Raw genomic sequence first — 55,197 nt, 5'->3', positions numbered from 1 at the left:
CATCGCTGGACATCGCCTGGACCTGGCCGGTCGTGAGCGCGGAGACCTGGGCGGTCGACAGCGCGGCGACCTGGTCGGAGTTCAGCGCGTCGAACTGGTCGGTGGTCAGCGAGCGGATCGCGGCCGTGGACATGGCGCGCAGGTCGGCGGTGTCGATGGCGGCGACCTGGTCGGTCGTCAGACCGGCGATCTGCTTGGTCGACAGCGCGGCCACCTGGGCGGAGCTCAGGGCGGCGATGTTCTCGGTCGACAGCGCGCCCACCTGGCCCGAGCTCAGCGCCTGGACCTGACCGGTGGTCAGGGCCTGGACGTCGGCGCTTTCCATCGCGGAGACCTGGGCGGTCGACAGGGCGGCGACCTGGGCGGTGCCCAGCGCGCGGATCTGGGCCGAGCCCAACGCGTTCAGGTCGTCGCTGGACATGGCCTGCACCTGGCCGGTGGTCAGGGCGGAGACTTGCTGGGTCGTCAGCGCGGCGACCTGGTCGGATTGCAGCGCATCGAACTGGTCGGTGGTCAGCGAGCGGATCGCGGCGGAGGACAGCGCACGCAGGTCCTGCGACTCGATGGCGGCGATCTGGTCGGTCGACAGGCCGGCCAACTGCTTGGAGGTCAGGGTCGCGAACTGGCCGGAGGTCAGCGCGACGATGGCGTCGGTGGACAGCGCGGCGATCTGGGCCGAGCTCAGCGCGGCGACCTGGCCGGTGGTGAAGGCCTGGACGTCGGCGGACTCCATGCCGGAGACCTGGTCGGTCGACAGCGCGGCGATCTGGGCGGTGCCCAGCGCGCGGATCTGCGCGCTGCTCAGCGCGTTCAGTTCATCGGTGGACAGCACGGCGACCTGGCCGGTCGTCAGCGAACCGATCTGGGTGCTGGTCAGCGCCGAGACCTGGTCGGAATTCAGCGCCTGGACCTGGTCGGTCGTCAGCGCGCGGATGGTGGCGGTCGAGAGCGCCTTCATGTCGTCGGAGCTGATGGCCGCCATCTGGTCGGTCGTCAGGCCCTTGACCTGGGTGGAGCTCAGGGCGCCGATCTGGCCGGAGCTCATCGCCTCGATCGAGTCGGTGCTCAGGGCGCCGACCTGGGCGGAGCTCAGCGCGCGGACCTGCGCCGTGGTCAGCGCCTGCACGTCGGCGCTGTCGACGCCGGCCAACTGGTCGGTGGTCAGCGCGGCGATCTGCTGCGTGGTGATGGCGCGGATCTGGTTGGTGTCCAGGGCGGCGATCTCATCGCTGGCCAACTGGCGGATCTGCTGCGTGGACAACGCGCCGATCTGGGCGGTGGTCAGCGCGGCGACCTGGTCGGAGTTCAGCGCGGCGACCTGGTCGGTGCCCAATGCCTTGACGGCGGCGGTGCTCAGCGCGTGCACGGCGTCGGAGGTCAGGGCGGCGGCCTGGTCCGAGGTCAGCGCGGCGGTCTGCGTGCTGCTCAGCGCGGCGGCCTGGTTGGTCGCCAGAGCGGCGACGCCCTCGGTGGAGAGGGCGGCGACTTGTTGCGAGCTCAGGGCCTTGATCTGATCGGTCTTCAAGGCCTGCAGGTCGTCGGAGGCCAGGCTGCCCATCAGGCTGGTGGAGATGGCGGCCACCTGCTGCGTGGTCAGCGCACGGATCTGGTCGGAGGCCAACGCGTTCAGGTCATCCGATTCCAGGTTCCTGACCTGCTGCGTGGTCATCGCGCCGACCTGCCGGGTCGTCATCGCGCCGAACTGGTCGGAGCCCAGGGCATTCAGCTGGGCGCTGGTGAAGGTCTGCACCGCGGCGGTGGACAACGCGCGCAGGTCGTCGGACTCGATGGCGGCGATGTTGGTCGTCGTGAACAGCGACACGGCCTTGGTGCCGAGCGTGGCGAACTGCGAGGTCGTCAGCGCCTGGAACTGCTCGGTGGTGAACGCGGCCCAGTCTTCGCTGGTCAGGCGCGCCAGTGTCGTCGACGTGAGGGCGGCGATCTGGTCGGTCGTCAGGTTGGTAATCAGCGATGCCATCTTGGAACTCCGTGAACCTATGGGGGCGGATGCGCCCATAGGCGCGAGGTGGGGTTGGGTCAGCTTGTTGTTGCCGGGCGCCCGAACTTCCGGATGCCGTCATTCGGTTTTCGGTCGCCGATTGACAAACTTGAGCTAGCCCAGAAATGTTATTGGCGGCTTGCTTAACGTGAACGGAACAAAAGGGCCTGGAGTCGGCCTCAGTTCACGGTTACAGAAGCGGCGTAAAGCCCGCGAACGCGGGGGGGCGAGATGCTTGCCGAGGCAAGGGGTTTTGGCGCCACTCTCGAACGACCGTTCACTTGTCACGCGCCAGACATCCAATGTTGATCGGCACTTAGGCGTGATCCTGAAGTTCCGACGCACGACGTGGAGCGGCTCGATGAGCGATGGATTGCAGCGGTACGTGCCTGAAACACGATGTAAGCAGTGTGAACGAAGTCTGATGAAACCCTGGACTGGCCCCGGGCTCGACCGGGTTGGGCGTGTGTCGGGCGTGATAAGTTCACGGGTTTCCAGCCGGCCCGCCACGCTCAGTTTCCAGGGTATGAGACCTCTATTAGTTATTGACAGCCAATCAATATGACGATGAACGCAACGAAGCCTTATCGGATCCTCGGCATCCAGCAGATCGCCATCGGCGGGCCGGACAAGGCAGCGCTGCGCCGGCTGTGGGTCGACGTGCTGGGGCTGGAGGTCACCGGCACGTTCGTGTCGGAACAGGAGAACGTCGACGAGGACATCTGCGCGATCGGCGCCGGGGCGCATCGGGTCGAAGTCGATCTGATGCAGCCGCTGGATCCGGAGAAGCGGCCGGCGGTCCACGCGACACCGCTCAATCACGTCGGGTTGTGGGTGGACGATCTGCCCAAGGCGGTGGAATGGATGACCGCGAACGGGGTGCGTTTTGCACCGGGCGGCGTCCGCAAGGGGGCGGCAGGCCACGACATCTGCTTCATCCACCCGAAGAGCAGCGGCGAGTTCCCCATCGGCGGGGAGGGCGTGCTGATCGAACTGGTCCAGGCGCCGGACGATGTGGTGAAGGCCCTGGGCGGGCCGTCCGGCTCAGGCGCCTGATCCGCACCGCCGGGGCGCCGCGACGAGCCCCGTCACCAGAACTTCCACCAGGGCGAGGGCTCGGGCGTCTCTTCCAGTGCCGCCTTGCGCCGCGTGCCCGAGCGCTGGAAGTGCAGCAAGGGGATCGAGAACGGATCGACGCTCGCGGCGCCACTGCCCTCGAGCTGATATCCGAACCGGGCGAGCAGGACCTCTTCGCCCAGCTCCAGCGGATGGAAGGGCAGGGGGTAGGCGTCCTCGCCCTCGTCGCTGGTTACGCGCTGCTGCTCCGCCCAGTACGGTGCCTCGAAGGGCAGCGGCTCGCCGATGTCCTCCAGGATGCCGCTGTCGGGGGACAGGCTCAGGGAGCGGATCAGGCGTCCGTCTTCCCAGACGGCGAAGGCGAACCAGTCCACCACGCTGTGCATCGCGTGCAAGGTGATCCGGCGTTTGCCTGCGATGTCGAGGAAGCGGCCCGGCAGCTGCGAAGGGTGGTCGACCGCGAACTCGCTGGCCGCGATGACGGAGACGCCGGGGAAGCAGCCGATGAACATCAGCGGGTCCGGCGGATTGGTATAGCTCAGATCGCCTTCGCCGATCAGCTCGAGCGACTCTCCCGGGAAGAGCCGTTCCGCCAGCGCGCGCGTGGCGTCGCGGTCGAGCGCCGGCTGCCCTTCCAGGGCCGCGCGAGCGTCGCCGTCCGCGATGACCAGCATCCAAGTCTTGGCCCCCATGCGCCATCCTCTCCGTTCAGTGGCGAGGATGGTAATCGCGTCAACCCTCGTACGGCCCTTTCCCGGGCAGCGCCCACAGCAGGCCGAGCGTCGCGCCGGCCGGCGCGACGGTGAGATGGTCCTCGCCGGCCAGAACGCGGCTCTCGATGCGCAGCGACTTGTAGCGGCGCCGGCGCAGCTGTGTCTCGAAGCGGCGCATGTCGGCGACGAGGTCGCTCTCCTTGTTGAAGCGCGGTCCCGGCGCGACGGCCTCGTAGCCGCCGACGTACTGGAAGACGCGGGCCGGCAGGTCGGTGTGCTGCTTCGCGTAGGCCGCTTCCCGCTCGAACATCAGGTGACGATCGAACCAGAACGACGGACTGCCGAGGATGTAGTGGCTGAACAGCGCCGGCCTGGCGAACAGGACCTGCGCCGCGAACAGCGCGCCGTAGGAATGCCCGAGCAGCACGCGGCGGGCCGGGTCGAGCTGGTAGCGCGCGGAGATCGCCGGCACCGCGACCTCGGCCAGGTACTGGAGGTAGGCCGCCCCTTCGCCGTAGCGCGGCGCGCCATGGCGATCGGCGGGGCGGCCAGGCCGCGTGCGGGGATCGCTGGGGGTGTAGTCGCGCGAGCGCATTTCCACGGCGGATTCATCCGCGGGCCCCGCCAACCCGACGACCGCGAAGTCGGCCAGGTTGCGACCCTGCTGACCCACGCGGTTGCGCAGGGCCCGCACGAGCGGGAAGGCATAGGGCGCGTCGGTCACGAACACGGCCGGTCGGGGACCGGTGTTCGGAGGCGCATTCGGCGGCAGGTCGATCCAGACCTCGTAGCGGCGGCCGGTGGCCGGATCGGGCAGCGGATGGACGAAGGTGCCGGGCAGGGCGTAAGGCCCGGTGGCATCCGGCAGCGAGGGCGCGGCGATGGACCGGGTGGTCGGCATCAGCAGCGAACCCAGCGCCGCGGCGAGGACTTGCCTGCGGTCGGTCATGCGAGGGAGCGGGAGCAACGAAGGGTCGCGAGTGTCTCGCGGCGTGGCGGCGGGACGCTCCCTGGAAGCCGTTACGTGCGTTACGTGCGTTACGGGCGTCTGGCGCGTCTGGCGCGTTTCGCGCGCCAGGCCCTCGCGTGCCTCAGTCGACCAGGATGTTCCGGTTCTTCAGCGTCAGGTGGATCTTGTCGCCGACCGTGTCCTTGTTGAAGGGCTTGACGATGTAGCCGGTCGCGCCGAGCTGGGCGGCGCGGATGATGTCTTCCTTGCGGCCTTCGGCGGTGACCAGCAGGACCGGCACCTTGCGCAGCGGATCGGACTCCGGCTTGGCGCGCAAGGCCTCGAGGAGCTGGAAGCCGTTCATCACCGGCATGTTCACGTCGCTGAGGACGAAGTGGACCGGCTCGCCGGACTCGGCGCAGAGCTCGAGCTGGCGCAGCGCGGCCTTGCCGTCCTCGGCCTCGAGGATCTTCTTGAAGCCCAGCTCGCGGAGCAGCCCGGAGATGATGCGGCGCATGGTCGAGAAATCGTCGACCACCAGGAAACAGAACTCTTCGCGTTTGATCGTCGTGACCATGTGGAACCCCTTCAGGGGTGGAATCCTAGCGTGAGGAGGCTCAGGCGTATTCGTCGAGGAAGGCGCCCAGCGACGCCTGAGCGCGAGAACGCTTCGCGCCGGCCTCATCCGCGTCCTGCTTCCGGTCCTGCTCCCGGTCCGGGGCCTGAGCCTGCGTTGAGGCCTGGGGCGCGGCGCTCTGGCCGGATCGCTCCGCTGCCTTCGCCTGCGCGGCCTCCGCTGCCTGTTTCTGGATCTGGGCGATCTGGTCCATCACCATCTGCATCTGGGATTGCAGCAGCTTCTGACGTTTGTCTTTCGCCTGGGCGTCCATCGTCGAGTCCGAGGCAAGGTCCTTCATCTGCTTCTGCAACTGCTTGAGCTGCGATTGCAGACGTGCGATCTGCGCGTCGGAGCCGGTGCCGGAGGCCGCGGCGGAGGGCCCGGACGAAGTCGATGCCGAGGAGGCGGAGGGGATGGCGACGTGCATGATGGATTCCCGGGCGATGCTCCGATATCGGCCCTCGGGGCCGGGTCTTGAGGGGGCCGGGGCGAGCGCGTGCGTGGTGCGGCCGTCCCGGGCCGGCATCGAGGCTCGCGTCAGGGGCATGGCACTGCGGGTAGCATCGTCGGATGACCTCGACAACGCCTGACCCCGTCGCCGCACTGCTGCGCCACGCCGCCGCCACCTGGATCGCGCCGCGTTTCCGCCACCTGGCGGACGAGGAGGTGATGGAGAAGGCCCCCGGCGAGTGGGTCACGACCGTCGATCGTGATGTCGAGGCCTTCCTCACCCCCGAACTGCGCGCCCTGGTGCCCGGCTCGCGCGTCGTCGGCGAAGAGCAATGCGCGGAGACGCCGGAGCTGCTCGACCAGCTCGACGAGGGCGCCGTGTGGCTGGTCGATCCGCTGGACGGGACCTTCAACTTCATCTCGGGGCGCGAACCGCTGTCGTCGATGGTGGCGCTGCTGGAAGACGGCGTGACCGTCGGGGCCTGGATGCTGGATCCGATCTCGGGCGTGCTGCATCACGCCCGGCGCGGGCAGGGCGCCTGGCGGGAGACGGAACGGCTGCGCACGGCGCCGGGCCCGGGGCTGAAGCGGGCGGTCGTCAAGACGCGCTTCCTTCCGCAGGAACACCAGGACCGCGTCGCGACCTGGCAGGGCGTCGAGATCCTGCCCGGACTCAACTGCGCCGGCGCGGAGTACCCCGCACTCGCCGAAGGCGCCTTCGACGCGACGCTGTATTGGCGCAAGCTCGCCTGGGACCATGCGCCAGGCACGCTCTTCATCACGGAAGCCGGCGGCTTTGCGGCGCGGCTGGACGGCACGCCCTATCGCGCTGGCGACCGGCTGCCGGGGTTGCTTGTGGCTCGCAGCCCCGATGTGTGGGAAGAGGCCGCGGCAGCTTGGAAGATGACTTCGTGAGGCCAGGCGCGGGCGCTCCAGGGTGCATGGGGGATCCCTCCAGGACCCCCAAGCACCCTTCCGGCCCCAGGCGCGCTCGTTGACTTCGGCCTCGCTGGCATGCGCTGACTGAGGGTCGCGGCGCTTCCGCTGATTGGGGCGGTCAGGAGCGGCGGCTCCGGTTTGGAACGCCGATTGCCGCATCTGGCGTCGATGACCCCCTCCCTTGATATCGCACGCCGGCTTGACCGGCTGCCCTGGTCGCGCTGGCACTGGCGCGTGGTGCTCGCGCTGGGTGTGGCGTGGGTGCTCGACGGGCTTGAAGTCACCCTGGTCGGCTCCGTCGGCGCCGTGCTGGAAAGACCTGACACCCTTGGCCTGAGCGCGGTCCAGGTCGGCTGGTCCGGCTCGCTGTACCTCGCCGGCGCGATCGTCGGCGCACTGGTCTTCGGCCGGATGTCGGACCGGCTCGGCCGCAAGCGGCTGTTCCTCGCGACGCTCGCCATCTACGCCGTGGCCACGCTGGCGACGGCGTTCTCCACCGACTTCACTTTCTTCGCGCTGTGCCGCTTCGTCACCGGCCTGGGCATCGGCGGCGAGTACGCCGCCATCAACTCCGCGATCGACGAGCTCGTGCCCGCCCGCGTGCGCGGCCGGGTGAACCTCGCCATCAACGGCAGCTTCTGGATCGGCGCGGCGCTGGGCGCCTCCTCCAGCCTGCTGCTGTTGCATCCGGACGTGCTCGGCCCGGTGCAGGGCTGGCGCGTGGGCTTCGCGATGGGCGCGCTGCTGGCGGTCGGCATGGTGCTGGTGCGCCGCCACGTGCCCGAGAGCCCGCGCTGGCTGCTGCGCCATGGCCGGGGCGAGGAGGCCGGTCGGATCATCGACGCCATCGAGGCCGAGGTCGCCGCCCAGCACGGGCCGCTGCCGCCGCTGCCGCCGCTGCCGGCGGATCGGAGCGAGCACCGCCGCGCCGTGCCCACGATGCGCGAGGTGCTGCAGGTGCTGCTGCGCCGCTACCGCGTCCGCAGCGGCGTGGCCTTGTCGCTGATGCTGGCGCAGGCCTTTTTCTACAACGCGATCTTCTTCAGCTACGCGCTGGTGCTCACGCGCTTCTACGGCGTCGCCGACCATCGGGTGGCGCTCTACATCTTTCCGTTCGCGCTCGGCAACGTGCTGGGTCCGTTGTTGCTGGGACCGCTCTTCGACCGGGTCGGCCGCCGCCGCATGATCGCGCTGACCTACGGACTGGCCGGCGTGGGCCTCGCGGCCACCGGCATCGCCTTCGTCGCGGACATGCTCGATGCGCGCTCTCAGGCGTTGTGCTGGTCGGCGGTGTTCTTCTTCGCGTCAGCGGCGGCCAGCTCCGCCTATCTCACGGTCAGCGAGGTCTTCCCGCTCGAGATGCGCGCGATGGCCATTGCGATCTTCTACGCCGTGGGCACCGGCGCGGGCGGCTTCGTCGCACCGCTGCTGTTCGGATGGCTGGTGGAGAGCGGCGACCGCGGCAACGTCGCGAACGGCTACGGCATCGGCGCCGCGCTGGTGATCGTGGCGGGGCTGCTCGCGCTGCGCTTCGGCGTCGACGCGGAGCGCAAGCCGCTGGAGGACATCGCGCCGTCGATGGATCATCCTCACGACGACGATTCGCGGGCTGCACGCGTCTGACGCGCGACGGCGCCCTTTCCCAGTTGCCGCAGAGGCAGAGGAGGAGGGCCGCGCAACGCCGCGCCGATGCGACGCGTCAGCGCTTGCCGAACCAGCGCCGCACGCGGCGCTTCCAGTCCAGCCACTGGCGATGGCGGGAGCGGTCGATGCGCTTCACGTCGATCAGCGTGACGTCGCCGCAGGCGGACATCGTGTGCAGGCCGCTGGCGAAGTCGCGATGCGCGAGGTCGCCGGTGAAGGTCGCCGGCAGCGCCTGGACCTCGACGGCGTCCGGCGTCAGACGGTTGAAGCGCACCCAGCGCGTCGCCCCGCCGTAGCCGTTGCGGCTGTCCTGGACCGGCAGCGTCACAAGACCGTCCGCGCCTACGAAGGGCGTGCCGGCGGGCCGCGCGCCGTCATGCGCGCACCTCACCGGATTCGCGCGATGCGGGGTCCACGGGCCTTGCAGCGACTCGGCATGGGCGACGTGCAGCTCGCGCTGGTCACGCTTGTCCGGGCCGATGACCGCATAGAACATCCACCAGACGCCGTCGTGCCGCAGCAGCGAGGCGTCGACCGCGCGCACGCCCGGCAGCAACGCGCAGACCCGCTCCCACCGTTCCCAGCGCTCGGTGCCGTCCACCGCGCGGTAGAGCGCCACTTCCTCGGCCTGGCTCGATTCGGGGACCATCCACACCTGCCCCTCGTGTTCGAACACGAACGGGTAGGACAGGTGGAAGGGCGTCTGCAGCACCGGCTTGGGCGCGCTCCAGGCGCCGTTGCTCAGATCCAGCGTGAGACGCTGCAGGTCGGCGCGCTTGGTGCGGTAATCGAAGTTCTCGACGAACACATGCAGCGCGTCGCCGTCGCGCAAGGCGAAGGGATCGGCGTAATAGCGCCAGTCGCCGGCCTCGGGCATCCAGACGATCTGGTCGCGCAATTCGCGCAGGCGCGCCGGGCTGAGCAGATCGATGCGTTCGGGAACGACGCCGACGGTCCAGAAGTCCGACTTCGGACGCTTAACCACGAACGTCTTCCACGCTCAGGCCGGTCAGGTCCTTCTGCTGGTTCTCCTGGTTCTCCCGGGCGCCCTGGCGCGCCAGCACGTCGTGGTAGAGCCCCAGCGTGGCCCGCACGGCGGTCGAGCGGTCGTAGCGCTGCATGTCGTAGTCGATCGGGCGACGGTGGTCGCGCTGCCGTTGCGCGAGCGCGGCGGCGATCGCCTGGCCCATCGCCGGCGCGTCGTCGATCGCCACGATGGCCGATTGCGCCGGGTCCAGCATCTCGCGCGCGCCCAGCGTGGCGGTCGCCACGATCGGCAGACGGGCGCGCATGGCTTCGAGGATGGCCAGCGGGAACTGCTCCTCGCGCGACGAGGACACGTACAGGTCCATCTCGCCGAGCAGCTCGTCGACGTTCCAGCGGAATCCGAGCAGGTGGATGCGCTTGTCGTCGCCGCGCAGCGCCTCGAGCTCCGCGCGCTGCGGGCCTTCGCCGATCAGCACCAGGTGGGCATTCGCCGGCGCGTGCTGCTGGAAGGCCTGGATCAGCGTGTGCATGCCCTTGGCCGCGTGCAGCCTGCCGACACAGCCGATCACCGGCGCGGCGGCGGGGATGCCGAGTTCCAGGCGCAGCGAGCCCGACGGCGCCTTCGCGGCGCAGGAGCCGGGCGCGCGTTCCGGGGCCCAGTTGTAGATGACGCGATGCATGCCGTCGAATGCCTTCAGGTGACCGACCTGCGCCGAATTGACGCACACCAGCGCGTCCATCCGCGCATGGTGATGCGTCTTGTACCCGACATGCAGCGTGCCGACCCGCGCGCTGTGTCTGGCCGCCGCCACCGCCTTGCAGGCGGGGCCGAGGTGGCCGTGGACCACGTCCGCGCCCAGCTTCGCAGCCAGGCGGCGCACGCGCGCGCCACGCAGCAAGGGCAGGTGCAGGCCGTGGTAGCTCACGCGCTGGTCCAGCGCGTGACGCACCGCGGATCCCGCCGGCCCGATCACGTGGACCGTGTGGCCCAGCGCGGCCTGGGCGTTGGCCAGGTCGACGCAATGATGCTCGCCGCCGGCGATGCGGGACGAGAAGACCACATGGACGATGGAAAGTGCGCGCATGACGTCGAATCGGCAAAAGAGATAAATAACGTTTGGAGTCTATTTCTTAACATTCAGCAATAGAGCGGGATTTCCCCCGAGATCGTGGGGTGTACGGTGAGCCATCGGCAACGGTGTGCGCAATTCACCGTCCGGTGTTGACGCGAGGCAAACACTCGGCTCCAAAGTGGGGCGTGCGCTGGCGTTGACGGGTCTGAGTGGTGCGGAGCGGGATGAAACGCCACGTAACCAAACCGGCAGTGGCGGACCCGCGGGCGTCGGCGCGACGAAGCGCTGTTTCCCTGGGATGAACTGCAAGGCGTGACCACCTGCATGCAGGGTCATTGAAGTTAAGCTAGCGCGCCTTTTTGCGGCTTTCGCACGAAGGACAACTCTTTACGCCAACTGCCACGTTCCCCGGAGCCCGCTTCATGCTGCGTCTGTCGCTGATTGCCCTTGTCGTTGCGTCCCTGCTCGCCGGTTGCGGCAAGTCCTCTCCCGACAAGAAGGCGTCGCCCGCGGCCGAGGCAGCCAGCGCGCCGAGCCTGCTGGTCTCGCCCGAGGACGTCCAGACCCTGGGCGTGAGCGCCTATGCCAGCGGCCCGGTGATCACCGGCTCGATCCAGCCGGAACGCCGTGCCGACCTGCGCGCCGAGCTGCAGGCCATCGTGCTGCAGGTCTACAAGGAGAACGGCGAGCGCGTGAAGCGCGGCGACCTGCTGGTGCGCCTGGACGACACGGCCATCCGCGACACGGTCCAGTCCGCCGACGAGTCCGCCCGTGCGTCCTCGCAGAGCTTCGAGCAGGCCGAGCGCCAATATCAGCGCCTGAAGACGCTGCAGGCGCAGGGCATGAGTTCCATCCAGGCGATGGAAGACGCAGAGATCCGCCGCAACAACGCGCAGAGCGACCTGGTCGCCGCCCGCGCCCGCGTGGCCACGGCGCGCCAGCAGCAGCAGCGCACCGAGGTGCGCGCGCCGTTCGACGGCGTCGTCAGCGACCGCAAGGTCTCGCCGGGCGACTCGGCGCAGATCGGCAAGGAACTGATCAAGGTGATGGACCCGGCGTCGATGCGCTTCGAGGGCCTGGTCTCCGCCGACCGGATGTCCGAGCTCAAGCTGGCGCAGACGGTCTACTTCCGCGTCAACGGTTATCCGCAGGTGGACTTCCAGGGCAAGGTGCGCCGCATCGCCCAGGCCGCCAACGCCAACACCCGTCAGGTCGAGGTGCTGGTCGACTTCGCCGGCGCGCAGCAGCCCGGCGTGGCCGGCCTCTACGCCGAAGGCCGCGTGCAGACCAACAGCGTCTCGGCGTTGATGGTGGCCGACAGCGCGCTGGTGCGGGAGGGCGACAAGTCCTTCGTCTGGCGCGTGGAGGGCGGCAAGGTCGCGAAGACCCCGGTGAACCTGGGCGCGCGGGACGACCGCCAGGGCCTGTACGTGGTCACGAGCGGGGTGAAGCCCGGTGATCGCATCCTGCGCAGCCCGACCAGCACGCTGCTCGACGGGCAGCGCGTCGAGCTGGGCAGGACGGCCGTCTCCGCCAGCGGGACCGCCACGACGGCGACCGGCATGACGAACCCGGGCGGCGCCCCCGCCGCGGGATCGACCACGTCGGGCGCCACCGCCGCGCCGCTGCCGGTGCTGCCGGTGGCTTCGGCCGCGTCGGCCCAGTGATGCGCACAGGAGCCTGAACCATGTTCCTCTCCAATTTCTCGGTCAAGAAGCCGATCGCGATGATCGTGATCATCATCGGCTTGATGGCCCTGGGCCTGCTGGCCCTGTCCAAGCTGCGCGTCAACGAGCGGCCCGATGTCGACCTGCCGCTGCTGGTGGTCAGCATCAGCTATCCGGGCGCGTCGCCGGAGACCTCCGAGCGCGAGATCGTCAACCGCATCGAGAAGTCGCTGCAGAGCATCTCCGGCGTCAACGAGGTCCGCTCGACCTCGGGCGAAGGATCGGCCCAGCTGCTGCTGTTCTTCAACTTCGACAAGAACATGATCGAGGCGGCCGACGAGGTCCGCAACGCGATCGCCGCGGTCCGCCACAAGCTGCCGACGGAAATGCGCGAGCCGGTGCTGCAGCGCGTCGACCCGTCGGCGCAGCCGATCATGCAGCTGGCGCTGTCGTCCAGCAGCCAGTCGCATGCCGAGATCTCGCGGATGGCGGAGGACCAGTTCGCCGACCGCTTCCGCGCCATCCCCGGCGCGGCGACGGTGACGGTGAACGGCTCGCTCAAGCGTGAGTTGTCGGTACTGCTGAACGCGCAGAAGCTGCGCGAGTTCAACGTCTCCGTGACCGAGGTCGTCAACGCGCTGCGCATGCAGAACACGACGGCGCCGGTGGGCAAGGTGCGCGGACAACTGGAGGACCAGAGCATCCGGCTGCTGGGCCGCATCGAGTCGCCGGCCGACTTCAACCAGATCGTCGTCAAGCGCTCCGGCAGCGAGCTGATCCGCCTGGGCCAGGTGGCCACGGTGCAGGACGGCTTCGCGGAGCAGACCAGCCTGTCGGTGCGCAACGGTCATCCGAACGTCGGCATCATGGTCACGCGCTCGCGCGACGCCTCGACGGTGAGCGTGGCCAAGGAGGTCCGCAAGCTGGTCGAGGAGATCGACAAGACGCTGCCCAAGGGCACCAAGCTCGAGGTCGTGCAGGACGGCGGGCAGGACGCGCAGGACAGCCTGAACAACGTGATCCACGCGCTGGTGTTCGGCGCGGGCCTGACGATCTTCGTCGTCTATGTGTTCCTGAACTCCTGGCGCTCGACGATGATCACGGCGCTGTCGCTGCCGACCTCGGTGATCGCGGCCTTCATCGCGGTCTGGCTGTGCGGCTTCACGCTGAACTTCATGAGCCTGCTGGGCCTGTCGCTGGCGATCGGGGTGCTGATCGACGATGCGATCGTGGTGCGCGAGAACATCGTGCGCCACATGGAGCGCGGCGCCGACCGCCGCACCGCCGCGCTGAAGGGCACCGCGGAGATCGGCCTGGCCGTCGCGGCGACGACCTTCTCCATCGTGGCCGTGTTCATCCCGGTGGCCTTCATGCCGGGCGTGTCGGGCGAATGGTTCCGGCCGTTCGGGCTGACGGTGGTCGCCTCGGTGCTGGTGTCGCTGTTCATCTCGTTCACGCTGGACCCGATGCTGTCGGCGTTCTGGGGCGATCCCCCGGGGCATCACGAAGCGCCCAAGACCGGCATCTCCAAGAAGCTGCAGGCGTTCAACGAGTGGTTCGACCGCCAGGCCGACGGCTACGGTCACGTGATCGCCTGGGCGCTGCATCACCGCCGCTGGATGGCGGTGTTCGCGGTCCTGAGCTTCGCCCTCGCGATCTTCCTGCAGGTCACGCTGGGCGGCACGAGCTTCCTGCCGGCGTCGGATTCCGGGACCATCGCCATCGAGGTCCGGACGCCGGCCTCGTCCAGCCTCGAGTACGCGCGGCTGAAGATGGGTGCCGCGTCCGCGCTGGCGCGCGAGATGCCCGAGACGGTGGCCACCAATGAGAGCGTCAACGCCAGCGGCGGCCGCATCTACGTGGACCTGGGCAAGAGCACCCAGCGCAAGCGCAGCGCGGCGGAGATCGCCGCCGACCTGCGCACGCGGGTGGCGCGGCTGGTCGGGGCGGAGTACGTCGTGCTCGACGACCTGAACAACGGCGCGCAGAAGCCGGTGCAGATCCGTTTCTCCGGCGCGGACTCGCGCAAGCTGATGGAGATCACGACCGACTACATGGAAAAGCTGCGCCGCGTGCCGGGCGCGGTGGACGTGGGCCTGTCGGAGCAGGATCCGCAGAACGAGCTGCAGATCGAGCTCAACCGCGGCCTGGCCAACACGCTGGGGATCTCGGTGGGCGATGCGGCCAACTCCTTGCGGGTGGCCTTCGCCGGCGTGGAAGTCGGCGACTGGATCGACCCGAGCAGCGAGACGCGCGACGTGGCGGTGCGGCTGGCGCCGGAGGACCGCGTCGACGCCAGCAACATCGAGCGCCTGCCGATCGCCGTCACCGGCGCCGGCGTGATGGTGCCGCTGGAGCAGATCGCGACGGTGACGATGGGCAAGGGCCCGGCCAAGATCCAGCACGCGGACGGCAAGCGGATGATCGCGGTGTCGGCCAACGCGCACGGCCGTTCGCCCGGCGAGGTCACCAGCGACGCGCTGAAGCTGGCCAAGGCGATCAATTTCCCGCCCGGCTACGGCATCGAGCTGGCGGGCGCGGCCAAGGACCAGCAGGAGGTCTTCAGCGCGATGGCCATCGCGCTGTTCTCGGGCATCGGCCTGATGTACCTGATCCTGGTGATGCAGTTCGGCAGCTTCACGGCGCCGATGGGCGTGATGCTGTCGTTGCCGCTGTCGCTGATCGGCGTGGTGGTGGCGTTGCTGCTGACCAAGGGCACGCTGAACCTGATGAGCTTCATCGGGATCATCATGCTGGCCGGTCTGGTGGCGAAGAACGCGATCCTGCTGCTGGACGCGGCGCGCCAGGAGGAGGCCGCCGGCGTGCCGCGCGAGGAGGCGCTGATGCACGCGGGCCGCAAGCGCTTCCGTCCGATCCTGATGACGACCTTCGCGCTGATCGCCGGCATGCTGCCGGTGGCGGTGGGCATCGGCGAAGGCGGCGAGTTCTACCGCCCGATGGCGGTGGCGATCATCGGCGGCACGATCACGTCGACCTTCCTGACGCTGCTGATGGTGCCGAGCTTCTACGACAGCATCGAGATGTTCCGCGACAAGCAGCGCGCCCGCGTGGCGAAGGCGGCCGACGGCTGGGGCAAGGTGGGCGCGATGGCGATCAACCGGCTGGTGGAGCTGGCGGTGATCGTCGGTTTCCTCACCACGCTGATCTTCGTGTGGTGGCTGATCGCCGGGCTGATCAACCGCGGTCGCCCCGTCGCGCACCACGAGGCCGTGCTGGGTGCGGGCGACGATTGATCGAGGACTGATGGACGACTGATCGTCGATCCACCGACGAACGTCGGCGCCACGCGCCGGCATCACCGGACGGTGAAGGGAAGGGCGCCTCGACCAGGCGCCCTTTCCGTTTCCAGCTGCTCAGCTGCTCAGCTGCTCAGCCGCTTAGCCGCTCAGCCGCTCAGCCGCTCAGCCGCGCCGCAGCCGCCGCCACCAGGCGTCGCCGGACGCGCGCGACGCGGCATCGCCGGACGCGGCGTATGCCTGCGCGGCGGCCGCGCGCAGCTCGACCTCCGTGCCCACGCCGACGTGGGACGTGAGGCGGTAGACGATGCCGGCGAGTTCCGCGCGTTCCCGCATGCCGGACAGGCCCCAGTGGCCGGGCCGGCCGCCGCGGTCCTGCACCTCGTCCGGCACGCCGACGCCGTCGTCCCGCACGAACAGCGCGAAGCTGGCGTCGTCGAACCGGAGCGTGACCTCGATGCGCTCGGCCTGGGCGTGCTGGAACGCGTTGAAGATCGCTTCGCGCGCGATCAGGCAGATCGACGCGGACAGCGCAGGCGCCAAGGGCCTCGGCGTGCCCTCGACCGTCAGCGCGAAGGCGGCGCCGTGCGTGTGCGAGAGCTCGCGCCCCAGCGCCTCCAGCGTGTGCTCGAGCAGATTGGCGTCGGGCGGCGGCAGGCGCAGGTCGGTGACCCGGTCGCGGCCCTCGACCAGCAGCGCATCGGCGTCGGTCAGCACGCGTTCCATGGCCGCGCGCTCCGTGCCGGGCAGCCGGCGCGCGATGGCCTCGAAGCGCAGGATCAAGCCGTAGACGCCTTGCAGCAGCGTGTCGTGCAGGTCGCGCGCGATGCGCTCACGCTCCTGCACTCGGGCGGCGAGGCGATCCTGTTCATGCAGACGGCGTTGACGCCCGCGCAGCGCAGCCAGACCCCCCAGCGCGCCGAAGCCCGCGAGCACCGCCGCCGCGCGGAACCATGCGTTCTGGGTCAGGGTCGGCGCGATCTCGAAGCGCAGCGACGCGGGCGCGGCGCTCCACGGGCCGCCGTCCTGCGAGGCCTCGACGCGGAAGTCGTAGGCCCCAGGCCCGAGGTTGGTGTAGAACGCGCGGCGCCGCGTGCCCGCCTCCTGCCAGTCCCGGTCCTGGCCGATCAGGCGATATCGGAAGCGCGTGCGTTCGGGCTGGGCAAGGCTGATGGCGGTGTAGGCGATCTCCAGGTCCCGCGTGCCGGCGGCCAGGCGTTGCGGGCCGTTGCCACCGTGCCCGTCGCTCCCGTCGCTGCTGCCGTCGGCGCTGCTGCCGCTGTTGCCGACCGGCACGGGCTCGCCGTGCACGAAGAGCCGTTGCACCTCGACCGGCGGCGGGGCCGGCTCGCCTTGGGGCAGACGGGCCGGATCGATGCGGACCACGCCATTGCTGAGCGAGAACCAGAGCACGCCATCCGGTGTGCGCGCGGCCGTGCGCAGCGGCCACGACTGCTCGGCGCGGCCGGAGAGTCCGTCGATCAGATCGAAGCGGCGTCCCGACGGACGGGCGCCGTCGCCGGACGCGATCAACGCGCGGCGGACGTCATCGGCGCTCAGCCGCGTGATTCCGTTCGCGCCGTTGAGCCACAGCTCGCCATCGGGTGTCTCGACGATGCCGGAGACGCCGTCCAGCGCTTCGGGGTCCTTCAGGCGCAGCATCGGCATGCCGGCCTCGGACGCGAGTTGCACGCCGCGTTCGCCGCCGATCCACAGGTGAGATCCTTGCCGCGCGATGACCTTGATCGCGCCGACCTTCAAGCCGTCGGCCGACGACAGCGCCGTCGTCTTGCCGGCCTCGTGCCGCAGCACGCTGCCGTCGTTGTAGCCGATCCAGACGCGGCCGCGATCGTCCGTGCCGATGGCGTCGGGCCCCTTGAGCGGGAACCCCTCGCTGCCGGACAGCCTCGTGACGCGCCCATCGGCGTAGCGCATCAATCCGTAGCGATGCGCGTTGAACCAGAGCGCGCCGCTCGTGTCCTCGGTGATCTCGAAGACCGGGACGGTCCACGGCTGCCCGTCGGGCGTGGGCACCTGGACGAAGCCGGTCCCTTCCTGCCGCCACAGCCCGGTGCGGCCGCCGACCCAGAGCCGCTGGCGGCTGTCGACGAACACGGCGGTGAAGGTTTCCATCCGAGGATCGGTCGGGATCTTCTCCGGCGTCGATTGACCGGGGTCCAGGCGTTGGATGGAATTTCCGGACGCGATCCAGACGCGCCCCTGCGCATCGGCCGTCATCGCGATGCTGGCGCTGCGGTCGGGCAGCTCGACGCGGTCGACCGCCGCGCCGCGGAAGCGGTCCAGCCCGCCGTTGGTGCCGACCCAGATCGCGCCGTCGCGGTCCTGGAAGACGCGCGTCACGAGTTCGCCGGACAGGCCCTTGTCGGTGCCCAGGTACTGATGCGACCCCGGCGCGGAGGCCGCCGCGCCCTCGATCGCCAGACGATTGAGCCCGTCCTTCGCGCCGAACCAGAGCTTGCCGCTGCGGTCGAACGCGGGCATGAAGAAGCTCTTCGGCACGGCGACCGGTGGCGCGGCGGCGTCGGTCGACTCGCCGGGCAGCGGCAGAGGCCGCAGACCCCGGACGGCGGGCGACATGTCGTTGGCCCAGGCGCGGCCGCCGCCGATCACGAGCTGCGACTGGCCGAGCGCCGGCACATCGACGACGCTGAAGCGCACGGCGCCCGCCGGCTTCACGAAGACGGCGCGGTCGGTGACCACCCAGACGTTGTTGCTGCCGTCCACGGCGACGTTGAGCGTCGGCGGGGGATGGCCGCTGGCGTCGACGTAGCCGGATTCCGGTCCGACGGGGATCCAGGCGTCGCGCTGGCGCTTCAGCAGCGCGCGACCGGTGGCGACCCAGAGCGTGCCGTCGCGTTCGGCGGCGAAGGCGCGCGTCGAGTACGAGAAATGCCCGCCGGCCGGATCGACGTGCAGGACGCGGCCCTGGCGCACCAGCGCGGCGCCGCCGTCGAGCAGGCCGACCCACAGCGCGTTGTCTTTCGTCGCGAAGAGCGACAGCACCTGCCGGCTCGGCAGCGATTCACCGGCGAGGGCGTCGAAGCGCTCGAAGCGCACGCCATCGAAGCGGAACAGTCCGGTCCCGTTGCCCAGCCACAGGTAGCCGTCGGTGGTCTGCGCGATCGCCATCACCGGACCCGCCATGCCGTCTTTCAGCGTCCAGGTCGTGTGCTGCAGGTGCGCGAGGGGCTGCTCGGACGGCGTCGCGGACTGCGCGTGCGCGGCAGGCGTCAGCAGCACGGTCAGCGCATGACCGGCGGCCAGCCCGAGCAGATGAAGACGGATCAGTCGTGAAGGGGGCGGGGGCGTCGGAAGGGGCATCGAGGACAGGCGGGCGCGAAAGCGCATGGATTGTGCCTGCGGGGTGGCGGTGTCGAAGTTCTCACACTTTCCCTGTTCAGTTTTGACGACTAAGACGTCCGTCTCGCGAACTCTCTGTGCGCCAGTGAGACTTAGGCAGCTCCTAGCAACTTTGGAGCAACGCGATGCATTCGATTCAAGTCAAGGCGCCGCGGCGAGCGGCACTGAATACCGTGAAAGCGGCGGTGTCGATCTGTCTATCGGTGAGCTTGGCGGCTTGCGGCGGCGGCGGCGAGCCTGTTGATCCGGCGTCTCCTCCCGTGGGCACCGATCCGACGACTCCGACGACTCCGACGACGCCGACGACACCGACCACGCCGACGACACCGACGACGCCGACGACGCCGACGACGCCGACAACACCGACGACGCCGACGACACCGACGACACCGACGACACCGACGACACCGACGACGCCGACGACACCGACGACACCGACGACACCGACGACACCGACGACGCCGACCACGCCGGTTCCGGATCCAGCCCGCCCCATTGGCGGAAACGTGATGGGTCTGGATGCTGGCAATGACCTGATTCTGAGCAAGAACGGTAGCGAAGACCTGCGCGTGCAAGCCAACGGCGCCTTCAGCTTCGCAACGCCGATCGCCAATGGCGCAACCTATGCCGTCACTGTCAAGGCGCAACCGCTGTGGCAGAACTGCGCCGTCACCAACGGCAGCGGCAGCGCGACCTCCCCGGTGAGCAACGTGACCGTCGTGTGCACCGCAGCGCAGGCGAACGTCACGACGTTTGCGGGCTCAGGGGCGAATGGTTCCGCCGATGGCAATGGCGTCAATGCACAGTTCTCTCAGCCAGAAGGCGTCACCGTGGACCGTCAGGGAGTCGTCTATGTGGGGGACATCCGAAAGATCCGCAAGATCACATCCGCAGGCGACGTCACGACGCTGGCGGGCTCGGCGACGACGGGTTCGGCCGACGGCAATGGTGTCAATGCAACTTTCAGCGGTGCATCAGGCGTTGCCGTCGACGGCAACGGGAACGTCTATGTGGCGGATACGAACAACCACTCGATCCGCAAGATCACACCCGCAGGCGATGTCACGACCTTGGCAGGCTCGTGGGCAAGTGGCGCGACCGATGGCAATGGCGCCGCTGCGAGCTTCTTCAATCCGATTGGCGTGGCCGTGGACGGTAGCGGGAACGTCTACGTGGCGGATACGAACAACAACCTGATCCGCAAGATCACACCTGCAGGCGATGTCACGAGGCTGGCAGGCTCCGGAACGCAGGGCGCGGACAACGGCTTTGGCGTGTTGGCCAGGTTCACGCTGCCGCGGGACGTGTGCGTGGACAGTGTCGGGAACGTCTATGTAGCGGATACGACTAACCACCTGATCCGCAAGATCACGCCGGCAGGCGATGTCACGACGCTGGCGGGTTCGGGGCAAGCGGGCGCCGCCAACGGCAATGGCCTTAATGCCGCATTCAACTATCCATTTGGCGTGGCCGTGGACCGGGGTGGGAACGTCTATGTGACGGATTCATTCAACAACCTGATCCGAAGGATCACTCCGGCGGGCGATGTCACGACGCTGGCGGGCTCCGGGGCAAGCGGTTCGGTCAACGGCACTGGCGCCAATTCGTCATTCAATTACCCGCAAGGCGTGGCCGTGGACAGCGACGGGAACGTCTATGTGGCGGATCGAGACAACAACCTGATCCGCAAGATCAGCCCTGTTCGCACGCCGTGATTCGTCGCGACCGGCGGTGCGCCGGTGCGAGGTGCCAGGTCTTGACGTGCCCTGGGGCCGCTGACCGATCCTGATCGTCGACCCTCGCCGATCAAGGACGCCCGATGCCGTGCATCGGGCGTTTGCACTGGCGGGTCCGCTGCTCAGACCACCCGACCCGGATTGAGCAGGCCGCGCGGATCCAGCGCCTGCTTGATCTGCCGCATCAGCTGCATCGCCACCGGGCTCTTGCGTTGCGCCAGTTCCTCGCGCTTGAGCTGCCCGATGCCGTGTTCGGCGGAGATGGACCCGCCGTGCGCCGACACCTGGTCGTAGACGAGCGCGTTGACCCCGGCCTCGTGCTCGCGCAGGAAGTCGGCGGGCGCGACGCCTTCCGGCGCCTGGACGTTGTAGTGCAGGTTGCCGTCGCCCAAGTGGCCGAAGTCCACCAGCCGCGAGCCTGGGAAATGCTCCGCCAGCTGCGCGTCGCAGCGCTCGACGAAGGCCGGGATGCGCGACACCGGCAGCGCGATGTCATGCTTGATGTTCAGGCCTTCCTCGCTCTGCGCCAGCGGGATGGACTCGCGCAGGTGCCACATCGCCTGGCTCTGCGACAGGCTCTCGGCCACCGCCGCGTCGTCGATCGCGCCGCGCTCCAGGGCTTCCTCGAGCAGGCCCTCGAACTGCGTGCGGGCGTGGTCCTCGCCTTCGCTGTCCGACAGCTCCAGCAGCACCGTCCACGGTCGCGGACCGAGCGGCTGCGTCAGCTGCGGGAAATGCTTGCCGACCAGCGCCAGCGACAGCGCGTTCATGACCTCGAAACCGGTCAGCGCCGCGCCGCAGCGCGATCGCGCCAGATCCAGCAGCGTCACGGCGTCGCCCAGCGTGTCGCAGGCGGCCAGCGCCGTCATCCGCGCGCGCGGCAGCGGATGCAGCTTCAGCGTCGCCGCGGTGATCACGCCCAGCGTGCCTTCCGAACCGATGAACAGGTCGCGCAGGTCGTAGCCGGTGTTGTCCTTGCGCAGCCCGGACAGCCCGTCCCAGACCGTGCCGTCGGCGGTCACGACCTCCAGGCCCAGGCACAGATCGCGCGCGTTGCCGTAGCGCAGGACCTGCGTGCCGCCGGCGTTGGTCGCGAGGTTGCCGCCGATGGTGCAACTGCCCTCGGCAGCGAGGCTCAGCGGGAACAGCCAGCCCGCGTCGCGCGCCGCCTGCTGCACGTTCTGCAGCACGCAGCCGGCCTCGACGGTCATCGTCAGGTTGGACGGATCGATCTGGCGGACACGGTTCAGACGCTGCAGGCTCAGCAGAAGTTGCGCGCCCGAGTCGTCGGGAACGCCGCCACCGACGAGTCCGGTGTTGCCGCCTTGCGGCACCAGCGCCACGCCGTGCTCGCGGGCGAGCGTCACGACCGCGGCGACCTGCGCCGTGTCCGCCGGTCTCACCACCGCGAGCGCACGCCCCACATAGCGCTTGCGCCAGTCGCGTTCGTAGCCGGAGAGATCGTGCTCCGCCGGCAGCAGGACGTGCGCCTCGCCCAGCGCCGCGCGCAGCGCATCGATCAGGGCGGCACTCATGCAGCGTCCTTCGCGCTGTCCTTCGCGGCGGCGTCCTGTCTCGATGCGTCGCCGGCCCCGGCGGCATCCGGCTGGGCTTCAGCCAGCCGCGCCTCAGCCAGCCGCTGCCGGATCTGCGCGGCGCAGGCGACGAAGATCGTCACCGACAACACGACCTCGACCCACGCGAGCGCCATGCCGAGGCCGCCCTCGGACGTGCCGCGCACCAGCCCTTCGGTCACGTAGAGCCAGATCATCAGGCTGAGCCAGCGATAGGTGTACATGCGATAACGCCACAGGCCGGGCAGCGGCAGCAGCAGCGGCAGCGCCTTGATCGCGAGCGTGCCGCGCCCGGTCGGCGCGAGCCAGAGCTCCCACGCCAGGCACACCAGCGCCAGCGCCAGCGTGGCGAAGAACGCGAGCTGCCGGCTGCCGCGTTCGCGCGCGGTCGGGGCCGAGCGGGACGTCGGCGAGGCGGGCGCGGCGCTCATCGAAGGGGCGGCATCGAGGCTTGACATGGCTGGCATCATAGCCAGCATGATCAGTGAAGTTCAGGCGCAGACGCAGAGCTGGCGCGAGGGAATCCGGGAGCTCGGACGGGAGCTGTTGACGTGGCCGTATGCGCGCACGCTGCGCCTGTTCGTGCAGCGTTTCCGCGAGGAACGCCTGGGCCTCACGGCCGGCAGCCTGACCTTCACGACGCTGATCTCGCTGGTGCCGCTGCTGACCGTCGCGCTGGCGCTGTTCACCGCCTTCCCGATGTTCTCCAGCTTCCAGTCCGCACTGGAGAAGTACTTCCTCAAGTCGCTGATCCCCGACAACATCGCGCGCCCGGTGCTGATGTCGCTGACGCAGTTCGCGGCGAAGGCGAACCGGCTCGGCGTTGTCGGCCTGATCGTGCTGGCGGTGACGGCGCTGTCGCTGATGCTGACCATCGACCGCACGCTCAACCAGATCTGGCGCGTGCAGCGGCCGCGGCCGATCGCGCAGCGCGTGCTCGTGTACTGGGCGGCGCTGACGCTGGGCCCGCTGCTGCTGGGCGGCAGCCTGACGGTCACCAGCCTGCTGGTCTCGGCCGGCCGCGACCTCGTCGACAACCTGCCGCGCGGGCTGGTGGTGCTGCTCAACAGCGTGGACCTGCTGGTGCTCTGGGCCGCCATCGCGGGGCTCTTCCACTACGTGCCCAACACCGACGTGCGCTGGCGCCACGCCTTGACCGGCGCGGCCTTCGTCGCCGTGGCCTTCCACCTGGCCAAGCTGGCGCTGGCCTGGTACGTGAAGCAGGTGCCGACCTATTCGACGCTCTACGGCGCGTTCGCGGCGGTGCCGATCTTCCTGATCTGGATCTACGTCGGCTGGTCGATCGTGCTGCTCGGTGCGATCCTGGCGGCCAACGCGCCGGCCCTGGCCGGCGGCGTCAGCGTGCGCGCCAACAAGCCCGGCATGCAGATGGCGCTGGCGCTGGACGTGATCGGCGAGCTCGACGCGGCGCGCGCCGGCGGGGAGTCCGGCCTGTCGATGCTCGGCCTGTCGCAGCGCCTGTCGGTCGACCCGCTGCAACTGGAGCCCGTGATCCAGCACCTGCAGAAACTGGACTGGATCGGGCGCCTGGAAGAGGAGGGCGCGCAGCGCCTGGTGCTGCTCTGCGATCCGTCCTCGACGATCGCCGAGCCCCTCATCCGCACGCTGCTGGCGGACCGGCAGCCGGGCCTGTCGGCGCTGTGGGAGCAGGCCGGCTGGGAACAGACGACCGTGAGCGTGCTGATCGGGCGCGGCTCACCCGCCGGGTCTGGCGGGTCCGGCGGGGCGGCAGGGCTCGCGACGCCCTTGACGCCCTTGACGCCCTTGACGCCCGCGGCGTCCTCGACCGCGTCCGCTACCGCAGCCACGTGACGGCCGCGCCGCCGATCACCGCCAGCAGGGCCACCACGGAAAAGATCGCCCGCCGGTAGGGCGGCTTGGGTCGCGTCGCGCCCGTCGGTTTCATGCCGTACTTCGGCGTGGCGCCGAGCGGCAGCGCGGCCTTGTCGATCAAGGGCGTGGAGCGATGTTCGCGCGCTCTCTGCTCGGCGACGCGCAGACGCGCGGATCCATCCAGCAGCTGGAGCTGCTTCGCCTGGGTTTCGGTATCGATCGTGGCCGGTTGGGTCGGGGTGGGGATGTGGGGGTGCTTGTCTGAAAACGAGCGTTGCTGCATGTGGACTGCCTTGACTGCAATACGCTCCCTCGCCTCCGCGAATCCGGCCCATTGTGACGACGCTGACGCAGGGGTCAAGTAACAGGGGGTTGATTCTGCCGTTCGCAAGGCGTCCGGGAAGGGGTCTTGTGGGGGACGAGTCTGATTGAGGCTAGACTTGATAGCAATCTCTCATCGGAGTGATATCAATGGCAGCGGTGACGATCAGGAATCTTTCGGATGTCGCCCATGAGGCGCTCAAGCGTCGTGCTGCGCGTCATGGACGAAGCACTGAGGCTGAGATTCGCCAGATCCTGGAGGATGCGGCAGCTCCCGCGGAAGGGCTGGGCACGGCGCTGGCGCGCATCGGTCAGCGGATGGGGCAACCCGGTTTGAAGCTTCCACGGCGCACGACGAAAGTGACGCCGGCTGAGTTCGAATGATCCTGCTTGACACCAATGTCGTGTCTGAACCGCTCAAGCCGCGGCCAAGCGCGGCGGTGTTGGGGTGGTTGAACGCTCAGGATCCCTGGGATCTTCATATTTCCACCATCACCGTGGCCGAGTTGTTCGCGGGCGTGGAGGTCTTGCCCAAGGGGAATCGCCGCTCAGGGCTGCAGCGTCTCATTGAGCGCGAGCTGCTTCCGCTCTTCGAGGGTCGTATCCTGCCGTTCGATGAAAGTGCCGCACGAGAGTTCGGCAAGATCGTTGGGCTTGGAAAGGCAAAAGGACGACCGGTGAAGTTTGACGATGGTGCCATTGCAGCGATTGCAAAGGCCAATCGCATGACCGTGTCGACTCGCAACATCAAGCATTTCGAGACGACTGGGGTCCACGTTGTGGATCCGTGGCTCTGGACGTCCTGACGACGCGCCTAGACCCGTTGCGTCAGGCGTGCAGCACGACCAGCAGCGCCGTCGCCGCTTTCTTCGACAGGTTGCGGATGGCGTGCGCGCCGTCGACCGCGTAGCGCGCGGTCTCGCCGGTCTTGACCATCTGGCGGCTGCCGCCGGCCGTCACTTCGAGTTCACCGCCCAGCACGCTCAGGTGTTCGCGGGAGCCGGGCTCATGCGCCGCGGACTCCAGCGCGCCGCCCGGTTGCACGGTCAGTTCGTACCACTCGAAGTTGCCGGCCAGGTCGATGGGACCGAGGATCCGCAGCCGGCACAGGCCGTCTGGGCTCGACAGCCCGGGCGTCCCGTGCGACGCGACGATCTCGATCGGCGGCGCGGCGGGTCTTTCGCCGCCCAGCAGCTCGGACAACTCCACCCGCAGCGCATTGGCCAGCCGCCACACCACCGCCACCGTGGGATTGGCCTGGTTGCGCTCGATCTGCGAGAGCATCGACTTGGACACGCCCGCTCTTCGCGAGAGCTCGTCCAGCGACAGGCCCTGCGATTGCCGCAGCGTCTGCAAGGTCGCACCGACGCGCGGTGGTTCCAGTTTTTCGGAGGGAGTGGCGGACATCGGCGGCTTGGGCAAAAGGGCGGCGAGCGTTCGGGACATTCAGGGAAACGGGGGAACTCGGGTAGCGTTCCGGCAAGCGCCGACGCCTTGACCGGCTGCGGTGCTTCCTTGATACTGCACGGCTGTTCGATATAACGAACACGTTCGATTTAACGGATTGTGCCGCAGGAGCACCGCATGACCAACATCGTCCCCCCGTCCACCGACGACTTCTATCGCCACCTGCAGAACGAACTGCAAGGCATCCGCGACGCCGGCCTCTACAAGAGCGAGCGCATCATCACGGGCCCGCAGGGCGCGATCGTGAAGACGAACGACGGTCGCGAGGTGCTCAACCTGTGCGCCAACAACTACCTGGGCCTGTCCTCGCATCCGAAGGTCGTGGAAGCCGCGCATGAGGCGCTGCGCACCCACGGCTACGGGCTGTCGTCGGTGCGCTTCATCTGCGGGACGCAGGACATCCACAAGGAACTCGAGCAGCGCCTGGCGCGTTTCCTCGGCACCGAGGACACGATCCTGTACGCGGCCGCCTTCGACGCCAACGGCGGTCTGTTCGAACCGCTGCTGGGCGAGCAGGACGCGATCATCAGCGACGAGCTGAACCACGCCTCCATCATCGACGGCATCCGCCTGTGCAAGGCCAAGCGCTTCCGCTACAAGCACAACGACATGGTCGACCTGGAGGCGCAGCTGACGGCCGCGCGCGCCGCCGGCGCCCGCCACGTCATGGTCTTCACCGACGGCGTGTTCTCGATGGACGGCACGATCGCGCAGCTCGACAGGATCCGCGAGATCACCAACCGCTTCGGCGCGCTGCTCGCGATCGACGAGTGCCACGCCAGCGGCTTCATGGGCAAGACCGGCCGCGGCACGCATGAACACCGCGGCGTGTTCGGCAAGGTCGACATCATCACCGGCACCCTGGGCAAGGCGCTGGGCGGCGCGTCCGGCGGTTTCACGACCGGCCGCAAGGAAGTGATCGAGCTGCTGCGCCAGCGTTCGCGCCCCTACCTGTTCTCCAACACCGTGGCGCCGAGCATCGTCGGCGCATCGATCGCCGTGCTGGACCTGCTGGAAGGCAGCACCGCGCTGCGCGACAAGCTCGAGGCCAACACGACCTACTTCCGTGAGGCGATCCAGCAGGCCGGTTTCCAGATCAAGCCGGGCACGCATCCGATCGTGCCGGTGATGCTGTTCGACGCGGTCAAGGCCCAGCAGCTGAGCGCGCGCCTGCTGGAGCTGGGCGTCTACGCGGTCGGCTTCTTCTACCCGGTGGTGCCGAAGGAGCAGGCCAGAGTGAGAGTGCAGATCTCCGCCGTGCATGAGCGCGAGCATCTGGAGAAGGCGGTGGCCGCGTTCGCGCAGGCGGGCCGCGAGCTGGGCCTGGTGAAGTAAGAAGCAGCGTTAGAAGAAGATCCCATGACGACGAAGATCCTGTTGATCGGCGCGAACGGCCAGATCGGTTCCGAACTGGCGGTGGAACTCGCCAAGCGCCACGGCAACGCCAACGTGATCACCAGCGACGTGGCGCCGCAAGGCCGCGTGCCGCAGCTGACGCACGAGATGCTGGACGTGACGGACGCGGCCGCGCTGGCGGCGGTGGTCAAGCGCCACGGCATCACGCAGGTCTACCACCTGGCGGCGGCCCTGTCGGCCACCGGCGAGAAGCACCCGATGTGGGCCTGGGACCTGAACATGAAGGGCCTGCTCAACGTGCTGGAGCTGGCGCGCACGGTGAAGCTGGAGCGCGTGTTCTGGCCGAGCTCGATCGCGGCCTTCGGTCCGCAGACGCCCAAGCGCGACACGCCGCAGACGACGGTGATGGACCCGACGACGATCTACGGCATCTCCAAGCTGGCGGGCGAGGGCTGGTGCCGCTGGTACCACGCCAACCACGGCGTGGACGTGCGCAGCCTGCGCTACCCGGGCCTGATCAGCTGGAAGACGCCGCCGGGCGGCGGCACGACCGACTACGCGGTCGAGATCTTCCACGAGGCGCTCAAGCGCGGCCGCTACACCTGCTTCCTGAAGGGAGACCAGGCGCTGCCGATGATGTACATGCCCGACGCGCTGCGCGCGACGCTGGAGCTGATGGAAGCGCCGGCGGAGCGCATCACCGAATGGGGCAGCTACAACCTGGCGGGCGTGAGCTTCACGCCGGAGCAGATCGCCGCGTCCATCCGCCGCCGGATCGCTGGCTTCGAGATCGACTACGCGCCGGACTTCCGCCAGAACATCGCGGCCAGCTGGCCGCAGTCCATCGACGACTCGGTCGCGCAGCGCGACTGGGGCTGGAAGCTCGGCTACGACCTGGACGCGATGGCGGATGACATGCTGGCGTCGCTGAAGGCGCAGGCGGAGCAGGCTCCGCCGTCGGCGCAAGGCTGAGCGGTCAGGCGGACAAGGACGTAGAGTTCGGGGCTGATTCCTTCAGTCCAGTTCATCCAAGTGTCCCGACTCACCGCTGAATTCCAACGTCTCTACGCCGCCGGTCCTGACGGATCGGTGCGCGCGCTCGTGCTCGACGTCGGGCGCCCCTCGGATTGGGACCTGCTCGGCGCCGTCTGGCGCGGTGTGCAGCTCGATCTGTCGCTGCCCGCGCCGGGCATCGCCATCGCGGGGGAGAACAGCTATCAGCTGTGGTTCTCGCTGCAGCAGGGCTGTTCGCCGGACGAGGCGAGGGCGTTCTTCGACGGATTGACGGCGCGCTACCTCAGCGACGTGGCTGCGCCGCGCATCCGATGCCTGACGGAGCCTCCGGCGGTGCCGGCCGAGGTCAAGGAAGGCCAATGGTCCGCGTTCGTCGCGCCGGACCTGGCGCCGGTGTTCGTCGAGGCGACCTGGCTCGACATCCCGCCGGGCGTCGAAGGGCAGGCGGACCTGCTGAAGACGTTGAAGAGCATCACCCCGCAGGAGTGGGCGGTGGCGATGGGGCAGCTCGCGCCGACGCTCCCGCAAGACCTGGCACCGGCAACCGCGTCGTCGACGCCGGACGCCTCCGGCCCAGCGTCTTCTTACGCGCTCGCCACCGGCTTCAGCGATCCCCGCGCCTTCCTGCTGCAGGTGATGAACGATGCGACCGTACCGATGGCGCTGAGGATCGAGGCGGCGAAGGCGTTGTTGCCTGTCATGGCGACGCCCTGACTTCAGCCGGTCAAGGTCAGCACGCCCTCCGGATACCTGGCGCACATGAAGTCCACAAACGCCTTGACCTTGGGACTCGCGAGCCGGCGCGAGGTGTGCAGCACCCACAGCTCGACCTCCTTGCCGCTCACCGCGCCCCATTGGACGAGTTCGCCGCGCGTGAGCTGGCTCCAGACGATGGATTGAGGCAGCAGCGCGACGCCCGCGCCTGCGAGCGTGGCGTCCCTCACCATCAGCATCGACGACAGCCGCAGCACCGGTCTTGGTGCGAGCCTCAGCGCGCCGCCATCGAGTTCCCAGACCTCGCCCTCCCGGGTCGCGCTGACTACCGCGGGCACCTCCACTGCGGGCAAATCCACCGCGGGCACCTCCACCACGGTTTCGCTCGAAACTGCCTCGCCCGAAGGCGCCTTGCCTGCGGCGGACCTGCGAGAGACCGTCTTGCCTGAGGCGGGCCTGCTGGATGCAGGCATCGCGAACGATGGCGCCGCGACGACCACCATCCGGTCCTTCGCGAAGCAGCGTCCCACGAGCGCGGTGTCCATGCGCGGGTTGGGCCGGATCGCCACGTCGAACCGTTCATCGACGAGGTTCACCACCCGGTCCTCACCGACGACCTCGACGGTCACGCCGGGGTGGAGCGCGCGGAACTCGGCACTCAGGCGTCCCATCGCGAGCTGCGAGAACAGCAGCGGCGCGGCGACCCGCAATTGCCCGCGGACCTGATCCGCGCCCTCGCGCGTGGACGCGAAGGCGTCGGCCACCTCGTTCATCGGACCTTCCGTCCGGCTGAGCAAGGCCTGACCCGCTTCCGTCAGCTCCAGCCCCGTCGCGCTGCGCTCGATGAGGCGCACGCCGAGCTGCTCCTCCAGATCCGCGACGCGACGCGACAGGGTCGCCTTCGAGCGGCGGCTGGCGCGGCTCGCCCGCCCGAAGCCTCCATGCGTCGCGACCAGATTGAAGTCCGCCAGTGCGTTCAGGTCCATGTGTTCCACCAATGAGACAGACGGTATCGATTTTGGCGTCTGTGTTTATCGAATGCAACGGCCTATCGTTCATCCATCGCCACCCACCGATGGAAGGAACTGAACCATGACCACCGTGCAAGCCCTGACCCTGAATGCCTACGGCGGCGCCGAGGCCACCACGATGTCCACGATCGCCGCCCCGGTCGCGCAGGCCGGCCAAGTGCTGGTGCGCGTTCGGGCCGCCGGCCTCAACGCCCTCGACTGGAAGGTGCGCGAGGGCTACGTCCGCGACGCCTTTCCGATCGCCTTGCCGGCGGTGCTTGGCATCGAACTGGCCGGCGTTGTCGAGGCCGTCGGCCCCGGCGTGTCGCGCTTCCAGGTCGGCGACCGTGTGATGGGGCCGCTCGGCGCTCTGGGCGCCTACGCCGAACTGGTCGCCGTGAACGAGGCGAATCTGGCGCCGACGCCCGAAGTGCTCGATGACCTGACCGCCGCGTCGCTGCCCGTCGCCGTTTTGGCCGCCTGGCAGAGCCTGCACTTCGCCGGCCCCCTCTGGCCGTCCCAACGCGTGCTAGTGCATGGCGCGGCCGGTGGACTGGGTCGCTTCGCAGTCCAGTTCGCGAAGCGGGCCGGCGCTCATGTCATCGCGACCGCCGCCAGCGACGACATCGACGCGGTCCGCGCGCTCGGCGCTGACCAGGTCATCGACTACCGGACGGAGCGCTTCGAATCGGTGGTGCGCGACATCGACCTGGTGCTCGACTACGTCGGCGGCGACGTGCTCGACCGCACGTGGCAGGTCTTGTCCCGCAACGGTGTCGTCGTCGGCACCTCGTCGCCCGGGATCCTGGCCAGCACGCCGTCAGGCCTGCGAGGCCTGTGGTTCGTCATGAAGCCCGACGCGGCGCTGCTGGAGCACGTCGCGCAGCAGGTCGCCAGGGGCGAGCTGCAGGCCCGCGTCGGCGAGGTCGTGCCCTTCACGGCGCTGCCCGCCGCCATCGAGCGCCACCGCACTGGCGCCATCCACGGCAAGGCCGTTGTCGACTTCAGCGCCTGATCGATTCCCCGTCAGCCCGTTATCCCGTTCCCCCGTTCCCTTTCACCACCCACCATCCCCACACAAGGAGTCCCCCATGAGCATCCTCGTCACCGGTGCCAGCGGCACCATCGGTTCCCTCGTCGTCCAAGCTCTTGCGCGCGAAGGCGCTTCCGTCAAGGCACTGGTCCGCAAGTCGGGCAAGGCGCAGTTGCCGGACGGCGTCGCCGAGGTCGTCGCCGACATGTCCGACATCCCGTCGATGCGCCACGCGCTGTCGGGCGTGCGCACGCTGTTCCTGCTCAACGCGGTCACGCCGGACGAAGTCACGCAAGGCCTGCAGACGCTGAGCCTGGCGCGGGAGGCCGGCATCGAGCGCATCGTCTACCTGTCCGTGATCCACGCGGACCGGTTCACCGACGTGCCGCACTTCACCGGCAAGCACACGGTGGAGCGGATGATCGAGAGCCTGGACCTGCCCGTGACGGTGCTGCGCCCGGCCTACTTCATGCAGAACGATCAGCAGGTGCAATCGGTGATCGAAGGCTACGGCGTCTATCCGATGCCCATCGGCACCGCGGGCGTGGCGATGATCGACACGCGCGATCTGGCGGATGTCGCCGTCGCGGAACTGCTGCGCCGTGATGCGGCGCCCGGACCGCTGCCGCGTGTGGTGCTCGACGTCGTGGGTCCGGAGGAACTGTCGGGCGCGTCGGTCGCCGAAGCCTGGAGCCGCGTGCTGCAGCGGGAGATCCGCTACGGCGGCGACGACCTGGCGGCCTTCGAGGCCCAACTGGCCAACGCGGCGCCGTCCTGGATGGCCTACGACATGCGGTTGATGATGGCCCGCATCCAGCAGCACGGCATGAAGCCGGCCGCCAGCACCGTCCAGCGCCTGGAGACCCTGCTGCGTCGACCGTTGCGCCGCTACGAGGCGCTGATCGGAGAACTCGCTGGCGCGGCGTGACGCCGGCGCGCAGGGAATCCAGGCAAGTCGTCGTCAAGACGACTCGCCGGATTCCTGTGCCCAGCGACGGAGGTAACTCGGGGCGTTGATGCCATATCGCGTGGCGACCGCGTCCACATCTTCTCCCGCCTTGACGGCGGCACCGGCAGGACCATGGCAGGCCAACTCCTGCAATCGGAAGTGGTAGCTGACGTTGCTGAAGCCATGGCGGAGGAAGACATCCACCACCCTCTCGCCCGCCAGGACGGCCTGGCTGGCTGGCCCATCGAAAACCATCTGGTCCAGCCTGCGGATGGCACCTTCACTGAAATGAAATTGATATCCCCGGCGCTTGTTGCTGAAGAAGCTGCCGGACTGATACACCTCCTGAACGCGTTGCCCCGCCAGCACGGCGGCCCCGGCAGGTCCGTCGACGGATCGATGCGCCAGATAGTCGTAGCCCCTCCTGTCCAGATCGAAGGCGGTGGCGGTATCGGCGACTGAAGCGCCAGCGCCCACGAGTGCGCTTGCCTCCTTGTGAGCGACGGTCCATGCCAATCGCTTCATCTCTCGAGGCGACGACAGTTGGAAGGCGGCGGCGACCGCCTCCTCGCTTTCTCCTGCTTCCACGGCGGACCAGGCGCTGTCATGACATGCCAGTCTCAATTTCAGGGCCAACGGGGGCTGGTCCGCGATGTGAGGCAAGGAGGCGACGACAGCGTAAAAGTCGGCGACGCGGTCGGACCGCCGCACCGCAGGCAATTCGCGGAGGCGCGTCGCCCACTGCTGCAGGGCGTCGACCTGATGCGCGGGCCGCAAACCCTGGATCGATGAGGTCAACACGGCGAGGTCGGTGGAGCGTTCGCACGCTTTTCTCACAGCGTCGAGCGTGCGCGCCTGGTTCAGCTGGTAGGCGAAGGAAGCGGCGATGTGTCTGGACCCTGTGCGGGTGAGTGCGACAAGATCCTTTGCGCCGAGATGGCTGCCGATCCTTTCGAGCAACTCCGGGGGCAACTCAACCAAAGAGCGCTCGGTACCAGAGGCCGCATCCTGCGCCGCTGTCTCCGTGGCGGCATGAAACTCAGCAAACGCACTCAATCCCTGCGCCGCGCCGTCGTGCGCGTTCGTCGTCTTCATCATTGGCCTGTCCTGGTTGACCTCGATTCGAACCTCCACTCGCGACACGGCGAATGGAAGGGTTCTTTGTCAACCAAGTCCAGCGTGGGTTCGGGTGCCTGGGACGATCCGGAACGAGGCGGTGTCCGGCCCCCCATCAGAACCGGATCTTTCCGATCCAGATGTCCTTGTACATGACCCAATCGCCCATGAAGCTGTACAGCGGCCGCTTGAACGACGCGGGCCGGTTCTTCTCGAAGCCGAAGTGCCCGATCCACGCGAACGCGTAGCCGCACAGCAGGCCGATGAGCACGAAGCTCCACGTCTGCGTCGCCAGCGCGTAGGCCAGGCACAGCAGCCCCAGCGTCGAGCCGACGAAGTGCAGCCGCCGGCAGGTCCGGTTGCGGTGCTCGCCGAGGTAGAACGGATAGAACTCGGCGAAGCTTCGCATCGCCTTCACGCGGTCGGCGTTCGGGTCCGAATCCTGGGGCGCGTGGGGCAGGGGGCTGGTGCTCATGGTCGTCTCCTGGCGCGGCCCTCGCGGGCCGTCTGCTTGGCTGAGGTCGTCACCGTACGGCGCTCAGACCAGCGCCGCCTTCAATGCATTCAACATCCCCTCCGGCGCCTCGGTCATCAGTGAATGCCCGGCCGGCAAGGTCTGCACGCGCGCGCCGAGCATCTCGGCCAGCTGCTTTGCCGCCTTCGGCGGCGTCATCGTGTCTTTCGCGCCGAGGATCATCTCCGACCGGATGCCGGCCGCGGTGACTTGCGCGACAGCCTCCGGCGCGCGCTGGTAGCGATCGCAGACCAGGAAGTCGTGCTCGAAGAGATTGCCGTGCTCGCCGTAGCCGTCCTGCATGCGCTCCATGAGCGCCAGGTTGCCGCCGTGCATCCACGCGCCCGGTCCGGGATAAGAGGGCTTGCCCGCCGTCGTCGAGTGCGAGAACGCGTTGACCATCGCCATCGCCGCCCGCGGCCGTTCGCGCGAGGTGCTCAGCAGCGCGTCCGAGACCTTCATCGGCCACGCGGTGCCGACCATCACCAGCCGCGACACGCGCGCCGGGCGCCGCGCCGCGGCTTCGAGCGCGATCAGCGAGCCCATCGAGTGACCGACCAGCGACACCGTGCCGTTCGTGCCCGGCGCGCCGACGCCGGCGGCGTCGAGCACCTCGTTGATCCAGTCACCGAGCGCCTCCACGTCGTCCAGCGCGGGGCCTTCGCTGCGGCCGTGCCCGGGCAGGTCGACCGCCAGCACGCCGTGGCCGTGATGGGCGAAGTGGCGCGCCAGCAGCGTCCATACGCTGTGGTCGTGCAGCGCGCCGTGGATGAACACGACACACGGCAGGGTCGCGTCGAAACGCTTGCCGCCGGTGTACGCATAGGCCGACCGGCCTTGGACCTTGAGCTGCTTTGCACTCATTTCGACGCCACCTTCAACGCGGTTTTCAGATCGGCGATCAGGTCGTCGGGATCTTCCAGTCCGATGGACAGGCGGATCGTCCCGGCCCGGATGCCCGACGCCGCGAGCGCCGCGTCGTCCATCCGGAAATGCGTCGTCGACGCAGGATGGATGACCAGCGAGCGGGCATCGCCGACATTCGCCAGATGCGAGAACAGCCGCAGCGATTCGATGAAGCGCCGGCCCGGCTCGCGTCCGCCCTTCAAGTCGAAGCTGAAGACGGCGCCGCTCCCCTTGGGCAGCAGCTTGCGCGCCAGCGCGTGATCGCGATGCGAAGCCAGTCCGGGGTAGTTCACGCGCTCGACGATGTCCTGTGTCTCGAGGAACTCCGCGATCTTCTGCGCGTTGCTCACATGGCGCTGCATCCGCAGCGGCAGTGTCTCGATGCCCTGCAGGATGAGCCAGGCGGTGTGCGGGCTCATGCAGGCGCCGAAGTCGCGCAGGCCCTCGCGACGCGCGCGCAGCAGGAAGGCGCCGACGGTGCTTTCCTCGGAGAACACCATGCCGTGGAAGCCGTCGTACGGCTCGCAGAGCTCGGAGAAACGGCGACGCTCGCCGCTCGCCGCATGGGCGCGGTCCCAGTCGAAGCGACCGCCGTCGACCAGCAGTCCGCCCACGACGGTCCCGTGCCCGCACAGGAACTTGGTGGCCGAGTGGTAGACGAGGTCCGCCCCCAGCGCGATCGGCTGCTGCAGATACGGCGTCGCGAAGGTCGCGTCGACCAGCAGCGGCCGGTGCGCCTCATGCGCGATCTGCGCGATCGACGGGATGTCCAGCACGTCGAGGCCGGGGTTGCCCAGGCTCTCGCCCAGCAGCAGCTTCGTCTGCGGTCGGATCGCCGCGCGCCAGGCGTCCAGGTCGCCGGGCCGCACGAAGCTCGTCTCGATGCCGAAGCGCTTCAGCGTGTAGTGCAGCAGATTGTGCGAACCGCCGTACAGCGCGCTCGACGCCACGATGTGGTCGCCGGCCGCCGCGATCGTCGCGATCGCGAGGTGCAGGGCGGCCTGGCCGCTGGCGGTGGCCAGGCCGCCGATGCCGCCGTCCAGGGCGGCGATGCGTTCCTCCAGCACGGCCGTCGTCGGGTTCGACAGCCGCGAGTACACATGCCCGCTGCGTTCCATGTTGAACAGGCCCGCGGCCTGCTCGGCGCTCTCGAACACGAACGAGGTCGTCAGATGCAGCGGTACGGCGCGGGCGCCGGTGGTGGGGTCGGGCGCGGCCCCGGCGTGTAGCGCCAAGGTATCAAAGCCCGGGTCGGATGGACCTGACATGGGTGTCTCCTGCTTGTTATGGTGTCCAGTCGTGTCTGGCGCCGGGCATTGTGTGCTATGTTGCCAGCCAAGCTTTTTCTCCCACGTCCATGAAAGTCTCCGACATCCTGCGCGTCAAGGGCAGCACGCTCTTCACCGTCTCTCCCGACACTCCGCTGGCCCAGGCCGCGGAGACCATGGCCGAGCGCGACATCGGGTCGCTGGTGGTGATGGAGTTCGGCGATCTGGTCGGCATGCTGACCTTCCGCGAGGTCATCCAGGCGGTGGTCGGCAACGGCGGCAGCGTCGGGACCCGGCTGGTGCGCAGCGTCATGGACGACGCGCCGCTGACCTGCACGCCCGAGACCGAGATCGACGAGGTCCGCCGCATGATGCTCGGCCGTCACGCGCGCTACATGCCGGTGCTCAACGGCCGGCAGCTGATGGGCGTGATCTCGTTCTACGACGTGGCCAAGACGGTCGTCGACGCGCAGGACTTCGAGAACCGCATGCTCAAGGCCTACATCCGCGACTGGCCGGCCGAGGACGGTGCCACCGCCGCCTGATCGCCCGCTCAATTGAAAACGCCCCGGAGTTCCGGGGCGTTCTTCATTGCAAGTTCGATGTCAACGCTCGACATTGCAGGTTCGATTTCAACGCTCGATGACGACGTTCGACGCGGTGCCGATTTGGGATGCCCGGCTAGGCGCAAACCGCAGCCATAGCCCAGCTATGGCGAGGATTTGCAACAACGCCGGGCGCCCAAATCGGCGCCGCGGCGAGCGTCGTCACATCCAAGCCACTCCGTAGTAGTCATAGACCTTGCGGCCATATTCGTCGGAGTACTCGGGGCGGTCGGTCTGCGCGTAGCGCGGCGCCTCCTCGAGCTGGTCCTCGCGCAGCGGCACGACGTAGCCATCCAGGCTGGTGTCGTACTTCAGCATGTTCCAAGGGATCGGATACCGGTCGGTGCCGATGCCCAGGAAGCCGCCGAACTCCAGCGCCGCATAACGGACCAGGCCCGAGCGCTTGTCGATCACGAGGTTGTCGATCGAGCCGAGCTTGTCGCCGTTGCCGTTGTAGACCTTGGTGCCTTCGACGCGATCCGAGGCGATGGTGGTGCTTGCCATGAGGGGGTCTCCTGGTGGTTGGGATAAGACCTTCGAGGCAATCGCCGTGCCGGTCCCCGCGGGAATTTCTCTTGCCTCGACAAAGAAAATCCTTCCCGCCCTCAATGCCGCGCTCCACCGCGGCCGCCCCGCATGCCCAAGCTGCCCCACGCCGTCCAGGAAGCCGTCGACATCGTCAGCGAAGCCGCGCAAAGCTGGAGCGACGACAACGCGCCCAGCATGGGCGCGGCGCTCGCGTACTACACGCTGTTCTCGATCGCGCCGCTGCTGCTGATCGTGATCAGCGTGGCGGGCCTGGTGTTCGGCGAGCAGGCCGCGCGCGGCGAGGTCATGGAGCAGCTCTCCGGCCTGCTCGGGACCGACGGCGCCATGGCGGTCGAGGATCTGCTCAAGCGCGTGAACCGGCCGGAGCAGGGCGGTTGGGCCGCCGCGATCGGCACGATCGTGCTGCTGGTCGGGGCGACCTCCGTCTTCGCCGAACTGCAGAACTCGCTCAACCGGATCTGGAAGGCGCCCACCGTGCGCAGCGGCCCGGTGTGGCAGGGGCTGGTCACGCTGCTGCGCAAGCGTCTGCTGTCGCTGGGCCTCATCCTCGGCCTGGGCTTCCTGTCGATGATCTCGATGGTGGCCAGCGCCGCGCTCGCCGCGATCAGCAAATGGTGGACGCCGTGGCTGGGCACCGAGTTCGTCCTGCTCGCGCAGATCCTGAACGGCACGCTCGCCTACGCGCTGATCACGGTGATGTTCGCCGTCATCTACAAGTGGGTGCCGGACGTCCCCGTGCGCTGGCGCGACGTCTGGGTCGGCGCGCTGATCACGTCGGCGCTCTTCAGCCTCGGCAAGACGCTGATCGGGCTGTACATCGGCCGCAGCGGCGTGAGCTCGGCCTACGGCGCTGCGGCCTCGCTGGTGGTCATGATGCTGTGGGTCTACTACTCGACCCAGGTCTTCCTGATGGGCGCCGAACTGAGCTGGGCATTCGCGAAACGCCACAGCCTGCGGGACCAGGCCGCCGAGACGGCCACGCGCACGCTGGCGCCGGGCTGACGCGCGCCCGGCAAGAGCACGCGATCACGCGCCAAGCCGCGCCGATCCTCGATCTGCGTCCGGCACGTCGCTTGCCACATCGCCGGGATGATCGCGACGTCCCTCGAACAGCGCGCCCGCCCGCCGACCTCTCCGGAGTCGGGCGACGCGGGCGTGCTCGCGCTGGACGCGCTGCCGGTGGACGCGCACACGCAGGCCGAGGAGCGTCACCGCCGATGGTGCAACGTGCGTCGCGTGCTGCTGGTCCGCCTGGACGGCGTGGCGGGCGTGCTGGCCTCCACCGCGTCCTTCGCGGCGGTGCACGAGACGATGCCGTGGACGCAGTCGACCCTGCTCGCCGCGCCTGAGGCGCTGGCGTTGCGGCCGCATCTGCAGGCGGTGGACGAGGTCGTCACCTTCAACGCGCCCTGGACCGCCAGCGGCACTGCCGCGCTGAACGCGGAGCCGTCGACGATGCGCGGCGACGCCGAGATGCACCTCGTGCGCAAGCTGCGCCGCAGCCACTTCGATGCGGCCGTGCTGTTCTCGCCGTCGTCGCAGAGCGCGTTGCCGGCGGCCCTGCTGTGCCGCATGGCAGGCATCCCCTTGACGCTGGCCCATGTCCGCGAGCCGGCGCATGGTCTGCTCAGCGACGAACTGCTGGACGACACGGCCGGCGACGACGACACCCGGCGTCAGCTCGCCCTGGTGGCGCATGTCGGCATGCGCACCGCCGACGAGCGCCCCCGTCTGCGGCTGCTGCCCAAGGACACCCACCAGATGCGGAACGCCTTGCAGCAAGCGGGATTGCGTTTTGGTCAGCGCTACGTCCTGGTGTGCCCGGGCGGGGGCGGCGCGCGCCACTGCCAGCCCGCGGCATTCGCGGCGGCGGCCGACGTGCTGCTCGACGCCTGGGCGGACGACACAGCGGTCGTGCTGTGCGCGCTGCCCGGCGAAGAGGCGGCCCTGGCCGAACTGCGCGCGACGATGCCGCAGCGGGGCCACGTCTTGCTGCCGACCGTCTCGATCGGGGAACTGGCCGCGCTGGCGGCCGGCGCCCGCGTGGTCGTGGCCACGGACGACCTGCCGCTGACGGTGGCCGCCGCGGCGCGGGTGCCCGCCGTGCTGCCCGGCGAGGCCTTGCGACGCGAGATGAACTTTTCCTGAACCGCTGAGGGTTCGGCAGCGACACATCGCGATCGAGCCCCGATCAAGCCCCGATCGAAGGGTGGCGCCACTTCAGCGAAAGGAATTCCATGTACAACCATTTCGGATCGACCTCGGCGTCGTCGCGGGCGTTCCCCGGCGGCGCAGATGAGCCGATGTTTCCCTCCTCGATCCAGATCACCGAGCTGCCCGATGACGCCGAGGTGGACGACGGCAAGGACGCGGTCGACAAGAACAGCCCTGAGATGAAAGCCTTCCTCAGCGAGCTGAAGGCGAAGCAGCACCAGGATCAGGCTCGCCTGCTGGCCGGATTCCGCCGTCAGATTGCCGGACAGCAGGAGCCCTCCGCGCCGCCGACCCTGCAGAAGGAGGCCCGGCACGAGCTGCTGCAGGCCCAGAAGCAACTGCGAGCGGCCCAGCAACAGCTGAAGCAGGCCTACCGGCAAGTGCAGCAGTTGCAGCATTCGTTCTCGCCCTGGTCGGTGCCGGACCCGTCTGGCGCGTCCGGCGAATGGGCCATGCCGAATCAGTGGGCCATGCCGAACCGATGGACGCGCTTCGATCCTTACGGCTGCGGCTCGTTCGCTCCCAGGTTCCGCCACCCGCACGTTCCGCCCTTTGCGCCGCTCTGCTCGCCTTATGGCATGAACTTCGCGGACCGCTGCGTGTTCTCGCCCTTCGATGGATGCGGTGGCTTCGGATCGGCGCTCCAGTCCGGACTGGCCGGCCTGATCGGTTTCGGATTGGGTGCGGCGCTGTTCTGACCGCCTGACCTCCTGCGGGACCTTCCGCGGGACCTCCCGCATGCCCCATGTCGCGGCCACGAAATCGTCACAGGACGTTCGTGCGGGCACGGAGCTTGCCTGTCCTGCGAGCCGCGCGTGGACGCTCGGCGACCGCGCGGACCGGACGGATGCCCGACTGCGCTCCCGTTTCCATCACAGGAGGTTTTCATGCACCTGCACAAGCTTGCTTGGGCGATCCCGCTGACGTTGGCCGCGACCGTGGCCCACGCGGAAAGCTCCGGCAGTTTCCTGGAGGGTGCCAGGCTCGCGGCGCTGGTCCGTCCGGAGGCCGCGGCCCCGGCCAACGGCCCGTCCCGCCACACTCCCGCCGGTGTCCGTCCCGCCCCGCAGGGTCAGACGCCGTCGCCGAGCACCTCTGCGTCCCCGAGCCCGTCCTCCGTCATCGACGCCGACAGCGAGTCTTCCGGCGCGTCGTTCGAGATCCGCAACTTCCTCACCCTGGTCGTCGCCTTGGCCTTGGTGGGATGGGTCCAGCGCCGCCGTCGGGATGCCTGAGGTCCCCCGTCGATTTCAGCGGTCCCGCGGACCGCTTGCCGGCACCGGCGTGGTTCTCGGACCGCGGCCGGTGTCGTTTTGTGGGGCCTGTTGTTCGTATGTCGTTTGTGTGCGGACGCGCATCGACCAGCTCTCACCGGAATATTTTTCAAATCGAATCGCCAAGGGGCTGGCAAGCGGGCCGCTTGCTGCAAGAATGAGTTAGATGAGTTCGGTTGACCTAGTTCACGAAAGTCCCGACTCAAAAGAGTGACCACCCCCCCATAACGAAGGATGTACCGGTGACCCATGCGTTGATCGTGGATGACGATATCGATTCCGTCGCCACCCTGCAGGAACTGATCGCGAGCGAGAAATTCACCGTGTCGGTGGCCCATACCTTGCGCGATGCCCGGCGGCATATCGCGCTGCAGCAGCCCGACGTGGTGCTGCTGGACCTGCAACTCCCCGACGGCAACGGCATGGAGCTGTTCCAGGATCCCCAGTTGGTGGCCAACTCCGAGGTGGTGCTGATCACCGGTCACGCCAGCCTGGACACCTCGATCCAGGCGCTGCGCCTGGGCGCGGCCGACTACCTGGTCAAGCCGATCAACATCAAGCAGCTGCAGGGCGTGCTGTCGCGGGTGATGAAGCCCGCCGCGCTGCAGGCCGAGGTCTCCGAGCTGAACGCCAACCTGGCCAACACCGGTCACTTCGGGCTGCTGTGGGGCCGCACCCAGCCGATGCAGCGGATCTACGAACAGATCTCGCGCGTGGCGGGCACCAGCGTGTCGGTGTTCATCAACGGCGAGAGCGGCACCGGCAAGGAGCTGGTCGCGCAGACGGTCCATGATCTGAGCCGCCGCCGCAAGAAGCCGTTCCTGGCGGTCAACTGCGGCGCCATTTCGCCCAACCTGATCGAGAGCGAGATCTTCGGCCACGAGAAGGGCGCCTTCACCGGCGCGGACAAGCAGCACGAGGGCTTCTTCGAGCGCGCCAGCGGCGGCACGCTGTTCCTCGACGAGCTGACCGAGATGCCGATGGAGCTGCAGGTCAAGCTGCTGCGCGTGCTCGAGACCGGGCGCTTCATGCGCGTGGGCTCGACGACGACGCTCGACGCCGACGTGCGGGTCATCGCCGCGTCCAACCGCCCGCTGTTGCAGGCGGTGCAGGCGGGCAAGCTGCGGGAAGACCTGCTGTACCGCCTCAACGTGTTCCCGATCGAGATGCCGCCGCTGCGCGACCGCCTCGACGACGTGCCGCTGCTGGCCGACCATTTCCTGCGCCAGATCGCGGCGAAGGAAGGCAAGAACAAGCGCTTCACGGCGAAGGCGCTCGCGCAGCTCCAGACCTACCACTGGCCCGGCAACGTGCGCGAGCTGCGCAACGCGGTCCAGCGCGCGTATGTGATGGCGGTGGCCGATGTCGTCGACGAGCAGTGGCTGCCCAAGGGCGAGGGCGCCGACCCGCAGTCCACGGCTGCGTCGGCCGCGGCGGTCACCAGCCTCGGCGGGAGCGTCCCGGCGGCCGCGCCGGCGCCCACCTTCGTGACCGCGGCGGAAACCTCCGGTCCGTCGATCACGATGCCGCTGGGCAGCTCGATGGCGCAGGTGGAGAAGGCCTTCATCCTGGCCACGCTCCAGCACTACAAGCACCACAAGGAACAGACGGCGGCCGTGCTGGGCATCAGCCTCAAGACGCTCTACAACCGCTTGAAGGAATACGCCGCCGAAGACGCGGCGGCGGCGGACAAGGCCGAGCAGTAAGAGGCGCTCCCGACCTCGCTCGGCCAGGCGCGGGCACTCCACGATGCATGGGGGATCCCTCCAGGACCCCCAAGCATCATTCCGGCCCCATTGGAAGATGCTGACTTCCGTCCCTCGGTGATGTCCTGACGGAGGATCCTCACTGACCCCCTCTCCCGCTTGCGGGAGAGCGCCGGGTGAGGGCAGGGGTGAGGGCCTGCGGTGCTGGCATGCGGCCTGCCTTGGGAAAGGCAGGAGGACTCGTATGTCGTTGCGTTGGGTATCCGATTGCGAACCCGGTCTGCGCCGCAAGCGCGCGGCCAAGGGCTTCCGTTATGTCGATGCCGCAGGGCGGCCGGTGCGCGACGCATCGACCTTGAAGCGCATCCGCGCATTGGCGATTCCGCCCGCCTATGAGGACGTCTGGATCTGCTCGCGCGACGACGGCCATATCCAGGCCACGGCGCGAGACGCGCGCGGTCGCAAGCAGTACCGCTATCACGCGGACTGGATGGCCCTGCGCGGCGAGAACAAGTTCAGCCTGCTGCTCGACTTCGGCCAGCGCCTGCCCCGCCTGCGCAGGCAGGTGCAGCGTCGGCTGCGCCCGGACGGTGTCGATCGCAGCCTGGACCGCGAACGCGTCATCGCGGCGCTGGTGCGGCTGCTCGATCGCACCTGGATGCGCATCGGCCATCGCGAGTACGCGCGCAGCAACGGCTCCTACGGCCTCAGCACCTTGTTGTGCCAGCATGTGAAGGTGAAGGGCGACGCGCTGCTGTTGAGCTTCCCCGGCAAGAGCGGCGTGCGCCATCAGCTCGCCGTGCGCGACGACCGCGTCGCGGCCCTCGTGCGCCGCTGCCGCGATCTGCCCGGGCAGGAGCTGTTCGGCTACGAGGACGAGGCGGGCGAGCCCCATCGCATCGATGCCTCCGACGTCAACGACTGGCTCGCCACCGCCGGCGGCCCGACCTGCAGCGCCAAGGTCTTCCGCACCTGGCATGCGAGCGTGCTGGCGCTGGACCTGCTGTCGGACCACGCGCGCGCCGGCACCGCGCCGGTGGATGCACTGAAGCAGACGGTGAAGGAAGTGGCCGCGCGGCTGGGCAACACCGTGGCGGTCTGCCGCAAGTCCTACATCCACCCGGCGGTGCTGGCGTGGGGTCAGTCCGACCGTCTGGCGACCTTGCCGTCGCAGCGCTGGATCGGCAAGCCGCCGGCGGTGCCCGGCCTGAGCGTCGCGGAACGGCGGCTCATGGGGCTGCTCCGGACGCAGCCTCGCGTGGAGGTCGCTACGCCTGCGCCTGCGCCTGAACCTGTGAAGCCTTCGGCGAGGCCGTCGTCGCCGCGTTCACCGGGCTCAGCGGGGCGCCGAGCGCCTCGTCCGTCAGCGCCGTCGACGTCGCGGCCGACGCCGCCTCGCGCAGCAGGTGCTCGGCCAGCGACGGCCAGTCGCTGAAGACGCCCGCCGGCTCGCGCAGCGGGGAGCGCCGCCAGACGGTCTCGCCGCCGGTGTCGAGCAGCAGGCCCGTGGCCCCGGCGCGATGTCCCGCCTCGACGTCGTCGAGCAGGTCGCCCACCATCCACGAGCGGCCCAGATCGAGGCCGTGCGCCCGCGCCGCGCGCGTCAGCATGCCAGGGGCCGGCTTGCGGCACAGGCAGGCCGGACGGCCTTGCGCATCGGGCGCGTGCGGGCAGACCGCGACGTCGTCGAGCGCCACGCCGAATTCGTCTTTCAGGCGGCGCAGCAGGGCCCCCTGCAGATGCGCGAACTGGACACGGGTGAACGCGCCGCGCGCGATGCCGCTTTCGTTGGTGACCAGCACCAGCGCCAACCCCGCCGCGCTCAGCCGCGCGAGCGCCTCGCCCGCGCCGGGCATCAGCCGCAGGCGCGAAGGATCGTGGATGGCCGCGTCGTCAGGCTCGACCAGCGTGCCGTCCTTGTCGAGGAAGACCGCCGGGCGCAGCGATCCCGGCGAAGGCCCTTCGGGCCGCTCGCGGGAAAAATCCAGGTCGTGAAGGGAGAGGGTGGCGAGGGGAGCGTCGAGCCAGGCGGTCACAGGGGCAGCCTCCGCGACGCGCTCAGCGCACCCAACCGTAGTCGGTCTGGCGCGGCGCCAGCGACTGTTTGTGCCGGGCCATCAGGCCCGGCTCCCGTCTGGCACCGTCGGCGGCCGGATCGATCATGACGCCGGTCTGCAGACCGTCGGCCGGCGCGGCGATCGCGTCGGCCGGCCGCGCGCCGCGTGGCGGCGGCAGCAGTTCGGCCAGGCGGGCCAGCGTCCTGCGCACATCCAGCGGCTTGGCCCACAGCTCGAGGAAGCCGCAGCCGAGGGCGTCGAAATCGGAATCGGCCGTCACCGCGATCGCCGGCACCTGCGCCCAACCGCGCCGCATGCGCAGCAGCTTCAGCAGGTCCGATCCGTGGCAGTCGGGCAGGTGGAGGTCGACCAGCAGCAGCGACGGCTGCAGCTGCGCGCTCAGGCGCCAGGCGGGCATGCCGGCCTCGGCGACGTGCAGGCGCAGGTCGCGGCGCTGCTCGAACATCGCCTCCATCACGATGACATTGAGAGGGCTGTCTTCGACGTACAGCACCGACGTCAGGCCGTCGTTCATCGTTCGCTCCTTCCCTGTTCGAATACGGTTGGTCGCGAGAGAGGGCAATCGCCGTGCCTGAATGTCTCCCCAACCCTGGGGATTCCATGCGGGGGCACCGGGTCTGCACCGGGTCGATATCGACTCGTCCCGGGGTCAGTAGGCTCGTCCGGTGTAACCGGTCGATGATCCATCCGTCAATCTCGGTGACACGTTGAGTAGGCCTTCTTTTTTCTTCGGTTCGCATGCGGGAAAGGCGCTGCTTGCAATGGGTACGAGGCTTGCCTTGCCGGGAAGACTCACGCCTCACTTCAAGGAGCTTCCATGGCCACCAGCCTCCGACCCGGCACCGCCGACGGCGCAGCCGACAAGCCCGATGACGACGAGCGCCCCACCAGTTTCGGCGTGTACAAGCCGGTGGATCACCTGGTGATCAGCTTTCCCGGCGCGGCCGATGCCGGCCAGGCGCGCGCGGCGCTGAGCGCGCACGGCATCGCCGACGCCGACCTGCATGCGATCACCGACCGCGAGATGATCGAGCTGGTCGAACGCGACCTGAAACGCGCCAGTCCGCTGGCCGCGATCGGGCAGGAGATCAACCTGCTGCGCAGCCAGGGCGAACTGGCCGAGCGGGGGTACCACTTCCTCGTCGTCAAGGCCAGGGACGACGCGCAGGCGCGCGAGATCGCCGAGATCGCGCGCCGCAACCACGCCGAACGCGCGCAGTACTACGGCCACTTCATCATCGAGGAGATGCTGGAACCCGAGGCCGGCCGGCCGCAGGTGTCCGAGTCGCCGCACCGTGGGCTGGACACGCATCCCAAGCCGCCGCTGCCGCGTTGAGCCGGTCCTTCCCGCGATCGCGCCATCGAGGCACGCCGCTTGCCATCTCGCTCACCACCGATCCATGCCCTTGCTGCCACTGCGCACCACGAAAGGAAACTTCCCATGAGCACCACGCCCAACAACGAGAAGAGCGACAAGACCGTGCCGTTCACGACGGCCGAAGACGCCGCCAAGCTGGCCAACGGCACGGCATCGTCGAGCGCCACGCCGTCGAGCACCGCGGCCGCCGATCTGGTGAGCCGCGTCGCCGACAAGGCGCACGCGACGATCGACCGCCTCGCGACCACCGCCGCGCCGAAGGCGCAGCAATTGCAGAAAAGCCTGGAGGACACGAACGAACTGCTGCACGAGCGCGCCGAACGCCTGCGCACGACCGGCAACGAGTGGTGCGACAGCCTGCGCTCGAACGTGCGCGAACATCCGCTGATGGCCGTCGGCACCGCGCTGGCGGTCGGCCTGCTGATCGCGCGTCTGACGCGCTGATCGCGGCGCGCTCATGAGCGACGTGCCGCACGCCTCGCCGTCCTTCCCGCCCCCGTTCCCGCCGCCTCCGCCACCCCCACCGCCGTTGTCCGACGGGCCCCGAGGGGCCTCCGGCACGGCGGGCGCCGCGGGCGCATCGAGCGCATCGGGCCCGGCGGGCGGACCTTCGCCCTCGGGCGGGGTCCCGCCCACCGGCGCCGGCTGGTTCGGCGACCTGCAGGGCATGGCCCGCGCGGCGCGCGGCATGTTGTCCGGCCGCCTGCTGTTGCTGGCGCTGGAGCTGCGCCGCGCCAGGCACGGCCTGGTCAGCCTGGCGATCCTCGGCGTCATCGCCGCGATCGCCGGCGCCACGGGCTGGCTGGCGCTGTGGGCCATGCTCGTCGCGCTGGCCGTGCACTTCGGGCTGAGCTGGCCGTGGGCCTTCGCCGGCGTGCTGGTCATCAACCTGCTGCTGCTGGTGTGGGTCGTCGCCGCGATGAAGGCGCTGACGCCGATGCTGGCGCTGCCGGCGTCCCGCCGCCAGTTCCACTGGCTGTTCAACGATCCGATGGATCCCGAGGAACCGAGCCCCGATGCCAGCCACCCCAGACCGTCCTGACCCCCGTCGCATCCCGGACGTCCCCGATCACGGGGGCGAACCGGCGTCGATAGAGGAACTCACGCTGCGCATCGAGATGGCGGAACTCCGCGTCGTGCGTCGCGATCTGGAGTTCCGGCTGCACTGGGATTCGCTGCAGCATCGCGGCAAGGCCGTGATGACGCCGGGCCGCTGGCTGCTGCCGGCGCTGGGGACCGGCGCGAGCTGGATCTTCTGGCGCCTGGTGCGCGGCAAGCGGCGTCGGCACGACCGGCACCGTGCCGACGATCCGCGCGCCCACGCCTTCCAGGCGCCGCGCGAGGCCCGGGGCGGCACCCAAGCCGAGTCGGGCGCCGAACGCCCGGAACTCGGCACGTTGCAGTTGCTGACCGTGCTCTGGGGACTGGTGCCGACGCGCCTGCGCGGGCAGGTCGGTCCCGAAGTCGCGCAGTTGCTGATGGGCGTGCTCGCGGGCTTCCTGCAGGGCCGCAAGAAGCGACGCGAAGAGACTTGAGAACGACCCGCGTGGAGGCCCGCGCGGAGACACGAGAAGCCGCGCGTCAGCCAGCACGAAGCCCGATGAAACGAAAAAGCGCGCCCTCGGGCGCGCTTTGCGTTGGTGGGCAACCGGGACGGCTTTACACCTTCTCGGCATTGCGCGCCTGGTCGCGCAGCAGCTTGATCTGGTCGTGGTTGCGCAGCGTCCCGGCCAATTGGCGCTGGACGACTTCCAGCACGCCGGCCGGCAGGTCCTTCTGCGCCGCCTTGCGGTAACGCGCGACGGCCGCGTCCTCGCCGCGCTCGCATTCCTCGAGCATGGCCTTGTCGCTGTAGCCGGTCAGCGTGCCCTTGACGGCGACCCAGCCGCGGTGGAGCGACCCGGCGGCGCTGCCGTCGTCCTCGGGCGTGCCGCCGTGCTGGCGCACGAGCTGCTGCAGTTCGGAGGCGGCCTGGCGGCAGTCCGCCGCGCGCTGCGCGAAGACCTCGCGCAGGCTGGCGCTCTTGACGTGTTCGGCGGAACTCAGGAATCCGTACTCGCCGTCCTTGCAGGTCTCGATCAGCGTGTTCAGTTCGTCGATGACGTCCTTGTTGTCCATGGCAGTCCTTTCCGATCGGGGGAGTGGTGATGCCATGAATCAGCAAGTCACGTACCCGTCGGCAACCCCATCGCGCGCCGCAGCGCCTCCAGGATCTGCGACGGCGACGCGGGCTTGCGCAGCACGATGAACGAGGACTCGGCCGTCAGCGCCTCGCTGTAGCCGCTGATCAGGACGACGGGCAGCCCCGGCCGGCGCGTGCGCAGCTCGCGGGCCAGCGCCTGGCCGTCCATCGAGCCCGGCATCACCACGTCCGACAGCACGATGTCCACCGCCGCGCCGCTGCCGAACAGCTGCAGCGCCTCGTCCGCATCCTTGGCGCTGAGCACCTGGCAGGAGAAGCTGCGCAGCAGACCGGCGGTGACGCGGTTGAGTTCCTCGTTGTCCTCGACCAGCAGCACCCGCACGCCGGCCAGGCTGTTGGTGCGCCCGTCGTCGCGCGTGCGCTCGGTGCCGTCGACGCGGCTGCCGTCGGGCACCACGCGCGCGCTCGTCTGCGCCGGCAGCAGCAGCGTCACGGTCGTGCCGGCGCCGAGCTGGCTCGCCACCCGCGCCGTGCCGCCGGCCTGCACGCAGAAGCCCAGCACCTGGCTCAGGCCCAGGCCGGTGCCCTTGCCGACGGGCTTGGTGGTGAAGAAGGGCTCGAAGACGCGCGCCAGCAGGTCGTCGGGGATGCCCGGACCGCGGTCGGTGACGCTGATCGCGACGTACTCGCCGGGCGCCAGGTCCTGCACGTCGCCGGGCGACGCACGGCCGGCCTCGACGGTGATCTCGCCCATGCCGTTGGTCGCGTCGCGCGCGTTCAGCGCGATGTTGATCAGCGCGAGTTCCAGCTCCGACGGGTCGACGCGCACGCTCGGCAGGTCCGGCGCCATGGTCATGGCCAGCTGCATGCGCTTACCCAGCACCGTGACCAGCAGTTCCTTCATCTCGCCCAGCGTCGAGCGCAGGTCCACCACCTGCGGGTGGACCGGCTGGCGGCCCGCGACGCGCAGCAGATGCTGGGTCAGGCGGCTGCCGACGTCGACGGACCGCATGATCGCGCCCAGCGGCATCGCCAGCGATTCGGCATGCGGGCTGCGCTGGATCAGGTGGGCGCTGTTGCTGATGACGCCCAGCAGGTTGTTGAAGTCATGCGCGACGCCGCCGGTGAGCCGGCCCAGCGCCGCCGTGCGCTGCGATCGGGAGCTCAGCTGCTCGGCCTCGCGCGTGCGGTCGATGGCCTCGTTGACGCGCTCCTCGAGCTCGTAGCGCCCCTGGTGGATCGCGGCGCTCGCATCCTCGAGCGCGAGCGCGACCTCGTCGCACTCGACCATGCCGGTCTTGCGCGCGCGCACCGGCTCGCCGGCGCGCAGCTCGTTGGCGATCTCGTTGAGCGCGTGGATAGGCCCGGAGATGCGCCGGCTGATCCACAGGGCGCCGAACATGCCGACCAGTACCAGCAGCAGCGCGCCGATCGCGATCGGCTGCAGCGCCGCGCGGGCGCCGAAGCCGCCCGGACCGCCGTCGCGCGGCACCGCGGTGACCACCGTCCAGCCCTGCGGCGACTTGCTGAAGTAGCCCAGCACCGGCTTGCCGTCGAGGTTGACGGACTCGAACTGCGCCTCGTCGCGCGTGGCCATCAGGCGCTTGAGGTCGTCGGTGCCCGGACGTCCGGCGTAGCTGATGCCGCCCGGATGGCGTGCCACCACCGTGCCGCGGCCGTCCATGATCGTGGCGGTCCAGTCGGGCGGAAGCCGTTGCCCGTCGATGATCTGCTGCAGCTCCTGCGGCAGCACGGTGATGCTCATGTTCAGCCAGACATGGCCGCCGCGCTCGATCGGCTGGATGATCTGCGCCCGCAGCTGGCCGGTGGCCGGATCGGGACCGAGGTCGCCCATCACGGCCTGCTCGACCAGCGGCACGCCTTCGCGCACGAGCACCGGGCGCGAGGCGGCGGCGGTCGGCAGGTCCGGGGGCAAGGCCGCAGCGGCGGCGGTGCCGGCGGTGCCCGCGGTGCCCGCGATCGTGCCGGGGATCGTGCCGGAGGTCGTGCCAGCGGTCGGGGACGCGGCCGGCGGCGCCGACGCCGCGCTCATCGCGGACGGCACCGTCGAGGTTTCGGGCAGGCGGCCCGGCGCCAGGCGCGTGCTGAACAGCGTCCGGTCGGGCGCGTTCAGTTCCACCCAGCCCGACAGGCCCTGCATCGCGCGACGCGACTGCAGTTCCAGCATCGCCAGGTCGTCGGGCGGGATCTGCGGCGACGCGTCCAGGATCTGCGACAGCGACAGCACCCGCGCGATGCCGGCGCGGCGGGCCAGTTCCTTGTCGACCACCATGGACAAGGCCCGCGTGCTGTCGCGCATGTGGCGCACGGTGGCGTCCTGCTCGTCGCTCCAGGTCTGCCAGCTGACCCACAGCGCCGCGATGATGCCGGGCAACATCACGGACAGGACGAGCACGAGCAGGCGGGAGCGGATCGGCAGGGGCATGGGCGGTCGGGCGGAGAAACGGTCGGGCCGCCACGGCCAGAGGCCGGCGGCGAGGACGAGCCAGCGGGGACGGGCGCGTCGAGGCGGCAGATTATGGGCGGTGCTGTTCAAGGGCGTTCGGATGGACCACCGGGGCGCCATCGGCAAGGGGCGGGGAAACCTGCGGCGAGGTCTGAGGCGGAATCTGAGGCGCGGCGTGCGGCGCGGCGTGCGACGGCCGCGGTGGCCGCAGCAGCGTGCTCAGCGGCGTGCAGGGCCGATCACTGCCGCGCAGGTAGACGGCGACCGGGCGCATCTGGCGGTTGCGCTGGCTGATGCTGCGCAGGCAGATCAGCAGCGGCACCGCCAGCACCGCGCCGGCGACGCCCCACAGCCAGCCCCAGAACATCACCGACAGCAGCACCGACAGCGGATTCATCGACAGGCGCTTGCCGATGACCATCGGGGTCACGAAGTTCGATTCGATCGCGTGGATGCAGAGGTAGGACAGCACCGGCGCGGCCAGCGCCGCGAAGCCCGCGTCGCCGAGCGAGGCGGCCAGCGACGCCGCCAGCAGCAGCCCGCACATGATCAGCGGCCCGAGGTAGGGGATGAAGTTGAAGATCGCCGCCATCGCGCCCCAGAAGCCGGGGTTGGGCAGGTCCACGAACCACATCGTGCCCGACACGACCAGGCCGACGCCGATGTTGATCGCGCTGACCGAGGCCACGTAGCGCGAGATGTCGCGCTGCGCCGCGCGCAGGCCGCCCAGCACCATGGCCCGCAGACGCGGACGATGCGGCAGCAGCTCGATGCAGCGCGACAGCACCCAGTGCTCGGACGCGAGCAGGAAGTAGAGCAGGATCGTGGTCGCAGCCGTGGACACCAGGAACTTCAGGCCGATGCCCAGCGCCTGCGCCGTCAGCGCCACGCCCTCGCTGGCGATGCGCTCGCGCACCGGGTCCGCGGGCGGCGTGGGCGCCGCCGTCCGGCCCGAACTCCGACGCTCGACCGGCGGACCGAATCCCGGAATCGCCGCGCGCCACCGGTCCACCTGGTTCAAGGCCTGCGACACCGCCACCGGCGCACGCTGCCACCACTGGGCCACCGGCTCGGCCAGCAGCGCCACGCTCAGCACCGTGCAGCCCACCACCGTGGTCACCAGCATGGCGGCGCTCATCGACTCCGGAATGCCGTGGTGACGCATCGTCCGCACCGCCGGCGCCAGCACGAAGGTCAGGATCAGCGCCACCAGCACCGGCAGCACGATCGCGCTCGCTTCCTTCAACAGGAAGACCAGCGCAATCAAGAGCAGGCCTCGCGTCGCCCAGCGGCGCATCGTGGTCGGGGGCAGGGCGGAGGAGCGCAAGATGGTAAGGATGACGGGAAGAGGGGACGGGGCAGGCTCTCGAAGCAAGGGCTGGGCCAGCGGGGGAGCGGTACCACCGGGTTTCGGGGGAGGTACAGGGCGGTTACGGCGGTGGTGGTGGCTGCGGAGGTCCCTGGACACCGGTCGGCCAAGCGCGGGCGCTCCACGAGGCAGGGGGCATCGCCTCCGCGAACCCCCAGCCTCATTCCGGCCCCATCGCCGCTCCTGGACTTCCGATGAGGCGCCGTACGTAGATCGGCGCGGTTGACGGGGCGAGCGGGGGCCGGCCGTCGGTAAAAGGTGCCGAAAGCCTTGCGGGGCAAAGACGCTTGGGACGGGCGGGTGGACGGTCGGCGAACCTGTGCGGCCGGTGGGCGAGGCGTTCGGGTTCGCTGCGCGTCGACGCGCCCGATCCCCGGCAGGCCCCATGCCTGCTGCGTTTGCGGCATTCGGGCGGGCACGCCGAATGACGGACGCTCCGCCATATGAAACATCGGCGGCGAGGTGGCATGGTCCTTGCGCTGATGGCTCCATCAGGCCGGTTCGCCGGCACTGCCTACAACCCGTTCCCGTCCTCGTCGGCGGGGACCCTCCGGAACCGGTTGCAGGCAGTTTCACCCTCTACCGGACAGGAGTGTCACAAGTGGGAGCAATGGAACTCAGGCACGAGCACAGGCAGACACAGACGCTGTCGCCTCGGCTCCAGCACGCCGTGCGGCTGCTGCAGATGTCCTCGCTGGACTTCACCACCATGGTCACCGACATGCTGGGGCGCAACCCCTTCCTCGAAGTGACCGAAGGCTCGGACGACGCCTCGCCGCTGGACGCCGACGTGCCGGTCGCGTCGTCGCCGGTGATGTCGGACACGCCGGAACCGTTCCCGGACGACCGCGAGATCTGGCGCGCGGAGAGCTCCGGCTCGATGCGCCGCGCCGAGGACGGCGAACTCAGCGCGCTGGAGATGACCGCCGCGCAGACCTGCCTGCGCGAGCACCTGCGCAGCCAGCTCAACGTGCTGCGGCTGTCGCCGCGCGATCTGGTGCTGGCGACGATCGTGGCCGAGTCGGTCGACGACGACGGCTACCTGCGCTCCTCGCTGGAAGAGCTGGCGGCGGTCGCCCAGATGCAGCCGCCGGTGGCGATCGAGGAAATGCAGATCGCGCTCAAGCGGGTGCAGGCGCTGGACCCGCTGGGCGTGGGCGCGCGCAGCGTCGCCGAATGCCTGCTGCTGCAGCTGCCCAAGATCGAGGACACGCGCAGCCGCATGCTGGCGGAACGCATCATCTCGCAGCACTTGAATCTGCTGGCCTCGCGCGACATTCCTTCGCTGGCGCAACTGCTGGACGTGAGCGTCGCGGAAGCCGAGACGGTGTGCCTCAAGCTGCGCCGCTTCGACCCGCGCCCGGGCTGGCGCTACGAGACCACGCAGGCCGCCTACATCGTGCCGGACGTGTTGACCACCAAGGTCCGCGGCCAGTGGCGCGTGCAGCTGAATCCGGCGGTGATCCCGAAGGTGCGGATGAACCAGGTCTACGCCGAGCTGTTCCAGCGGCACCGCCAGCAGGGCCATGCGGAGATGGCGACCCATCTGCAGGAGGCGCGCTGGACGATGCGCAACATCGAGCAGCGCTTCTCGACCATCCTGGACGTGGCCGACGCGATCGTGCGCCGCCAGCGCCACTTCCTGGAGTTCGGCGCGATGGCGATGAAGCCGCTGGGCCTCAAGGAGATCGCCGACGAGGTTGGCATCCACGAGTCGACGGTCTCGCGCGTGACCAACAACAAGTACCTCGCGACGCCGAGCGGCGTGTATGAGCTGAAGTACTTCTTCTCGCGCGCGATCGTGAGCAGCAACGGCAGCGCGTGCTCGGGCACCGCGATCCGCGGGCTGATCAAGGACATCATCGAGGCCGAGCGCGCGGACAACCCGCTGTCCGACGCCGAGATCACGCGTCAGCTCGCCCGCCAGGGCCTGGTGGTGGCGCGCCGCACGGTGACCAAGTACCGCCAGATGCTGCGCATCGACGCGGTCGAACGCCGCAGACAACACAGCTGACGAACCGATTTTCCCGAGGCGCGATGGAGACAAGGACGGAGCCCGACGAGGCTCCGTTTTCATTGGCGCCGCGGGAACCGGGCGTGGCCGGTCGCAACTCATGCCGCCTGATGTCGCCGCGATCGCGGGCGGCCGGACAAGCGGGAGTGCCCAGGCCATGTGGAATGACAGTTTCGTTGCGCGGTTCGCCGGCCCGTACCGTGCGCAGACCATGCAGGACGATCTCGACGAATGCAGGGTCGGAGGCCCTTCGTCACGCCATGGTCTCGACGTGGGATTTCACGATCGCGTGGACTACGCGCGCGTGCTGCCGGAGGTCGACCGGCTGTGTCGGTCGGCGGCCCGCTATCGGGACCAGTCGGGCGGTCGGTCGAGCGGTCGGTCGAGCGGGCGGTCGAGCGACCCTTCCAGCGGCGACTGGCAACGGCAATGGAACCAGTGCGCCTTCGTGTGGGATCAATGGGCCACCTTGATCCGGAGCGATCTGGAGGCCTTCCAGCGGAGCATGGGCGGAGCGACGAGCGCCACGGGCATCACCGCGAGCAATCTCGGTCACGACTACCGGGCCTTCCTGGCACTCGAGTCCCGGTGGTTGCGATCGTCGCGCCGTCCCGCCTTGCCGGAGTCCTGGCTGGTTGAAGCGGAACGTCCTTCGACACCGAAGCCCTCGATGTCATTGACCGGCAGCAGCCCGCTCCCGTCGCGCCTGGTGCCGTCGGCGCCGCCGCTGTCGATGCCCTGGATGGACGATCTGGGGGTGGCCTGGCCGCCGTCGTCCGTCAGCGGGCAGGACCCTTCGCCGGATCCGTCTTCCTGGCGTCGTTGACCATCTGGTCGCGCCGTTCGGCATCGAGGCCCGGCGTCGAACGCAGGTCGGTGTCCACCTGACCCTGCTTCAGGTCGTCGTGAGCCTGGCCGATGACGGTGCGCTGGTTGTCGCCGGCCGCGCCGCTGCCCATGCCGCCGGTCGAGTCGCCGCCGGTGCTCTGGTCGCGCTCATGCGGCAGCTGCGCGTCGTCGTTGTGCGTCGGGGCCGCGTCGGGCTCGACCTGTCCGGGCGAGACCGGGGCCTTGTCCAGCATGCGGCGCGGTGCCTGGCCCTCGGTGGGACGGTCGGTCTTGTTGTCGGTGGTGCTGGCCATGGCGAGCTCCTGGTTCATTGCGATGCCTGTCCAAGGCAATCGGCCCACCCGCGCCGGAGCGTCCGACGACACGCTCGTCCAGGCTGCGCCGGAACGGCTCTTGCCCGCCCGGCGGCATGCAAGCCTGGAAGACCCGTTTCACGATCCTCGACGCAGACCTCATGCTCTGGGGTCAGCTGTTGCTCGGCGCCCTGGTGATCGTCGCCGGCGCGCTGCTGCTGCACGCGATCCTGCGGCCGATCGCGGTGCGCCTCACGCGCTTTTCGCCGCTGCTGACCTCGGTCGTGCGGCGTTGCGACAACCCGGCCCGATGGGCGCTGCCCGTCGTGGGCCTGTTGATCGCCGCGCAGGGTGTGCCCGACACGATGCCCGGCATCAATGGCGTGCAGCATCTGCTGGGCGTCCTGTGCATCGTCGCGATCGCGTCAGTGGCGGCCGGGGCGATCACCGGCGTCGCCAACGGCGTGGCGTTGATGAACCCCGCGGACGTCGAGGACAACCTTGCCGCGCGCCGCATCCAGACGCAGACCAAGGTGCTGGCGCGCGTCGCCAAGGGCGCGGTGATGCTGACCGCGCTGGCCTTCATCCTGATGACCTTCCCGCGCGCGAAGCAGGTGGGCGCCAGCCTGCTGGCGTCCGCGGGCATCGCCGGCCTGGTCTTCGGCCTGGCG

General features: G+C 69.2%; 52 protein-coding genes and 1 pseudogene (2 of these 53 only partly in view). 28 read left to right on the top strand and 25 right to left on the bottom strand.

Going from position 1 to position 55,197, the window contains the following annotated elements; all coding sequences use genetic code 11:
- Window positions 1–1,978, bottom strand: the start of a protein-coding gene (locus ACQ4L4_RS08815; protein ID WP_431103870.1) for a beta strand repeat-containing protein. The gene continues 7,475 nt to the left of window position 1, outside the view; the window shows 1,978 of its 9,453 coding nt (coding positions 1–1,978); it begins with the start codon at window positions 1,976–1,978; its stop codon lies off the left edge, out of view.
- A gap of 582 nt (window positions 1,979–2,560) precedes the next feature.
- On the opposite strand from ACQ4L4_RS08815, the gene ACQ4L4_RS08810 reads away from it, so the two are divergent.
- Window positions 2,561–3,055 carry a VOC family protein gene (locus ACQ4L4_RS08810; protein WP_431103869.1) on the top strand — a complete coding sequence of 165 codons (495 nt, stop codon included), beginning with the start codon at window positions 2,561–2,563 and terminating at the stop codon, window positions 3,053–3,055.
- Window positions 3,056–3,087: 32 nt separating this feature from the next.
- Here the strand turns inward: ACQ4L4_RS08810 and ACQ4L4_RS08805 are convergent, their stop codons facing one another.
- The 4 genes from ACQ4L4_RS08805 to ACQ4L4_RS08790 form a co-directional block, all read right to left on the bottom strand.
- Window positions 3,088–3,768 carry a DUF6928 family protein gene (locus tag ACQ4L4_RS08805; RefSeq protein WP_431103868.1) on the bottom strand — a complete coding sequence of 227 codons (681 nt, stop codon included), beginning with the start codon at window positions 3,766–3,768 and terminating at the stop codon, window positions 3,088–3,090.
- 40 nt (window positions 3,769–3,808) lie between these two features.
- Window positions 3,809–4,738: an alpha/beta hydrolase gene (locus ACQ4L4_RS08800; RefSeq protein ID WP_431103867.1), complete on the bottom strand. Its 930-nt coding sequence runs from the start codon at window positions 4,736–4,738 to the stop codon at window positions 3,809–3,811.
- Between the two features lie 142 nt (window positions 4,739–4,880).
- Window positions 4,881–5,315 (bottom strand): response regulator, encoded by a 435-nt coding sequence (locus ACQ4L4_RS08795; RefSeq protein WP_377154810.1) that lies wholly within the window; start codon window positions 5,313–5,315, stop codon window positions 4,881–4,883.
- A gap of 40 nt (window positions 5,316–5,355) precedes the next feature.
- Window positions 5,356–5,784: a FlxA-like family protein gene (locus ACQ4L4_RS08790; protein WP_431103866.1), complete on the bottom strand. Its 429-nt coding sequence runs from the start codon at window positions 5,782–5,784 to the stop codon at window positions 5,356–5,358.
- A gap of 143 nt (window positions 5,785–5,927) precedes the next feature.
- Between ACQ4L4_RS08790 and ACQ4L4_RS08785 the strand changes: the two genes are divergently transcribed.
- The gene (locus ACQ4L4_RS08785) at window positions 5,928–6,722 is read left to right on the top strand and encodes an inositol monophosphatase family protein (RefSeq protein WP_431103865.1); all 795 of its coding nucleotides are present in this window, start codon (window positions 5,928–5,930) and stop codon (window positions 6,720–6,722) included.
- A gap of 192 nt (window positions 6,723–6,914) precedes the next feature.
- Complete coding sequence (locus tag ACQ4L4_RS08780) at window positions 6,915–8,369, top strand: MFS transporter (RefSeq protein WP_431103864.1); 1,455 nt, start codon at window positions 6,915–6,917, stop codon at window positions 8,367–8,369.
- 76 nt (window positions 8,370–8,445) lie between these two features.
- On the opposite strand, the gene ACQ4L4_RS08775 is transcribed toward ACQ4L4_RS08780, so the two are convergent.
- The gene (locus tag ACQ4L4_RS08775) at window positions 8,446–9,375 is read right to left on the bottom strand and encodes a glucosamine inositolphosphorylceramide transferase family protein (protein WP_431103863.1); all 930 of its coding nucleotides are present in this window, start codon (window positions 9,373–9,375) and stop codon (window positions 8,446–8,448) included.
- Complete coding sequence (locus ACQ4L4_RS08770) at window positions 9,368–10,462, bottom strand: glycosyltransferase (RefSeq protein WP_431103862.1); 1,095 nt, start codon at window positions 10,460–10,462, stop codon at window positions 9,368–9,370. The genes ACQ4L4_RS08775 and ACQ4L4_RS08770 overlap by 8 nt, the downstream gene beginning before the upstream one ends.
- A 410-nt stretch (window positions 10,463–10,872) precedes the next feature.
- Here ACQ4L4_RS08770 and ACQ4L4_RS08765 point away from each other — a divergent pair, with 410 nt between their 5' ends.
- Window positions 10,873–12,117, top strand: coding sequence for an efflux RND transporter periplasmic adaptor subunit (locus ACQ4L4_RS08765; protein ID WP_431103861.1), 1,245 nt, complete (start codon window positions 10,873–10,875; stop codon window positions 12,115–12,117).
- A 20-nt stretch (window positions 12,118–12,137) separates the two neighbouring features.
- A complete protein-coding gene (locus tag ACQ4L4_RS08760) occupies window positions 12,138–15,371 on the top strand; it encodes an efflux RND transporter permease subunit (protein ID WP_431103860.1) in 3,234 nt (1,077 codons plus the stop codon).
- Between the two features lie 168 nt (window positions 15,372–15,539).
- Here the strand turns inward: ACQ4L4_RS08760 and ACQ4L4_RS08755 are convergent, their stop codons facing one another.
- Window positions 15,540–18,743, bottom strand: coding sequence for a two-component regulator propeller domain-containing protein (locus ACQ4L4_RS08755; protein ID WP_431103859.1), 3,204 nt, complete (start codon window positions 18,741–18,743; stop codon window positions 15,540–15,542).
- A 148-nt stretch (window positions 18,744–18,891) separates the two neighbouring features.
- Window positions 18,892–19,224, bottom strand: a complete 333-nt coding sequence (locus tag ACQ4L4_RS08750; RefSeq protein WP_431103858.1) for a hypothetical protein — start codon at window positions 19,222–19,224, stop codon at window positions 18,892–18,894.
- A gap of 40 nt (window positions 19,225–19,264) precedes the next feature.
- Between ACQ4L4_RS08750 and ACQ4L4_RS08745 the strand changes: the two genes are divergently transcribed.
- The gene (locus tag ACQ4L4_RS08745) at window positions 19,265–20,470 is read left to right on the top strand and encodes an NHL repeat-containing protein (protein ID WP_431103857.1); all 1,206 of its coding nucleotides are present in this window, start codon (window positions 19,265–19,267) and stop codon (window positions 20,468–20,470) included.
- Between the two features lie 143 nt (window positions 20,471–20,613).
- On the opposite strand, the gene ACQ4L4_RS08740 is transcribed toward ACQ4L4_RS08745, so the two are convergent.
- On the bottom strand, window positions 20,614–22,026 hold the full coding sequence (locus tag ACQ4L4_RS08740; protein ID WP_431103856.1) for an FAD-binding oxidoreductase: 1,413 nt from the start codon (window positions 22,024–22,026) through the stop codon (window positions 20,614–20,616).
- Window positions 22,023–22,523 (bottom strand): DUF2069 domain-containing protein, encoded by a 501-nt coding sequence (locus ACQ4L4_RS08735; protein WP_431103855.1) that lies wholly within the window; start codon window positions 22,521–22,523, stop codon window positions 22,023–22,025. Before ACQ4L4_RS08735 ends, ACQ4L4_RS08740 begins: the two co-directional genes overlap by 4 nt.
- 19 nt (window positions 22,524–22,542) lie before the next feature.
- On the opposite strand from ACQ4L4_RS08735, the gene ACQ4L4_RS08730 reads away from it, so the two are divergent.
- Window positions 22,543–23,898 carry a YihY family inner membrane protein gene (locus ACQ4L4_RS08730; RefSeq protein ID WP_431103854.1) on the top strand — a complete coding sequence of 452 codons (1,356 nt, stop codon included), beginning with the start codon at window positions 22,543–22,545 and terminating at the stop codon, window positions 23,896–23,898.
- Here the strand turns inward: ACQ4L4_RS08730 and ACQ4L4_RS08725 are convergent.
- Window positions 23,882–24,202 (bottom strand): hypothetical protein, encoded by a 321-nt coding sequence (locus tag ACQ4L4_RS08725; RefSeq protein WP_377154821.1) that lies wholly within the window; start codon window positions 24,200–24,202, stop codon window positions 23,882–23,884. The genes ACQ4L4_RS08730 and ACQ4L4_RS08725 overlap by 17 nt on opposite strands.
- A 188-nt stretch (window positions 24,203–24,390) precedes the next feature.
- On the opposite strand from ACQ4L4_RS08725, the gene ACQ4L4_RS08720 reads away from it, so the two are divergent.
- Together ACQ4L4_RS08720 and ACQ4L4_RS08715 are read left to right on the top strand one after the other, a co-directional pair.
- Window positions 24,391–24,624 (top strand): FitA-like ribbon-helix-helix domain-containing protein, encoded by a 234-nt coding sequence (locus ACQ4L4_RS08720; RefSeq protein WP_377154822.1) that lies wholly within the window; start codon window positions 24,391–24,393, stop codon window positions 24,622–24,624.
- Window positions 24,621–25,046 (top strand): type II toxin-antitoxin system VapC family toxin, encoded by a 426-nt coding sequence (locus ACQ4L4_RS08715; protein WP_377154823.1) that lies wholly within the window; start codon window positions 24,621–24,623, stop codon window positions 25,044–25,046. The genes ACQ4L4_RS08720 and ACQ4L4_RS08715 overlap by 4 nt, the downstream gene beginning before the upstream one ends.
- A gap of 22 nt (window positions 25,047–25,068) precedes the next feature.
- Here the strand turns inward: ACQ4L4_RS08715 and ACQ4L4_RS08710 are convergent, their stop codons facing one another.
- Complete coding sequence (locus ACQ4L4_RS08710) at window positions 25,069–25,647, bottom strand: helix-turn-helix domain-containing protein (protein ID WP_431103853.1); 579 nt, start codon at window positions 25,645–25,647, stop codon at window positions 25,069–25,071.
- A gap of 177 nt (window positions 25,648–25,824) precedes the next feature.
- Between ACQ4L4_RS08710 and kbl the strand changes: the two genes are divergently transcribed.
- Genes kbl through ACQ4L4_RS08695 form a run of 3 tightly spaced genes read left to right on the top strand, consistent with a single transcriptional unit; the run spans window position 25,825 to window position 28,791 of the window.
- A complete protein-coding gene (kbl, locus tag ACQ4L4_RS08705; RefSeq protein ID WP_431103852.1) occupies window positions 25,825–27,042 on the top strand; it encodes a glycine C-acetyltransferase in 1,218 nt (405 codons plus the stop codon).
- Between the two features lie 24 nt (window positions 27,043–27,066).
- Window positions 27,067–28,035, top strand: a complete 969-nt coding sequence (locus tag ACQ4L4_RS08700) for an NAD-dependent epimerase/dehydratase family protein (RefSeq protein WP_431103851.1) — start codon at window positions 27,067–27,069, stop codon at window positions 28,033–28,035.
- 60 nt (window positions 28,036–28,095) lie between these two features.
- Window positions 28,096–28,791 carry a hypothetical protein gene (locus tag ACQ4L4_RS08695; RefSeq protein ID WP_431103850.1) on the top strand — a complete coding sequence of 232 codons (696 nt, stop codon included), beginning with the start codon at window positions 28,096–28,098 and terminating at the stop codon, window positions 28,789–28,791.
- Window positions 28,792–28,793: 2 nt separating this feature from the next.
- On the opposite strand, the gene ACQ4L4_RS08690 is transcribed toward ACQ4L4_RS08695, so the two are convergent.
- Window positions 28,794–29,777, bottom strand: coding sequence for a LysR family transcriptional regulator (locus ACQ4L4_RS08690; RefSeq protein WP_431103849.1), 984 nt, complete (start codon window positions 29,775–29,777; stop codon window positions 28,794–28,796).
- Window positions 29,778–29,883: 106 nt separating this feature from the next.
- Here ACQ4L4_RS08690 and ACQ4L4_RS08685 point away from each other — a divergent pair, with 106 nt between their 5' ends.
- Both ACQ4L4_RS08685 and ACQ4L4_RS08680 read left to right on the top strand, forming a co-directional pair.
- Complete coding sequence (locus tag ACQ4L4_RS08685; RefSeq protein WP_431103848.1) at window positions 29,884–30,816, top strand: NADP-dependent oxidoreductase; 933 nt, start codon at window positions 29,884–29,886, stop codon at window positions 30,814–30,816.
- A 76-nt stretch (window positions 30,817–30,892) separates the two neighbouring features.
- Entirely contained in the window at window positions 30,893–31,762 is an 870-nt protein-coding gene (locus ACQ4L4_RS08680) for an SDR family oxidoreductase (protein ID WP_431103847.1), read from the top strand.
- A 33-nt stretch (window positions 31,763–31,795) separates the two neighbouring features.
- On the opposite strand, the gene ACQ4L4_RS08675 is transcribed toward ACQ4L4_RS08680, so the two are convergent.
- From ACQ4L4_RS08675 to ACQ4L4_RS08660, 4 genes are all read right to left on the bottom strand, one after another.
- A complete protein-coding gene (locus ACQ4L4_RS08675; protein WP_431103846.1) occupies window positions 31,796–32,878 on the bottom strand; it encodes a hypothetical protein in 1,083 nt (360 codons plus the stop codon).
- 136 nt (window positions 32,879–33,014) lie between these two features.
- Window positions 33,015–33,374, bottom strand: coding sequence for an Mpo1-like protein (locus ACQ4L4_RS08670; RefSeq protein WP_431103845.1), 360 nt, complete (start codon window positions 33,372–33,374; stop codon window positions 33,015–33,017).
- Between the two features lie 63 nt (window positions 33,375–33,437).
- The gene (locus ACQ4L4_RS08665) at window positions 33,438–34,277 is read right to left on the bottom strand and encodes an alpha/beta fold hydrolase (protein WP_431103844.1); all 840 of its coding nucleotides are present in this window, start codon (window positions 34,275–34,277) and stop codon (window positions 33,438–33,440) included.
- Entirely contained in the window at window positions 34,274–35,587 is a 1,314-nt protein-coding gene (locus tag ACQ4L4_RS08660; RefSeq protein ID WP_431103843.1) for an O-acetylhomoserine aminocarboxypropyltransferase, read from the bottom strand. Before ACQ4L4_RS08660 ends, ACQ4L4_RS08665 begins: the two co-directional genes overlap by 4 nt.
- Window positions 35,588–35,676: 89 nt before the next feature.
- Here ACQ4L4_RS08660 and ACQ4L4_RS08655 point away from each other — a divergent pair, with 89 nt between their 5' ends.
- A complete protein-coding gene (locus ACQ4L4_RS08655) occupies window positions 35,677–36,132 on the top strand; it encodes a CBS domain-containing protein (protein WP_377154834.1) in 456 nt (151 codons plus the stop codon).
- Between the two features lie 222 nt (window positions 36,133–36,354).
- Here the strand turns inward: ACQ4L4_RS08655 and ACQ4L4_RS08650 are convergent, their stop codons facing one another.
- The gene (locus tag ACQ4L4_RS08650) at window positions 36,355–36,696 is read right to left on the bottom strand and encodes a PRC-barrel domain-containing protein (protein WP_431103842.1); all 342 of its coding nucleotides are present in this window, start codon (window positions 36,694–36,696) and stop codon (window positions 36,355–36,357) included.
- 132 nt (window positions 36,697–36,828) lie between these two features.
- Here ACQ4L4_RS08650 and ACQ4L4_RS08645 point away from each other — a divergent pair, with 132 nt between their 5' ends.
- From ACQ4L4_RS08645 to ACQ4L4_RS08620, 6 genes are all read left to right on the top strand, one after another.
- Window positions 36,829–37,743 carry a YihY/virulence factor BrkB family protein gene (locus ACQ4L4_RS08645; protein WP_431103841.1) on the top strand — a complete coding sequence of 305 codons (915 nt, stop codon included), beginning with the start codon at window positions 36,829–36,831 and terminating at the stop codon, window positions 37,741–37,743.
- A gap of 87 nt (window positions 37,744–37,830) precedes the next feature.
- A complete protein-coding gene (locus ACQ4L4_RS08640) occupies window positions 37,831–38,889 on the top strand; it encodes a glycosyltransferase family 9 protein (RefSeq protein WP_431103840.1) in 1,059 nt (352 codons plus the stop codon).
- An 89-nt stretch (window positions 38,890–38,978) separates the two neighbouring features.
- Window positions 38,979–39,653 (top strand): hypothetical protein, encoded by a 675-nt coding sequence (locus ACQ4L4_RS08635; RefSeq protein WP_431103839.1) that lies wholly within the window; start codon window positions 38,979–38,981, stop codon window positions 39,651–39,653.
- Window positions 39,654–39,842: 189 nt separating this feature from the next.
- The gene (locus tag ACQ4L4_RS08630) at window positions 39,843–40,190 is read left to right on the top strand and encodes a hypothetical protein (RefSeq protein ID WP_431103838.1); all 348 of its coding nucleotides are present in this window, start codon (window positions 39,843–39,845) and stop codon (window positions 40,188–40,190) included.
- Between the two features lie 281 nt (window positions 40,191–40,471).
- Window positions 40,472–41,935, top strand: coding sequence for a sigma-54-dependent transcriptional regulator (locus ACQ4L4_RS08625; RefSeq protein WP_431103837.1), 1,464 nt, complete (start codon window positions 40,472–40,474; stop codon window positions 41,933–41,935).
- A gap of 244 nt (window positions 41,936–42,179) precedes the next feature.
- On the top strand, window positions 42,180–43,370 hold the full coding sequence (locus tag ACQ4L4_RS08620; protein ID WP_431103836.1) for a DNA topoisomerase IB: 1,191 nt from the start codon (window positions 42,180–42,182) through the stop codon (window positions 43,368–43,370).
- Window positions 43,371–43,383: 13 nt separating this feature from the next.
- Here the strand turns inward: ACQ4L4_RS08620 and ACQ4L4_RS08615 are convergent.
- Window positions 43,384–43,971 (bottom strand): annotated as a pseudogene (locus ACQ4L4_RS08615) (D-glycero-alpha-D-manno-heptose-1,7-bisphosphate 7-phosphatase); the annotation flags it as partial.
- Between the two features lie 22 nt (window positions 43,972–43,993).
- Complete coding sequence (locus ACQ4L4_RS08610) at window positions 43,994–44,527, bottom strand: response regulator (RefSeq protein ID WP_431103835.1); 534 nt, start codon at window positions 44,525–44,527, stop codon at window positions 43,994–43,996.
- A 303-nt stretch (window positions 44,528–44,830) separates the two neighbouring features.
- Here ACQ4L4_RS08610 and ACQ4L4_RS08605 point away from each other — a divergent pair, with 303 nt between their 5' ends.
- The 4 genes from ACQ4L4_RS08605 (at window position 44,831) to ACQ4L4_RS08590 (ending at window position 46,926) form a co-directional block, all read left to right on the top strand.
- On the top strand, window positions 44,831–45,349 hold the full coding sequence (locus tag ACQ4L4_RS08605; RefSeq protein ID WP_431103834.1) for a hypothetical protein: 519 nt from the start codon (window positions 44,831–44,833) through the stop codon (window positions 45,347–45,349).
- A gap of 105 nt (window positions 45,350–45,454) precedes the next feature.
- Window positions 45,455–45,835: a DUF883 family protein gene (locus ACQ4L4_RS08600; RefSeq protein ID WP_431103833.1), complete on the top strand. Its 381-nt coding sequence runs from the start codon at window positions 45,455–45,457 to the stop codon at window positions 45,833–45,835.
- Between the two features lie 13 nt (window positions 45,836–45,848).
- Entirely contained in the window at window positions 45,849–46,433 is a 585-nt protein-coding gene (locus ACQ4L4_RS08595) for a hypothetical protein (protein WP_431103832.1), read from the top strand.
- Entirely contained in the window at window positions 46,408–46,926 is a 519-nt protein-coding gene (locus tag ACQ4L4_RS08590; RefSeq protein WP_431103831.1) for a hypothetical protein, read from the top strand. Before ACQ4L4_RS08595 ends, ACQ4L4_RS08590 begins: the two co-directional genes overlap by 26 nt.
- A 124-nt stretch (window positions 46,927–47,050) precedes the next feature.
- On the opposite strand, the gene ACQ4L4_RS08585 is transcribed toward ACQ4L4_RS08590, so the two are convergent.
- The 3 genes from ACQ4L4_RS08585 to ACQ4L4_RS08575 all read right to left on the bottom strand — a co-directional run bounded on the left by ACQ4L4_RS08585 (window position 47,051) and on the right by ACQ4L4_RS08575 (window position 51,328).
- On the bottom strand, window positions 47,051–47,509 hold the full coding sequence (locus ACQ4L4_RS08585; RefSeq protein WP_377154847.1) for a ferritin-like domain-containing protein: 459 nt from the start codon (window positions 47,507–47,509) through the stop codon (window positions 47,051–47,053).
- A 47-nt stretch (window positions 47,510–47,556) separates the two neighbouring features.
- A complete protein-coding gene (locus ACQ4L4_RS08580) occupies window positions 47,557–49,980 on the bottom strand; it encodes an ATP-binding protein (RefSeq protein WP_431103830.1) in 2,424 nt (807 codons plus the stop codon).
- Between the two features lie 91 nt (window positions 49,981–50,071).
- Window positions 50,072–51,328, bottom strand: a complete 1,257-nt coding sequence (locus tag ACQ4L4_RS08575; protein WP_431103829.1) for an AI-2E family transporter — start codon at window positions 51,326–51,328, stop codon at window positions 50,072–50,074.
- A 652-nt stretch (window positions 51,329–51,980) separates the two neighbouring features.
- Here ACQ4L4_RS08575 and rpoN point away from each other — a divergent pair.
- Together rpoN and ACQ4L4_RS08565 are read left to right on the top strand one after the other, a co-directional pair.
- Window positions 51,981–53,384 carry an RNA polymerase factor sigma-54 gene (rpoN, locus tag ACQ4L4_RS08570; protein ID WP_431103828.1) on the top strand — a complete coding sequence of 468 codons (1,404 nt, stop codon included), beginning with the start codon at window positions 51,981–51,983 and terminating at the stop codon, window positions 53,382–53,384.
- A gap of 157 nt (window positions 53,385–53,541) precedes the next feature.
- Entirely contained in the window at window positions 53,542–54,210 is a 669-nt protein-coding gene (locus ACQ4L4_RS08565; protein WP_431103827.1) for a hypothetical protein, read from the top strand.
- Here the strand turns inward: ACQ4L4_RS08565 and ACQ4L4_RS08560 are convergent.
- Complete coding sequence (locus ACQ4L4_RS08560) at window positions 54,164–54,526, bottom strand: hypothetical protein (RefSeq protein WP_431103826.1); 363 nt, start codon at window positions 54,524–54,526, stop codon at window positions 54,164–54,166. The two genes, ACQ4L4_RS08565 and ACQ4L4_RS08560, sit on opposite strands and share 47 nt — an antisense overlap.
- A 116-nt stretch (window positions 54,527–54,642) precedes the next feature.
- Here ACQ4L4_RS08560 and ACQ4L4_RS08555 point away from each other — a divergent pair, with 116 nt between their 5' ends.
- Window positions 54,643–55,197: the 5' end (the start) of a mechanosensitive ion channel family protein gene (locus ACQ4L4_RS08555; RefSeq protein WP_431103825.1), read on the top strand. 567 nt of this gene lie beyond the right edge of the window; 555 of the gene's 1,122 nt are visible here — the first part of the coding sequence; the start codon lies at window positions 54,643–54,645; its stop codon lies beyond the right edge, outside the window.

The organism is Roseateles noduli, from assembly GCF_050626985.1.
GTDB lineage: Bacteria > Pseudomonadota > Gammaproteobacteria > Burkholderiales > Burkholderiaceae_C > Roseateles > Roseateles noduli_A.
The sequence above is the reverse complement of the archived record's forward strand: the minus strand, read 5'-3'. Positions and strand labels throughout refer to the sequence as shown.

Coding starts and splice junctions, on each gene's coding strand:
- ACQ4L4_RS08740 (WP_431103856.1), bottom strand. CDS start 22,026: ATGAGTGCCGCCCTGATCGATGCGCTGCGCGCGGCGCTGGGCGAGGCG.
- ACQ4L4_RS08680 (WP_431103847.1), top strand. CDS start 30,893: ATGAGCATCCTCGTCACCGGTGCCAGCGGCACCATCGGTTCCCTCGTC.
- ACQ4L4_RS08710 (WP_431103853.1), bottom strand. CDS start 25,647: ATGTCCGCCACTCCCTCCGAAAAACTGGAACCACCGCGCGTCGGTGCG.
- ACQ4L4_RS08685 (WP_431103848.1), top strand. CDS start 29,884: ATGACCACCGTGCAAGCCCTGACCCTGAATGCCTACGGCGGCGCCGAG.
- ACQ4L4_RS08590 (WP_431103831.1), top strand. CDS start 46,408: ATGCCAGCCACCCCAGACCGTCCTGACCCCCGTCGCATCCCGGACGTC.
- ACQ4L4_RS08760 (WP_431103860.1), top strand. CDS start 12,138: ATGTTCCTCTCCAATTTCTCGGTCAAGAAGCCGATCGCGATGATCGTG.
- ACQ4L4_RS08810 (WP_431103869.1), top strand. CDS start 2,561: ATGACGATGAACGCAACGAAGCCTTATCGGATCCTCGGCATCCAGCAG.
- ACQ4L4_RS08700 (WP_431103851.1), top strand. CDS start 27,067: ATGACGACGAAGATCCTGTTGATCGGCGCGAACGGCCAGATCGGTTCC.
- ACQ4L4_RS08640 (WP_431103840.1), top strand. CDS start 37,831: ATGATCGCGACGTCCCTCGAACAGCGCGCCCGCCCGCCGACCTCTCCG.
- rpoN (WP_431103828.1), top strand. CDS start 51,981: ATGGAACTCAGGCACGAGCACAGGCAGACACAGACGCTGTCGCCTCGG.
- ACQ4L4_RS08650 (WP_431103842.1), bottom strand. CDS start 36,696: ATGGCAAGCACCACCATCGCCTCGGATCGCGTCGAAGGCACCAAGGTC.
- ACQ4L4_RS08715 (WP_377154823.1), top strand. CDS start 24,621: ATGATCCTGCTTGACACCAATGTCGTGTCTGAACCGCTCAAGCCGCGG.
- ACQ4L4_RS08585 (WP_377154847.1), bottom strand. CDS start 47,509: ATGGACAACAAGGACGTCATCGACGAACTGAACACGCTGATCGAGACC.
- ACQ4L4_RS08630 (WP_431103838.1), top strand. CDS start 39,843: ATGCACCTGCACAAGCTTGCTTGGGCGATCCCGCTGACGTTGGCCGCG.
- ACQ4L4_RS08755 (WP_431103859.1), bottom strand. CDS start 18,743: ATGCGCTTTCGCGCCCGCCTGTCCTCGATGCCCCTTCCGACGCCCCCG.
- ACQ4L4_RS08800 (WP_431103867.1), bottom strand. CDS start 4,738: ATGACCGACCGCAGGCAAGTCCTCGCCGCGGCGCTGGGTTCGCTGCTG.
- ACQ4L4_RS08665 (WP_431103844.1), bottom strand. CDS start 34,277: ATGAGTGCAAAGCAGCTCAAGGTCCAAGGCCGGTCGGCCTATGCGTAC.
- ACQ4L4_RS08725 (WP_377154821.1), bottom strand. CDS start 24,202: ATGCAGCAACGCTCGTTTTCAGACAAGCACCCCCACATCCCCACCCCG.
- ACQ4L4_RS08660 (WP_431103843.1), bottom strand. CDS start 35,587: ATGTCAGGTCCATCCGACCCGGGCTTTGATACCTTGGCGCTACACGCC.
- ACQ4L4_RS08805 (WP_431103868.1), bottom strand. CDS start 3,768: ATGGGGGCCAAGACTTGGATGCTGGTCATCGCGGACGGCGACGCTCGC.
- ACQ4L4_RS08600 (WP_431103833.1), top strand. CDS start 45,455: ATGAGCACCACGCCCAACAACGAGAAGAGCGACAAGACCGTGCCGTTC.
- ACQ4L4_RS08645 (WP_431103841.1), top strand. CDS start 36,829: ATGCCCAAGCTGCCCCACGCCGTCCAGGAAGCCGTCGACATCGTCAGC.
- ACQ4L4_RS08785 (WP_431103865.1), top strand. CDS start 5,928: ATGACCTCGACAACGCCTGACCCCGTCGCCGCACTGCTGCGCCACGCC.
- ACQ4L4_RS08605 (WP_431103834.1), top strand. CDS start 44,831: ATGGCCACCAGCCTCCGACCCGGCACCGCCGACGGCGCAGCCGACAAG.
- ACQ4L4_RS08610 (WP_431103835.1), bottom strand. CDS start 44,527: ATGAACGACGGCCTGACGTCGGTGCTGTACGTCGAAGACAGCCCTCTC.
- ACQ4L4_RS08730 (WP_431103854.1), top strand. CDS start 22,543: ATGATCAGTGAAGTTCAGGCGCAGACGCAGAGCTGGCGCGAGGGAATC.
- ACQ4L4_RS08635 (WP_431103839.1), top strand. CDS start 38,979: ATGTACAACCATTTCGGATCGACCTCGGCGTCGTCGCGGGCGTTCCCC.
- ACQ4L4_RS08780 (WP_431103864.1), top strand. CDS start 6,915: ATGACCCCCTCCCTTGATATCGCACGCCGGCTTGACCGGCTGCCCTGG.
- ACQ4L4_RS08675 (WP_431103846.1), bottom strand. CDS start 32,878: ATGAAGACGACGAACGCGCACGACGGCGCGGCGCAGGGATTGAGTGCG.
- ACQ4L4_RS08580 (WP_431103830.1), bottom strand. CDS start 49,980: ATGCCCCTGCCGATCCGCTCCCGCCTGCTCGTGCTCGTCCTGTCCGTG.
- ACQ4L4_RS08765 (WP_431103861.1), top strand. CDS start 10,873: ATGCTGCGTCTGTCGCTGATTGCCCTTGTCGTTGCGTCCCTGCTCGCC.
- kbl (WP_431103852.1), top strand. CDS start 25,825: ATGACCAACATCGTCCCCCCGTCCACCGACGACTTCTATCGCCACCTG.
- ACQ4L4_RS08595 (WP_431103832.1), top strand. CDS start 45,849: ATGAGCGACGTGCCGCACGCCTCGCCGTCCTTCCCGCCCCCGTTCCCG.
- ACQ4L4_RS08790 (WP_431103866.1), bottom strand. CDS start 5,784: ATGCACGTCGCCATCCCCTCCGCCTCCTCGGCATCGACTTCGTCCGGG.
- ACQ4L4_RS08735 (WP_431103855.1), bottom strand. CDS start 22,523: ATGTCAAGCCTCGATGCCGCCCCTTCGATGAGCGCCGCGCCCGCCTCG.
- ACQ4L4_RS08565 (WP_431103827.1), top strand. CDS start 53,542: ATGTGGAATGACAGTTTCGTTGCGCGGTTCGCCGGCCCGTACCGTGCG.
- ACQ4L4_RS08670 (WP_431103845.1), bottom strand. CDS start 33,374: ATGAGCACCAGCCCCCTGCCCCACGCGCCCCAGGATTCGGACCCGAAC.
- ACQ4L4_RS08795 (WP_377154810.1), bottom strand. CDS start 5,315: ATGGTCACGACGATCAAACGCGAAGAGTTCTGTTTCCTGGTGGTCGAC.
- ACQ4L4_RS08720 (WP_377154822.1), top strand. CDS start 24,391: ATGGCAGCGGTGACGATCAGGAATCTTTCGGATGTCGCCCATGAGGCG.
- ACQ4L4_RS08560 (WP_431103826.1), bottom strand. CDS start 54,526: ATGGCCAGCACCACCGACAACAAGACCGACCGTCCCACCGAGGGCCAG.
- ACQ4L4_RS08620 (WP_431103836.1), top strand. CDS start 42,180: ATGTCGTTGCGTTGGGTATCCGATTGCGAACCCGGTCTGCGCCGCAAG.
- ACQ4L4_RS08690 (WP_431103849.1), bottom strand. CDS start 29,777: ATGGACCTGAACGCACTGGCGGACTTCAATCTGGTCGCGACGCATGGA.
- ACQ4L4_RS08745 (WP_431103857.1), top strand. CDS start 19,265: ATGGGTCTGGATGCTGGCAATGACCTGATTCTGAGCAAGAACGGTAGC.
- ACQ4L4_RS08770 (WP_431103862.1), bottom strand. CDS start 10,462: ATGCGCGCACTTTCCATCGTCCATGTGGTCTTCTCGTCCCGCATCGCC.
- ACQ4L4_RS08655 (WP_377154834.1), top strand. CDS start 35,677: ATGAAAGTCTCCGACATCCTGCGCGTCAAGGGCAGCACGCTCTTCACC.